This window comes from Streptomyces sp. NPDC001222 (assembly GCF_042896945.1).
Taxonomy (GTDB): Bacteria; Actinomycetota; Actinomycetes; order Streptomycetales; family Streptomycetaceae; genus Streptomyces; species Streptomyces gibsoniae.
In genome coordinates this window covers 1-56,241 of sequence record NZ_JBIAXT010000020.1, presented here as the reverse complement: position 1 = coordinate 56,241, position 56,241 = coordinate 1, and the positions used below count along the sequence as shown (strand labels likewise).

Annotated in this window: 48 protein-coding genes, 8 pseudogenes and 1 riboswitch; of the genes and pseudogenes, 23 read left to right on the top strand and 33 right to left on the bottom strand. The window is 70.0% G+C overall.

Features of this window, described 5'->3' with window-relative positions:
• Positions 1-69 precede the first annotated feature (69 nt).
• Positions 70-1,431, bottom strand: a complete 1,362-nt coding sequence (locus ACFY2Z_RS25105; RefSeq protein ID WP_390746346.1) for a glycoside hydrolase family 3 N-terminal domain-containing protein — start codon at positions 1,429-1,431, stop codon at positions 70-72.
• Between the two features lie 383 nt (positions 1,432-1,814).
• Between ACFY2Z_RS25105 and ACFY2Z_RS25100 the strand changes: the two genes are divergently transcribed.
• A complete protein-coding gene (locus ACFY2Z_RS25100) occupies positions 1,815-2,390 on the top strand; it encodes an AAA-associated domain-containing protein (RefSeq protein WP_390746345.1) in 576 nt (191 codons plus the stop codon).
• Between the two features lie 21 nt (positions 2,391-2,411).
• Here ACFY2Z_RS25100 and ACFY2Z_RS25095 read toward each other — a convergent pair whose 3' ends face one another.
• Positions 2,412-2,825, bottom strand: coding sequence for an ArsR/SmtB family transcription factor (locus tag ACFY2Z_RS25095; protein ID WP_390746344.1), 414 nt, complete (start codon positions 2,823-2,825; stop codon positions 2,412-2,414).
• A gap of 279 nt (positions 2,826-3,104) precedes the next feature.
• Between ACFY2Z_RS25095 and corA the strand changes: the two genes are divergently transcribed.
• The 4 genes from corA to ACFY2Z_RS25075 all read left to right on the top strand — a co-directional run bounded on the left by corA (position 3,105) and on the right by ACFY2Z_RS25075 (position 8,096).
• The gene (corA, locus tag ACFY2Z_RS25090; protein ID WP_390746343.1) at positions 3,105-4,202 is read left to right on the top strand and encodes a magnesium/cobalt transporter CorA; all 1,098 of its coding nucleotides are present in this window, start codon (positions 3,105-3,107) and stop codon (positions 4,200-4,202) included.
• Positions 4,203-4,335: 133 nt separating this feature from the next.
• Entirely contained in the window at positions 4,336-6,567 is a 2,232-nt protein-coding gene (gene tap, locus ACFY2Z_RS25085; RefSeq protein WP_390746342.1) for a telomere-associated protein Tap, read from the top strand.
• A gap of 13 nt (positions 6,568-6,580) precedes the next feature.
• Positions 6,581-7,135 carry a telomere-protecting terminal protein Tpg gene (tpg, locus tag ACFY2Z_RS25080; protein WP_390746341.1) on the top strand — a complete coding sequence of 185 codons (555 nt, stop codon included), beginning with the start codon at positions 6,581-6,583 and terminating at the stop codon, positions 7,133-7,135.
• A gap of 301 nt (positions 7,136-7,436) precedes the next feature.
• Entirely contained in the window at positions 7,437-8,096 is a 660-nt protein-coding gene (locus ACFY2Z_RS25075; protein WP_390746340.1) for a hypothetical protein, read from the top strand.
• A 169-nt stretch (positions 8,097-8,265) separates the two neighbouring features.
• Here ACFY2Z_RS25075 and ACFY2Z_RS25070 read toward each other — a convergent pair whose 3' ends face one another.
• The 5 genes and pseudogenes from ACFY2Z_RS25070 to ACFY2Z_RS25050 form a co-directional block, all read right to left on the bottom strand.
• Positions 8,266-8,931 carry a hypothetical protein gene (locus ACFY2Z_RS25070; protein ID WP_390746339.1) on the bottom strand — a complete coding sequence of 222 codons (666 nt, stop codon included), beginning with the start codon at positions 8,929-8,931 and terminating at the stop codon, positions 8,266-8,268.
• 116 nt (positions 8,932-9,047) lie between these two features.
• On the bottom strand, positions 9,048-9,989 hold the full coding sequence (locus ACFY2Z_RS25065; RefSeq protein WP_390746338.1) for a DUF6924 domain-containing protein: 942 nt from the start codon (positions 9,987-9,989) through the stop codon (positions 9,048-9,050).
• A 165-nt stretch (positions 9,990-10,154) separates the two neighbouring features.
• Positions 10,155-10,579 (bottom strand): annotated as a pseudogene (locus tag ACFY2Z_RS25060) (barstar family protein); the annotation flags it as partial.
• A gap of 256 nt (positions 10,580-10,835) precedes the next feature.
• Positions 10,836-11,003, bottom strand: a pseudogene (locus ACFY2Z_RS25055) (DUF6817 domain-containing protein); the annotation flags it as partial.
• A 107-nt stretch (positions 11,004-11,110) separates the two neighbouring features.
• Positions 11,111-12,004: a ketopantoate reductase family protein gene (locus tag ACFY2Z_RS25050; RefSeq protein WP_390746337.1), complete on the bottom strand. Its 894-nt coding sequence runs from the start codon at positions 12,002-12,004 to the stop codon at positions 11,111-11,113.
• 186 nt (positions 12,005-12,190) lie between these two features.
• Here ACFY2Z_RS25050 and ACFY2Z_RS25045 point away from each other — a divergent pair, with 186 nt between their 5' ends.
• Complete coding sequence (locus tag ACFY2Z_RS25045; protein ID WP_390746336.1) at positions 12,191-13,093, top strand: LysR family transcriptional regulator; 903 nt, start codon at positions 12,191-12,193, stop codon at positions 13,091-13,093.
• Positions 13,094-13,214: 121 nt separating this feature from the next.
• Here the strand turns inward: ACFY2Z_RS25045 and ACFY2Z_RS25040 are convergent.
• The 7 genes and pseudogenes from ACFY2Z_RS25040 to ACFY2Z_RS25010 form a co-directional block, all read right to left on the bottom strand.
• Positions 13,215-13,865: pseudogene (locus ACFY2Z_RS25040) on the bottom strand (maleylpyruvate isomerase family mycothiol-dependent enzyme); the annotation flags it as partial.
• 138 nt (positions 13,866-14,003) lie between these two features.
• Positions 14,004-14,882: an NlpC/P60 family protein gene (locus ACFY2Z_RS25035; RefSeq protein ID WP_390746335.1), complete on the bottom strand. Its 879-nt coding sequence runs from the start codon at positions 14,880-14,882 to the stop codon at positions 14,004-14,006.
• Positions 14,883-15,093: 211 nt separating this feature from the next.
• Positions 15,094-18,981, bottom strand: coding sequence for a helix-turn-helix domain-containing protein (locus ACFY2Z_RS25030; protein ID WP_390746334.1), 3,888 nt, complete (start codon positions 18,979-18,981; stop codon positions 15,094-15,096).
• Positions 18,982-19,134: 153 nt separating this feature from the next.
• Positions 19,135-19,500: a hypothetical protein gene (locus ACFY2Z_RS25025; protein ID WP_390746333.1), complete on the bottom strand. Its 366-nt coding sequence runs from the start codon at positions 19,498-19,500 to the stop codon at positions 19,135-19,137.
• Between the two features lie 160 nt (positions 19,501-19,660).
• Positions 19,661-20,494: a sterol desaturase family protein gene (locus ACFY2Z_RS25020; protein WP_390746332.1), complete on the bottom strand. Its 834-nt coding sequence runs from the start codon at positions 20,492-20,494 to the stop codon at positions 19,661-19,663.
• 1 nt (position 20,495) lies between these two features.
• Positions 20,496-21,209, bottom strand: a complete 714-nt coding sequence (locus tag ACFY2Z_RS25015; RefSeq protein ID WP_390746331.1) for a FadR/GntR family transcriptional regulator — start codon at positions 21,207-21,209, stop codon at positions 20,496-20,498.
• A gap of 217 nt (positions 21,210-21,426) precedes the next feature.
• Entirely contained in the window at positions 21,427-21,963 is a 537-nt protein-coding gene (locus ACFY2Z_RS25010) for an ArsR/SmtB family transcription factor (RefSeq protein WP_390746330.1), read from the bottom strand.
• Positions 21,964-22,063: 100 nt separating this feature from the next.
• On the opposite strand from ACFY2Z_RS25010, the gene ACFY2Z_RS25005 reads away from it, so the two are divergent.
• From ACFY2Z_RS25005 to ACFY2Z_RS24995, 3 genes are all read left to right on the top strand, one after another.
• Entirely contained in the window at positions 22,064-23,317 is a 1,254-nt protein-coding gene (locus ACFY2Z_RS25005) for an MFS transporter (RefSeq protein ID WP_390746329.1), read from the top strand.
• 141 nt (positions 23,318-23,458) lie between these two features.
• Positions 23,459-24,505, top strand: coding sequence for a Gfo/Idh/MocA family protein (locus tag ACFY2Z_RS25000; protein WP_390746328.1), 1,047 nt, complete (start codon positions 23,459-23,461; stop codon positions 24,503-24,505).
• A gap of 172 nt (positions 24,506-24,677) precedes the next feature.
• Positions 24,678-25,727: an aldo/keto reductase gene (locus ACFY2Z_RS24995; RefSeq protein WP_390746327.1), complete on the top strand. Its 1,050-nt coding sequence runs from the start codon at positions 24,678-24,680 to the stop codon at positions 25,725-25,727.
• A gap of 88 nt (positions 25,728-25,815) precedes the next feature.
• Here ACFY2Z_RS24995 and ACFY2Z_RS24990 read toward each other — a convergent pair whose 3' ends face one another.
• The gene (locus ACFY2Z_RS24990) at positions 25,816-26,877 is read right to left on the bottom strand and encodes an AraC family transcriptional regulator ligand-binding domain-containing protein (RefSeq protein ID WP_390746326.1); all 1,062 of its coding nucleotides are present in this window, start codon (positions 26,875-26,877) and stop codon (positions 25,816-25,818) included.
• Positions 26,878-27,055: 178 nt separating this feature from the next.
• On the opposite strand from ACFY2Z_RS24990, the gene ACFY2Z_RS24985 reads away from it, so the two are divergent.
• The 8 genes and pseudogenes from ACFY2Z_RS24985 (at position 27,056) to ACFY2Z_RS24950 (ending at position 36,560) form a co-directional block, all read left to right on the top strand.
• Positions 27,056-28,678, top strand: a complete 1,623-nt coding sequence (locus ACFY2Z_RS24985; protein WP_390746325.1) for an FAD-binding oxidoreductase — start codon at positions 27,056-27,058, stop codon at positions 28,676-28,678.
• A 149-nt stretch (positions 28,679-28,827) separates the two neighbouring features.
• Entirely contained in the window at positions 28,828-29,475 is a 648-nt protein-coding gene (locus ACFY2Z_RS24980) for an HD domain-containing protein (RefSeq protein ID WP_390746324.1), read from the top strand.
• An 8-nt stretch (positions 29,476-29,483) separates the two neighbouring features.
• Positions 29,484-30,473, top strand: a complete 990-nt coding sequence (locus tag ACFY2Z_RS24975; protein ID WP_390746323.1) for a GlxA family transcriptional regulator — start codon at positions 29,484-29,486, stop codon at positions 30,471-30,473.
• 145 nt (positions 30,474-30,618) lie between these two features.
• Entirely contained in the window at positions 30,619-31,329 is a 711-nt protein-coding gene (locus tag ACFY2Z_RS24970) for a DUF6215 domain-containing protein (RefSeq protein ID WP_390746322.1), read from the top strand.
• Positions 31,330-31,374: 45 nt separating this feature from the next.
• Positions 31,375-31,442, top strand: a riboswitch (Fluoride riboswitch).
• A gap of 320 nt (positions 31,443-31,762) precedes the next feature.
• Entirely contained in the window at positions 31,763-33,145 is a 1,383-nt protein-coding gene (locus ACFY2Z_RS24965) for a PP2C family protein-serine/threonine phosphatase (RefSeq protein ID WP_390746433.1), read from the top strand.
• A gap of 264 nt (positions 33,146-33,409) precedes the next feature.
• Positions 33,410-33,559, top strand: a pseudogene (locus ACFY2Z_RS24960) (RNA-guided endonuclease TnpB family protein); the annotation flags it as partial.
• A 222-nt stretch (positions 33,560-33,781) separates the two neighbouring features.
• Positions 33,782-34,264: pseudogene (locus tag ACFY2Z_RS24955) on the top strand (AAA family ATPase); the annotation flags it as partial.
• A gap of 1,066 nt (positions 34,265-35,330) precedes the next feature.
• Positions 35,331-36,560 (top strand): LuxR C-terminal-related transcriptional regulator, encoded by a 1,230-nt coding sequence (locus ACFY2Z_RS24950; protein ID WP_390746321.1) that lies wholly within the window; start codon positions 35,331-35,333, stop codon positions 36,558-36,560.
• A 112-nt stretch (positions 36,561-36,672) separates the two neighbouring features.
• On the opposite strand, the gene ACFY2Z_RS24945 is transcribed toward ACFY2Z_RS24950, so the two are convergent.
• Both ACFY2Z_RS24945 and ACFY2Z_RS24940 read right to left on the bottom strand, forming a co-directional pair.
• A complete protein-coding gene (locus ACFY2Z_RS24945) occupies positions 36,673-37,089 on the bottom strand; it encodes a 4-oxalocrotonate tautomerase family protein (RefSeq protein WP_390746320.1) in 417 nt (138 codons plus the stop codon).
• Between the two features lie 160 nt (positions 37,090-37,249).
• Positions 37,250-37,975 carry a flavin reductase family protein gene (locus ACFY2Z_RS24940; protein WP_390746319.1) on the bottom strand — a complete coding sequence of 242 codons (726 nt, stop codon included), beginning with the start codon at positions 37,973-37,975 and terminating at the stop codon, positions 37,250-37,252.
• A 281-nt stretch (positions 37,976-38,256) separates the two neighbouring features.
• On the opposite strand from ACFY2Z_RS24940, the gene ACFY2Z_RS24935 reads away from it, so the two are divergent.
• Positions 38,257-39,189, top strand: coding sequence for a ketopantoate reductase family protein (locus ACFY2Z_RS24935; RefSeq protein ID WP_390746318.1), 933 nt, complete (start codon positions 38,257-38,259; stop codon positions 39,187-39,189).
• Between the two features lie 83 nt (positions 39,190-39,272).
• On the opposite strand, the gene ACFY2Z_RS24930 is transcribed toward ACFY2Z_RS24935, so the two are convergent.
• The 8 genes from ACFY2Z_RS24930 to ACFY2Z_RS24895 all read right to left on the bottom strand — a co-directional run bounded on the left by ACFY2Z_RS24930 (position 39,273) and on the right by ACFY2Z_RS24895 (position 46,383).
• On the bottom strand, positions 39,273-39,854 hold the full coding sequence (locus ACFY2Z_RS24930) for a CGNR zinc finger domain-containing protein (RefSeq protein WP_390746317.1): 582 nt from the start codon (positions 39,852-39,854) through the stop codon (positions 39,273-39,275).
• A 316-nt stretch (positions 39,855-40,170) separates the two neighbouring features.
• Entirely contained in the window at positions 40,171-41,079 is a 909-nt protein-coding gene (locus ACFY2Z_RS24925) for an alpha/beta hydrolase (protein ID WP_390746316.1), read from the bottom strand.
• 94 nt (positions 41,080-41,173) lie between these two features.
• Positions 41,174-41,350 (bottom strand): hypothetical protein, encoded by a 177-nt coding sequence (locus ACFY2Z_RS24920; protein WP_390746432.1) that lies wholly within the window; start codon positions 41,348-41,350, stop codon positions 41,174-41,176.
• Between the two features lie 3 nt (positions 41,351-41,353).
• Positions 41,354-42,202: an MBL fold metallo-hydrolase gene (locus ACFY2Z_RS24915; protein ID WP_390746315.1), complete on the bottom strand. Its 849-nt coding sequence runs from the start codon at positions 42,200-42,202 to the stop codon at positions 41,354-41,356.
• 112 nt (positions 42,203-42,314) lie between these two features.
• Entirely contained in the window at positions 42,315-43,316 is a 1,002-nt protein-coding gene (locus ACFY2Z_RS24910) for a zinc-dependent alcohol dehydrogenase family protein (RefSeq protein WP_390746314.1), read from the bottom strand.
• 299 nt (positions 43,317-43,615) lie between these two features.
• Positions 43,616-43,828 (bottom strand): hypothetical protein, encoded by a 213-nt coding sequence (locus tag ACFY2Z_RS24905; protein ID WP_390746313.1) that lies wholly within the window; start codon positions 43,826-43,828, stop codon positions 43,616-43,618.
• Positions 43,829-43,880: 52 nt separating this feature from the next.
• Positions 43,881-45,590 carry an NAD-dependent malic enzyme gene (locus ACFY2Z_RS24900; RefSeq protein ID WP_390746312.1) on the bottom strand — a complete coding sequence of 570 codons (1,710 nt, stop codon included), beginning with the start codon at positions 45,588-45,590 and terminating at the stop codon, positions 43,881-43,883.
• Between the two features lie 508 nt (positions 45,591-46,098).
• A complete protein-coding gene (locus ACFY2Z_RS24895; RefSeq protein ID WP_390746311.1) occupies positions 46,099-46,383 on the bottom strand; it encodes a hypothetical protein in 285 nt (94 codons plus the stop codon).
• Here ACFY2Z_RS24895 and ACFY2Z_RS24890 point away from each other — a divergent pair.
• Positions 46,322-46,531 (top strand): annotated as a pseudogene (locus ACFY2Z_RS24890) (TetR/AcrR family transcriptional regulator C-terminal domain-containing protein); the annotation flags it as partial. The gene ACFY2Z_RS24895 and the pseudogene ACFY2Z_RS24890 overlap by 62 nt on opposite strands.
• Positions 46,532-46,666: 135 nt before the next feature.
• On the opposite strand, the gene ACFY2Z_RS24885 reads toward ACFY2Z_RS24890, so the two are convergent.
• Positions 46,667-47,062 (bottom strand): cupin domain-containing protein, encoded by a 396-nt coding sequence (locus tag ACFY2Z_RS24885; protein WP_390746310.1) that lies wholly within the window; start codon positions 47,060-47,062, stop codon positions 46,667-46,669.
• 323 nt (positions 47,063-47,385) lie between these two features.
• Between ACFY2Z_RS24885 and ACFY2Z_RS24880 the strand changes: the two genes are divergently transcribed.
• The 3 genes from ACFY2Z_RS24880 to ACFY2Z_RS24870 all read left to right on the top strand — a co-directional run bounded on the left by ACFY2Z_RS24880 (position 47,386) and on the right by ACFY2Z_RS24870 (position 50,060).
• Positions 47,386-48,300 (top strand): helix-turn-helix transcriptional regulator, encoded by a 915-nt coding sequence (locus ACFY2Z_RS24880; RefSeq protein ID WP_390746309.1) that lies wholly within the window; start codon positions 47,386-47,388, stop codon positions 48,298-48,300.
• Between the two features lie 114 nt (positions 48,301-48,414).
• Positions 48,415-49,194 carry a peptidoglycan-binding protein gene (locus ACFY2Z_RS24875; RefSeq protein ID WP_390746308.1) on the top strand — a complete coding sequence of 260 codons (780 nt, stop codon included), beginning with the start codon at positions 48,415-48,417 and terminating at the stop codon, positions 49,192-49,194.
• On the top strand, positions 49,191-50,060 hold the full coding sequence (locus ACFY2Z_RS24870; protein ID WP_390746307.1) for a helix-turn-helix domain-containing protein: 870 nt from the start codon (positions 49,191-49,193) through the stop codon (positions 50,058-50,060). Before ACFY2Z_RS24875 ends, ACFY2Z_RS24870 begins: the two co-directional genes overlap by 4 nt.
• Before the next feature lie 107 nt (positions 50,061-50,167).
• Here ACFY2Z_RS24870 and ACFY2Z_RS24865 read toward each other — a convergent pair whose 3' ends face one another.
• The 7 genes and pseudogenes from ACFY2Z_RS24865 to ACFY2Z_RS24835 all read right to left on the bottom strand — a co-directional run bounded on the left by ACFY2Z_RS24865 (position 50,168) and on the right by ACFY2Z_RS24835 (position 55,388).
• The gene (locus tag ACFY2Z_RS24865) at positions 50,168-51,583 is read right to left on the bottom strand and encodes a lamin tail domain-containing protein (protein WP_390746306.1); all 1,416 of its coding nucleotides are present in this window, start codon (positions 51,581-51,583) and stop codon (positions 50,168-50,170) included.
• Positions 51,584-51,775: 192 nt separating this feature from the next.
• Positions 51,776-52,058: pseudogene (locus ACFY2Z_RS24860) on the bottom strand (response regulator transcription factor); the annotation flags it as partial.
• 339 nt (positions 52,059-52,397) lie between these two features.
• Positions 52,398-52,778, bottom strand: a complete 381-nt coding sequence (locus tag ACFY2Z_RS24855; RefSeq protein WP_390746305.1) for a peptidase inhibitor family I36 protein — start codon at positions 52,776-52,778, stop codon at positions 52,398-52,400.
• A gap of 163 nt (positions 52,779-52,941) precedes the next feature.
• A pseudogene (locus ACFY2Z_RS24850) lies at positions 52,942-53,089 on the bottom strand (glycosyl transferase); the annotation flags it as partial.
• Between the two features lie 46 nt (positions 53,090-53,135).
• The gene (locus ACFY2Z_RS24845) at positions 53,136-53,303 is read right to left on the bottom strand and encodes a zinc ribbon domain-containing protein (protein WP_390746431.1); all 168 of its coding nucleotides are present in this window, start codon (positions 53,301-53,303) and stop codon (positions 53,136-53,138) included.
• A 254-nt stretch (positions 53,304-53,557) separates the two neighbouring features.
• Positions 53,558-54,538: an alpha/beta fold hydrolase gene (locus tag ACFY2Z_RS24840; RefSeq protein WP_390746304.1), complete on the bottom strand. Its 981-nt coding sequence runs from the start codon at positions 54,536-54,538 to the stop codon at positions 53,558-53,560.
• Between the two features lie 496 nt (positions 54,539-55,034).
• Positions 55,035-55,388: a hypothetical protein gene (locus tag ACFY2Z_RS24835; protein WP_390746303.1), complete on the bottom strand. Its 354-nt coding sequence runs from the start codon at positions 55,386-55,388 to the stop codon at positions 55,035-55,037.
• A 342-nt stretch (positions 55,389-55,730) separates the two neighbouring features.
• Here ACFY2Z_RS24835 and ACFY2Z_RS24830 point away from each other — a divergent pair, with 342 nt between their 5' ends.
• Positions 55,731-55,982, top strand: a complete 252-nt coding sequence (locus tag ACFY2Z_RS24830; RefSeq protein WP_390746302.1) for a hypothetical protein — start codon at positions 55,731-55,733, stop codon at positions 55,980-55,982.
• Positions 55,983-56,241 lie beyond the last annotated feature (259 nt).

Here is a 56,241-nt window from a genome sequence, read left to right as displayed (position 1 = left end):
CGTACGCGGCCCGTCCGGTCAGTGCCCGCGCCAGCCACCTTTCGTCTTGGGCTGCGGACTGTCCGGCGTTCAGCTGCAGACGAGCAGGCCCGCGTTCTGCTTGGCGGTGAGGATCCGACGCACGCTGTCGTTGACCTTGGCGCGGAAGGCGGCGTCTTGCTGCATCCGGGTCTGGACCGCCTGCGCCATCGCCGGTACGACGTCCGGCCGCACCGTAAGGATCATGTTCCCGCCCGCCGCAAGGAAGTTCACCGCTCGCTGGGCGGGGGTGAAGGACCGTACCGCCACCGCTTGGCCGAGGTCGTCCGAGATGACCACGCCCTTGAAGCCGAGCTGGGTGCGCAGCACTTGACCGATGACCGTCGGCGAGAAGGCCGCCAGATGGTGCGAGTCGATCTTGGTGTACGTGGCGAGTGAGATCATCACGAACGGCGAACCCGCCCGGATGCCGTTACGGAACGGGATGAGACTCGCGCTGCCGGCGCTCGTCACCGAGTCCTTCACGTTGGCGGTGGTGTCGGTGTTGCCGAGCACCTGGCCCAGCCCGGGAAAATGCTTGAGCGTGGTCATGACGCCCGCCTGGGCGAAGCCGCCGGCGAAGGCGCCGCTGTGGGAACTCACGACGTCGGGTGTGTGGCCGTACTCGCGGTAGTAGCGGCCGATCGGGCCGTTGCGGGTGCCGAGGGAGGCCGGGACGACATCGGCGACCGGAGCCAGGTTGAGGTTGACGCCGGCGGCCTTCAACTGCTTGGCCCAGTCGGTCGCCCGGCTGCGGAGGGTCGTGGTCGACCAGCTGCCCTGGGTCAGCCCGTTGGGTATGGTCGAGAACCCGGGGCCGCTCAGCACCTGCACCTGGCCGCCCTCCTGGTCGGTGGAGACGAACATGCCCACGCGATGCCCACCGACCTGGTCCGCCTGGCTCCGTACGCTGTCGACCACTGTCTTGGTCGCCCGTGTGCCGGCGGTGCTGCGCCCGGTCAGCATGATCGACCCCACGTGGTTGGCCCGCAGAGTTCGCACTTGAGCCTGGTCGGGCCGGGCCGCGGAGACGCCGCCCATGAAGAGCTGTCCCACCCGCTGCGCGGTGGTCATGGCGGAGAAGTATTTGTCGACACAGGTGGCGGCGGCGAGCGGCGGGACGACGCTCGCCGCCGCCGGAGCGGTGACGGTGGCATCCGAAGCAGCGATTGCGGCCGAAAGAGTGGTGGTGGCCGAGGCCCCCCCGGTGGGAGAGTAGCCGGGCAGAGAGCCGGTGGCGCCAGGAGCCTGCGCGCCAGGGCTGTTCGAGGCGGCTCTGACGGAGTCGGTGGCATTCCCGTGCGCGGCCGCTTCGCCGCATGCGGAAGCGGCCAGTACCAGGGAGACCAGTGGGGCCGCCGTGCGCAGAGCCGTGGAGCGGCGTCTGCCGAGCCGCCGGGCGCGTATCGTCATCGATTCTTCTCCTGTCCTGGATGCACCATGGACCGTCCGCGACGGCGGGACCCGCCTTGCTTCTGTTGCGCTGAACAGGGGGTGCCGCGTCACCTCGACCGCGCGCGCAGTATGTGGGTGCGGCGCTTCCCTCGGGGGCGGACGGTGCCGTGAAACGGATGGGCTGGGGTGTGCGGACGCCGTAGGTGAGGGGGCCGGGGGCCTGCCTCGAGACCCCGAGGCATCTGGCCCGTTCCGGTGGATGGCGCCGCATGTCAGGATTGCGATCTGCCGAAGTCCTGGCCGGCCGGCAGCCGCTCCCTTCGGGCCTCATGGCCGGCTCGGCTCCATCCTGCGGACTACTGGTTGGCTTTGCAACCCTGGCGAGAGCGTCACTCAGACGTGTGCCGGGGTTGCGGAGGCCGAGTCGCAGCCCGGCCAACACCCCGCTGCCCCCGGCGAGCGTGGACGGACTGTCGGGGCTCGCGGAGATGGTGCTCCATCGCGGCGGCCGTTGCGACCTGGCCGACCTCGCCGACGTACTCGGCCTGGAGAACGACGATCTGATGCCTCAGGTCGATGCCCTGGACCTGCTGGGCTTCACCAGCCTCAGTGGGGACGACCTGCTCCTGACGGACACGGATACCGCCTTCGCGGACGCCGATGTCCAGGAGTCGAAGAAGATATTCGCCGAGGCGGTCCGACACTCCCCACCGGTCACGCTGATCGCCAACAGCCTGCGGCAGAACTCCGGCGGCAGTCTCCGCGCCGGCTTCTTCCGTGATCTGCTGGCCCACCACTTCACCACGGAGCAAGTCACCCGTCAGCTGGAGACGGCCACCGACTGGGGGCGCTACGCCGAGCTGTACTCCTACGACGCCGAGCCGCAGGAGTCCCACCTCGACGAGAGCGAGGCGAACGACGAGAACGATGACGTCGATGACAAGCGCATGGCCCTGACCGGCGAAGAGCAGGCCTGAGCCGGCGCAGACGCGCCGGTCTCAGTGTTCGGCGGCGGTCCGCCGCGCCCTGGTCACCCGTGCCGGGGCGTCCTGCTCCTGCACGGCGGCCGCTTCACCTGCCGGCGCCGCTTCCGCACCACCTGCGGTCACCACCTCGGCCGATGCCAGCACCGCACTCTCCAGCAGTGCCCGCACCTGCGGACCGGCGGCCCGGTAGAAGATGCGCGTGCCCTCCCGCCGAGAGGTCACCAGCCCCGCGGTACGCAGCTTCGCCAGGTGCTGGGAGGTGGCCGCGACATGCGCCTCGATCAGCTCGGCCAGGTGGCTGACCGGCAGCTCCCGCTCGCTCAGCGCCCACAGCAGCCGGTAGCGCGAGGGGTCGGCCACCGCCTTGAGTACCGCCACCGACCGCTCGGCCCGCTCCTCGTCCCACGACGTTACTTGCGCCTCCATGCAAGTATGTTAACCGTTGGTGCGGCTGAGGCCTCGCGTCATCAAGATGTCTGCGCCGCCCCGGCCCTTCGGCCACCCGCTCGTCAGCGCCGTCAGCGCCGTCAGCGCCGTCGGCGCCGGCGTGGTCGTCGTGGTCGGCGTGCGCCTCCTGGTCAACGTGCGCCTCCTGGTCGGCATGCGCCTCCCGGTCGCCGCTCATCCCGCCGTGAGCACCGGCTTTGACCCGGTCCTTACCCGCTGCTGCCACACTGCGCGGACCCGGCGAAGGAGAGTACCCCTATGTCCATGGTCGGCAACCTGCGCAAAGTGGCCGGCCTGACGCGTCGCGACCGCCGTCGCGTCGACCTCAGCCACCCCGCCCGCTCCCCGCTCGGCTCGGCCGTCGTCAACTGTGTCATCTACCGCGACGGCGTCCGCCAGGAGACCGCCCCCACCGTCGAGGAGTCCCTCGCCCGGGTCCGCAAACACGGTGACGGCTTCGTCTGGCTCGGCCTGCACGAGCCCACCGAGGCGGAGTTCGCGCGCGTCGCCGAGCTGTTCGGCCTGCACCCGCTCGCCGTCGAGGACGTGGTGCAGGCCCACCAGCGGCCCAAGCTGGAGCAGTACGACGACGTGCTGTTCACCGTCCTCAAGACGGTCACCTACGTCGAACACGAGCGGCTGACCGCGACCAGCGAGGTCGTCGACACCGGCGAGATCATGGTCTTCATCGGCCCCGACTTCGTCGTCACCGTCCGCCACGGACGCCATGGCTCCCTCGGCCCGCTCCGCGAGGATCTGGAGGCCGAACCCGGGCAACTGGCCAAGGGCCCCTCCGCGGTGCTGCACGCGATCGCCGACCACGTCGTCGACGACTATGTGAGCGTCGCCGACGACGTCCAGGAGGACATCGACGAGGTCGAGACCGAGGTCTTCTCACCGAACGGCATCAGGAACGCGGACGCCGGTCGCATCTACCAGCTCAAGCGCGAACTCCTGGAACTGAAGCGGGCCGTGGTCCCGCTCGGCCGTCCGCTGGAGGTGCTCTCCACGACTCCGCCGCGCACCGTCGACCCGGAGATACGCGCGTACTTCCGTGACGTCGCCGACCATCTCTCCCGTGTCACCGAGCAGATCACCGGCTTCGACGCCCTGCTCGACTCGATTCTCCAGGCCCACCTGGCGCAGGTCGCAGTCGCCCAGAACGACGACGCCCGCAAGATCACGGCCTGGGCCGCGGTCATCGCCGTACCCACCATGGTCACCGGTATGTACGGCATGAACTTCCAGTACATGCCCGAGTTGCACTGGCGCTTCGGCTACCCCCTCGCGCTGGGCGTGATCGTGGTGGTCTGTGCCGTCATCTACCGCGGGTTCAAACGCAACGGCTGGCTCTGACCGAACATCCGGCAGCCATGGTGGGGCCGCCCCCGTTCCCGCCCCGTGAGGCCGAGTGTGCGTACGCGAAACGCACGGAGAACGTACGCGATCCGTACGCCTCGCGAAGTAGGATGGCGCCCGGGAGGTGCTGATGTCCGAGCTGTTCGACGCGGTCGACGCGCTGGTGGCGTCCCGGTCCCCGTTGCCGCCGCCGGAGGAGCGCAAGCGGCTGCGTCAGGCCCATGGGCTGACTCTGGACGAGGTGGCCGGGGCGCTGAAGGTACGGCGGGCGACAGTGTCCGGCTGGGAGTCCGGCAAGACCGAACCGCGGCCGCCGGAGCGGGACGCGTACGCGCGTCTGCTCAAACAACTCGCCGCGATGTACCCCGCTCCGGCCGACCCTGCGCCGACCGCCACCGGCTCGACGCCCGAGATCACCGACCGTGCGCCCGCTCCGGCGGCGGAAGCGCGCACTGTGCCCCGAGACCGGGCATCTGAGGTTGCGGCCACGGCTTCTTCCGGGACCACCGCACCCCGCCCCGCCGTTGGTGCCGTCGCGCCGCGTCCGGCGGTCGCCACTGCGCCGTCGTCGATGTCGCGCCGCCCGATCGGGAAGCAGGCGACGCCGGCCGACGTCCCGGTGACCGCCACCGACCGGTTCGGCAACGGCCCCCTGCTCGTGATCGACGCCGACGACGACCGCCGGGTCACGGGCTACGGCGTCGGCGGCCTGGTCCTGGACGTACCCGCCAAGTCGCTGCCCGCGCTGGTCGAGTGGACGCTGAAGGAGGCACAACTGGGGGCCGAGAAGCTGCATGCCTCCGGCAAGGACGCCGACCCGCTGCTGGTGCTCACCGCGGCCGCGTGCGAGCGATACGGGCTCCCGCCCGCGCTGTCGGAATCCGAGCGGCTCGCCGGGCGGCTCTCGGACGGACACAAGGTCCTCAAGCAACTGGACCGCGCGAGCTGGCAGTTGACAAAGCGCGGGTTCGGACCCTGGGCGCGGATCTACCGCCCTGCCCAGGGCCGGGAGCGACAGTGTGTGCAGCTGTGCATCCCGTCGTGGAACGCGCTCGACACCCGCACCTGGGGCCACGCCGCGCAGCTCGACCCGGCGGAACTCGCCCGGCTGCTGGCCACCTACGCGACCCGCGTCATGACACCGCGGGGCTCCACCGCCGTCACCGGCCTGGAGCTGATGACCGCCCTCAACCCGCCGACCCGAGCCGGCGAGCCGGACGCGAGCGGCAGGCGGCACAAGGAGCACCGGCCCGGTTCACTGGGCGAGCACCCGATCGACTGCGCGCCGTGCGAGGCACCCGACGGACACCCGCTGCTCGCCGACCTGCCCCGCTTCCACCAGCGGGGACCCGCGGAGATGCTGTTCGAGGAAGCGTACGACTGGGCCCGGGAGCTGACCGACGCGGAGTGCATGCAGCGGTTCCTGGTCGGCATCGACGTCAACCTCGCCTTCGGCGCGGCTGCCAACGGCGCGGTCGTCGGACTGGCGACCCCGCCCGTGCACGTCACCCATCCCACCTTCGACCCGACGCTGCCCGGGACGTGGCTGGTCGACCTGTCCCACGTCGACCTCTCCCATGTCCTGCTCGGCAAGCAGAGGCGGCGACTTGAAGGCGCTTTGCTGCCCAGCCCGTTCACCCCGACCGGCGAGCGACCGACGGGCCCGGCCTGGTATGCGACCCCTACGGTGGCGTACGCGGTGGAACTCGGTTACGAGGTAGCCCCGATCGAGGCCTGGGTGCGGCGGGAGAAGGGCAGGTTCCTGGACGGCTGGTACAAGCGACTGCGCAACGCCTACGTCGACACCATGGGCGACCTGGGCGTGGGAGAGTCGCTGCCCCCGCAGCAGTTCCTCCAGGCCATGGACGGCTACAAGCAGCGTGACCCTGAGGCGGCGATCGTGCTGGACGCCGTCAAGTCCACGGTGAAGGGCGGCATCGGCAAACTGCGCGAGCGGGCGCGTGGCGGCGGCTGGAAGCCCGGCCAGGCATGGCCTGCCCTCGCGCGGCCGACATGGCGGCCGGACATCCGTGCGGTCGTCATCTCCCGGGCCCGTATCAACATGCACCGCAAGATGGTGGCCCTCGCGGCGGCCACCGGTCGGTACCCGGTGGCGGTCCTGTCGGACTGTGCCGTGTACGCAGCCACCGGGCCGTCGCCGCTGGACGTCCTGCCGTACGACGCCGACGGCAAGACCGTGCCCGGCTCCTTCCGGCTGGGGGTGTCGCCGGGGATGGTCAAGCACGAGGGGACCCAGACCACCCTGTGGGCGGAGGAAGTGCGCGAGCAGTACGGCGAGGTCCTCAACCTCGCCCGCTACATCAAGACGGGCGAGGTCACCGCCCAGGACGACGGAGAGTGAGAGGCGAGGGCCGATGGACACGGTCGGGGACGGTCTCGACTCCGTACTGCAGAAGGCGTTCACACGACCGATCCCGAAGAGCGCGGGTGCGCAGATGCGGTATCTGGTCCGGCAGCTCAAGGGCACCAGGGCGGTGGCCGAGCTGCTCGGCGTCACCCAGCGCACCGTCGAGCGGTATGTGAAGGACCAGATCAAAAGGCCCCGGCCGGAACTGGCGCAGCGCATAGAGCGTGAGGTCAGGAAGCGGTGGCAGCCGCAGATCCGCGCCAGGGCCAAGGAGGCCGCGGCCACCACCGGTGGCATCGTCATCGACACCCGCGCCCGGTTCGGCTACGCCGCCGCCCCGGGCACCACCGACGACGCCCGGCTGCGCCACCTCACCGTGGCGCTGCCCCCGCAGTACGCCGCCCGGCTCTTCGAGACCAAGGACGCGGGCGGCACCGAGCAGCAGCTACGGGACATCGCGGCCGAGGGCCTCCAGGAGATCTACTTCAAGGACCACGGCCGCCGGGCCCAGGGCCTGCTGGTGGAGTTCACCGACGTGGAGCAGGTGGAGTTCGACCTGTAGGCACGCTGTGACGGAGCGAGTCCCGGCCATGCCGGGAACGCGGCGGATCGCACTGATCGTGCGCTCGGTCAAGGCGCGGCACATCGTCGGGGTGGGCCGTTCCGCCCCGGCGGCCCCGTCCCCGCTTCCTGCGGCCGGTGACACAGCCGTTAAGGTCACCCCGAGCAGGGGTTTCTCCTCTTGCATGAGCGAAACGGGAGCCAGTGTGGCCGAGATGCCGATAACGACCACCTTCGTCACCACTCCGGCCATGGTGCTTCGCTCGTATCGGGCGTGTGCTCGGCGGGGATACATCCAGCGCTTGGTGATCACCATCGGGCTTCTGGTCGTGGGCGGTGGCATGTGCGTGGCCGGGCTCGCCGGGGTTCGCGGTGCTGTCCCGATCGGCGCGGTGTTGATGCTGTGCGGAGCGGGATCCTTCCTGTTGCGCGAGCGTTCGGTCCGGCGCCAGCTGGCGCCCTACCTGGTGGGTGAGCGGGAGGTCACGGTCACCATGACGGATACGGAGTACCGCACTCAGGGCGCGGACCGGTCCACGTCCCGGACGTGGACGACGTTCCGGAGTGTCTCGCGTGTCGGTGACTTCTGGGTGCTGCGCGTGTCATCGCAGATGGCCATGGGCTTGCCGGTCGCTGCGTTGAACGATCAGCAGACGGCGGCTTTCCTCGAACTGCTGCGGAAAAAGGGGCTCGACCGGACGATGTCCCCCCTGGCGGCAGGCGCGGCGATTGGTGCCCTGCGCATGCGCCCTGGCTGGGTCCCGTTCGTGACCGTCCTGCCGTGGACGGTGGTGTTGCTCGTTTTCCTCCGGCTGGTCATGGGCTACATCTGGCCGGTGAGTCTCGGAGTACCGGTCCTCTACACGGTGTATGCCTGGGTGACGTCGGTGCGATCCGTTCGCAGAAGGGCGGCCGCCGACCTTGGGGCCCGCACAGCCGTGCCGGAGGACAGTGCCGCATAGCAGTTCCCCGCGGAACTTGTGCCTGTGAAGGGTGAACATGTCGCTGCCGGTGCGGGATTGCCGGCGTTCTACGACATCCCCGCCGAGCACGGGTTCCTTCCGTCTGCTCACCTCCTTGCCCTGCACATACGGGTGTCAAGGAACTTGCGCCCAAGGTCATCGAGTCACGTCAGGCGGACCAGTCGGTGGCGTAGCCGATCTCGGCGGCCGCATCCGCGACGATGCTCAGGGACACGGCGCTGTTCAGAGCACGGACCGTCTCCCGGTCGAGTGGACGAAGATCGTACAGTCGGCGCACTGCGGCGATGTTCACAGGTATTTCGTAGTAGTCCTCGGCGAACTCCTTGAACCTCTCCGGCGTGGAGGTGGTGAGCAAGTCGAACAACCAGTCGGCACCATCTGGATCCTGATACCCCTCGGGGAAGTCGATCTCTCCCGCTGCCCACCGATCGCTCCCCGCCTCCCGCCACAGGCAGGCGGTCACACTGGGTTTGCCCTCGTGTGTGAAAGCCGGCTCCAGGACGTGGTGTCCGAAGACCGGGGGAACCGAGTCCACGACACCCGGCCACGGGGCGTCGTTGACACAGGGACTCATCGGCGACTCGTGGTCGAACCCCCGGACATACACACCGGCCTCGGAGAAGATCACGTCGAACTCGTCGCCGGAGCCGTTGCGCATCGACGCGATCTCCTCCGTCTCCGACCACTTCGCGCTGAACGAGTAGTAGCGCTCGCCATCCGGATTGAGCACCGCCTCAACCATGGCTATCGACCGACAAAGATCCCGAAGTACTGGGATGTCGGGAAGCGATCGGGCGACATCATGAACAGTCATGAGGGCATCCAACCCGACGCCACTGACATTCCGCGCGCACGCCGCGAGCACCCAGGCAGGTGATGGGTGGCAGCAGGCCTGCCTGAGTGACAGCTGCCGGGCTCAGGCTCAGCCGATCATTCCTCCCACCACGGCTCGACGCCCTCCACGGCGACGAATTCGTGGAAGTCCATATTGCTGATGTCCAGATTGCACGCCATCGACCCGACGTTGCGACACGGAAGGACGGCGGGCTGTCCCGGGGTGTCGTACAGGTCGACGGCGGTCAGCGGTCGGCCTGGCTCCGCAAACGTCCTGGCGTCGGCGAGCGCGACCAGTGTGGTGTGCTCCTTGGGCGGGACCAGCGCCGGGACCTGGCCTGGCGCGAGGCCCTCGAAGGCTCGGTCGTCGACCACCAGCGCCGTGAGCGGGAATTCGTCCGGGTCGATCTCGTCGAAGTCCACGTCCGACCCGACCCAGCCGCTCTCGTCGGCACCGCCCAACTCGTCGAGCAGGGCGCGCCAGCCGTCCTCGTCGTCGAAGGAGGTTCGGACCAGCAGGACCGCGTCGGTGGAGGGCAGTGCCGGGAAGGAGCGGCGGTTCGGCGCCGTCAGCGCGGGGAAAGCCGGGCGGCCACCGTCCCCCTGGTACTTGCCATACCTGTCCATGTCGCGCACCAGGTCGTCGAACGTGAGCGTGCCGCCCAGCAGAGCCGCCAGGACCTCGTCGAGCCGTGGCGACGGGACCCGGACGCCGCGTCCGGGTATCGGCCCCAGGTCCACCAGCAATGGCCCGTCCCCGCCGTACACCACAGGGATGTCCGCCAGGACGACGACCGGCGGCACAAGGCCGGCGCCCGGGACGAGCGCCGGAACGTTACCGCCGTGCAGGTAGTTCCACCCGCTGCCCTCGACCAGGTGGAGCCGCACTCCGCTGTCCCCGAGAACGAGTACGTCGTCCTCTCGGCGGCCCCCGATCTCGTCGAGCAGACTGCCCCACAGGGCCTTGTCATCCTCGTAGCACGTGCAGATCAACAGCACTTCACCCGGCGCAGGCTGGGGAAGCTGGGGAAAGGACATGGCTCTCCTTCGGAGGACTGGCGCGAGCACCAGGACACTAGCTCACCGGTTCAGCTGATGTGCGGGCGAGTTGATCAGGTCGGCTCCGAAGGTGGCCAATGGGCTGACGGCGTCGACCCGCTCCGTGCGGACTCGGGCGCCGCGATGCTCGACCTCGGTCGCGCGTCACGCCAGGGTGACGTGCATCCCGCCATCGGCCAGGGCTTTGAGGGTCTTGGTGAACAGGTCGAAGTGACGGCCGTCCGGTGTGAGGTTTCGGGACAGGTGCTCGCGTGCGGTCGCGGAGTTCCGCCAGAGCAGGGTTGCGAGGCGGTGTAGCCGAAGGTGCCGCGCAGACAGTCGTCGAGGGCGGCCAGGCAGCCGCCGAAGTAGCCACCCGGACCGTTCACCGCCTCGCCGAGTGCCAGATAGAGGCCCGGGACGTCGGTGATGTGGCGGCCGTCGAGCTCGTAGGCGTGACCGGCCGGCCGGTCGTGGCGCTCGCGTCGGCAGGGCCGCTCCCGGACGAGGTCGAGCCAGGCATCGCGTTCCCGTGTGTCGAGGTCCGACCAGGCGCCGAGGGTGCCCGGCGGCCCGGCCAGCCACTGCTCCAGGCGAACAGCCGTACAGGTCCGGGCCGTGGCGCCGGGCCAGCTCGGCGTTGTGCGTCAGCACGTCGAGCTCGTTCGCCGCCGTGATCTCCAGGAACGCGCGTATGTCGGGCTCAGGCGGTGTGTGTTCTGCCCCCGTGAAGCGGTCGCGGAAGACGACCGGCCGCGCTTCGGACAGGCGCGGGTACACGACACCTCGGTCGCAGCCCGCGTAGAGGTAGACCAGCTCCTCGGCGCGGTCGCCGATCAGCTCGGCGAGCACGGGGCGCTCGGTGGTGTTCAGCAGTGTCTGATCGAACCCGGCGGTTCCGTACGAGGCGTGACACAGCCCCGCGACCCGCACGTCCGGTTCGGCGCCCCACTGGTTCAACAGCCGCGCCACGCGGATCAGATGTCGTAGAAGCGTGCCTCCGGGATGCGGCATCCGGTCGGCGCCCCGGGCGGCCAGGAAGCTTGTGATCTCCGGCCGGTCCGGCGCGCCGCCCGGGCCGCCCGCCGGGGAGTGTCCGTCGGTGGGGGAGGGGGGCTGCGTCACCCCTCCTGGCGTACCGCGCGGGCCACCTGTGCCACCAGTCGTGCCGTGACCGGCGTGTCGACGTCATGGGCGGCCGCGGCGCGCAGGACGGCTCCGCCGATGGCGTCGAGTTCGAGCGGGCGTCCGGCCTCGGCGTCGCGCTGCATCGAGGACTTCATCGTCTGCGGAGCGCGGTCGAAGAACGAGACCACGGCATCGGTGGACGCGGCCGCGCCCGCCGCCTGCGCCACGGCGGTGATCTCGTCGAGGACGGCGAGCAGTTCCGCTCGATGCTCCGTGCGGACGGTACCGACATCGGTCCGGTGGCAGGTGGTCAGCAGGGCGAAGGGAGCGAGGAAGGCGAGCTTGTCCCAGAGCATCGCGCTCTCGTCGTCGCGCAGGGACACGCCGAGACCGCAGTGGCGCAGTCGTTCCGCCAACTCTGTGACGTCTCCGGCCAGTTCGATGTCGGCGAAGGGGCTGGTGTGGACGATGCGTCCGGGTGCGGTGCGGGTGGCCTCGACTCTGATCGTCCCGGCGACGACCCGGGCCGCCGGGTAGCGCCCACGGATCACGGCGAGGTGGTCCAGGCCGTTGAGCAACGGAATCACGACCGCATCGCCGAGGACGTGGGGCGGCACGCGGTCGAGCGCCGCCGCGAGGGCGGTCTGTTTGACCGTCACGAACAGTACGTCCACCGGTTCGCGCAGTTGGGTATCGGCCTCCACCGCCGCGGTGAACTCACCGTACGGCGTGCTCTCGATGCGTAGACCGTCCCGGCGCAGTACGGTCGCGGTCTCCTCGCCGGCCAGGCAGACGACGCCATGCCCGTCGCGGGCGAGCAGCCCGCCGACCAGGCCGCCGATGCCGCCCGGGCCGAGGACGGCCACCGTCGGATGGGAAGTGGTCATGTGGGCTCCTGTCCTTGGGAAAGCGATGTGTTGTGGGTCGGCACCCGCCCTGCCTCCGCGCGTCCGGACCGCGGTGGAAGCACGGGCGGGTTGCCGCCCTGGGCCCTGCATCGATGATCAAGCCCCCTGGAACCCAAGTCAATCCAGGGGTTTGCTGGGGAGACCCCAAGCAATACCTTGGGGCTCGTGACACTCGACGATCTTCGCGTCTTCGCCGTGGTCTGCCGAACCGGCTCCCTGAGCGCAGCCGCCCGCGATCTGGCCTGCACACAGTCCGCGGTCAGCCAGCATGTGAAGCGGCTCGAGCGGGAGATCGGTCTCAGTCTGCTGGAGCGCCGACCACGGGGCGTCGTACCGACCCCGGCCGGGAGACGGCTGCACTCGGCGGTGACGGACGGCCTCGGGTGCATCGACCACGCTCTGCGGCAGCTGGAGGAACTCGCGCACGCGGACGGCGGATCGGTACGGGTCACCACCGGGGCGACCACCGTCCGGCACTTCATGGCTGCCGCCGTCGTCGACTTCCGGCGGCGCTTTCCCCAGGCCAGCCTGGAGTTCCAGACCGAACCCTCCAGCCGTGGCTGCTTCGACGCCCTCGCCGCCGGCAGCGTCGACCTTGCCTGGGTCACCCTCGGGCCCTCGATCCGCTCCGCCGAGCAACACCCCGTCGTCGAGCTCCCCTGGGCGCTCGCCGTCACAGCGCGGGACCCGTTGGCGGGCAGAGCGTTCATCGAGCCCGCCGATCTGCAGGACGCCCGGCTCATCGGGCTCCCGGAGAACTCGACCTCCCGCTCCCAACTCAGCTCCTGGCTCGCCGAGTCCGGGATCCGTCCGGTCTTCGACACCAGTGTCACCGACTGGGACACGGCCATCCTGCTCGCCGAGCTGGGACTCGGCCACGCCGTCGTCCCGACCCTGCCCGACTGGAGCGGCCCCGGACATCCGGACCTGCGGCTGATTCCCGTCCCCGCGCTCCCGCCTCTCGCCGCGGGCTGGGCGGTGCGCCGCTGGGACGCCCTCTCCCCGCTCGCCCGCGCCTTCGCGGAAGGTGTCGCACACCACTGCCGAAAGCGGCCGGCCACGCCGTGAAGGGGCGTGCCTCAGGACCAGCCAGGGGCCGGAGGGGGCGGTCACGCCGGTGGGGTCGGCAGCGGCAGCTCCGAGCGGAGGGCCGTGTCCCCACCACGCCGGCGCCACGTCGGCGAGCCAGGCGAGGAGGACATGGTCCGAACCGGTGACCGTCTGGCCGGTCGGGGCGAGCGACCAGGCACGGTCGAGGTCGGGTGCCTCGAGCCGGGCGAGGGGGGAAGTCGCGTGCGGTCAACGCGGCGACGGTGTCGTCGAGGGCCCAGATGACGAAGTCGACGGGCCAGTCGGCGGTGGTGTGGCCGAGGGACAGATCGGCATGGTCGATCTCGCGTTCGCGTCGCGCGCGGTGGAGGGTGAACGAGGCCGGGTGACGCCGGCCGGCCAGGGCGGTGACCAGGGCGGACCAGCGCCCGATGGGCATGGCTGTGGCCTCGTCGAGCAGCCGGTCCACGCTCTTGTGCAGGTCGGCGACGAGCGTGGCGGCGTCGCGTCCCGCCCCTTCGCGTCGTGCGCGCGCCAAGGCGGGGCCGTCGGCGCGGGGGCCGGGCTCGATCCCGGTGCGGGCCAGATGGAGCAGCCACCGGTAGGCGTCAGCGCTGCGCGTGAGATGGGTGATGACGTGTCCACGGCTCCAACCGGCGAGCGCGGACGGCTCGCGGGCCTGAAGGCCGGTCAGCTCGCCGAGACCGGCAGCCAGACGTGCGGCGGAACCTCGCAAGGCATCGAGCAAGGCGGTCAGGTCCGCTCGGGTGAGGTCGATGCTCGCGGTCACGGGCCGGTACTCTACGGCGGCCCGGCACGTGCTCACGCCGTAGCGCCGGCCCGATGCGCACACGGCGTCGTGGACGAGGCAGCGCGGCGCCCTCGCGGGCGCCGCGCTGAGCAGCTTGCGCTGCCGTCGTCCCCCGGTTCAGGACGCGCAGGTGGGCACGCCGTCGAGCCAGGCCGGGCCCTGGATGTAGATGTTGGTGACCCAGGCCCGGTAGTCGGGCAGATAGGACCAGGCGTCGTTGGTGTATCCGTCGGCGGTGACGAGTTCCGCGTGCTTCTGGCACTCGACCCGGATCGTGGTCGGACCCGGGAAGGCGTACACCCGTGCCGCCTTCGTGGACGGCTGGTCCTTCGTCCAGACACCGGTGCCCCACGTGTGGAACACATGTCCGGTCACCGTCCCGGTGTTGACGCGCAGCGCACCGAAGTAGTCACCGCCCAGGCGGACATCACTGACCATCAGCTTCGTGCCCGACTGCCGAGCCTCGACCATCTTGCCGGCGCCCAGGTAGATCGCGATGTGGTGGAGGTCCTGAGAGGTGCCCCAGGCGAGCAGGTCGCCGGGCAGCAGCGGGGCGAGACCCTGAGCGGCCGTGAAGCGGGCGGCGGCGCGGGGCGTGTAGTACTGGGCGCCGGCGTCGCCGTCGAGGATGTCGGACCCGGCGGCCTGTGCGTAGGCGTAGCGCACCAGCCCCGAGCAGTCGAAACCGCGCCGCTCGGGATCGTGTTCGCTGGCCGGGTCGGTCGGGTCGACCTGGCCGTAGGTGGCGCCGGGCTGCGCGCCGTGGCCGCCGCCCCAGCTGTACCAGACTCCTGCCGCCACCTGCGCACAGGCCGCCGAGATCGCCTGCTCGGCCGCCGTGGAGGCGCCCGGTGCCAGGACGGCGCACCCTTCGGCGGCTCGTGGTGCGGTGGTGAGGGGTGTTCGCTCGGCCGCCAGGGCCGAGGGTGCGGACACCCAGGTGACAAGGGTGAGTACGCCGATGATTACGCCGATGAGACCGGTCCTGTCGCGCATGCCGGTACCCCCGTTCGTGTCGTGGACGTGCTGTGGTCGCGAGCGGATCCCCGCTGCGGCGCAGGCAGTTCGTGGCGCCGGTGTGCGGGCCCCGCATCGGCGTCCAGGCTGCCGATCGGCCACCCCGCGGGTCGACGCCGACGCGGCACCCTCTTCGGGAAGGCGACGGGAAACCCTTGGGAAACCCCCGCCCGTCACGGCGGACGGGGCCTCAGGTGCGGCCGCAGGCCTGCCGGACCGACACGCCGGAGTCGGGCGTGAGCCCCGCACTCGCGTTGCGGCCCGCGGACTTGAGCAGTCGGCAGACCTGGGCCAGCCGCTCGGAGAGGTCCAGGTCCCACAGCCGTACCGTGCCGTCGTTGCTGCTGCTGGCCACCGTCCGTCCGTCCGGGGAGAAGACGACGCCCCACACCGCGTTGGTGTGACCGGTCAGGGCGGCCCAGGCGCGTCGCCCTCGCACGTCCCACAGCCGCACCGTCCGGTCGCTGCCGCTGCTCGCGAGCAGATGGCCGTCCGGTGAGAAGGCGATGCCACGCACCGCCCCGGCATGGCCGGTCAGGGACGCCTCCGGTCGCCTCCGGCCCAGGTCCCACAGGCGTACGGTGCCGTCGTTGCCGCCGCTGGCCAGCGTGTGCCCGTCCGGGCTGTACGCCACCGCGCGCACCGCACCGGTGTGGCCGGTGAGCGTGGCGGTGGGGCGGTGGGTGGCCACGTCCCACAGCCGCACGGTCAGATCGTCTCCGGCGCTGGCGAGGGTGCGTCCGTCGGGACTGAAGGCGACGTCGTTGACGTAGTCGGTGTGCCCGGTGAGCACGGCGAGGGGGCGGTGGGTCGGCACGTCCCACAGGCGTACGGTGCGATCGGATCCTGCCGATGCCAGCGTGCGGCCGTCGGGGGCGAACGCCACCGCGAACACGCTTCCGCGGTGGCCTGCGAGCGTGCCGAGCGGGCGGCGGTCCGCAACGTCCCACAGGCGTACGGTGCCGTCGGATCCCGCCGACGCCAGCGTGCGGCCGTCGGGAGCGAACGCCACCGAGACCACGCTCTCGCGATGGCCGGTCAGGACGGCCGGCAGCCGTCGCCGGGTCACCTCCCACACCCGTACCGTGTGATCGGTGTCAGCGGTGGCCAGCAGCGTGCCGTCCGGGCTGTAAGCGGCGTGCGTGACCTCGGTGAACGGCGGTGCGGCGAGCGCCCGGCCCCTGAGGTCCCACAGCACGACGGACTGGTCGAAGCCCGCGGTGGCCAGCAGGGTCCCGCTTCCGTTCACGGCCACACCGAGGACGTAGTCCGTGTGTCCGGCCAGCGTCGCGGTGGGCCGTCCGCTGCGTACGTCCCACAGCCGGGTCGTACCGTCGCCCCCCGCGCTGACGACACTCGCGCCGTCGGGCGTCCAGGCGACCCCGTTGACATCGTCACCGTGTCCGGTGAGTGTCGCGGTCAGCCGGCGCGTGGTCACGTCCCACAGCCGTACGGTCCGGTCCACGCCTCCCGTGGCCAGACTGTGCCCGTCCGGTGAGAACGCCACGCCCAGCACCTCGTCGGTGTGGCCGCGCAGTTCGGCCAGGGGGCGGGCCGTGTCGGTGCTCCACAGCCGTACGGTGCGATCGGATCCGGCCGAGGCGATCGTCCGGCCGTCAAGCGCGTACGACAGCGCGGTGACGGTCCCGGAGTGACCGCGCAGCACCGCGCCGGCCCGGTGGCCGGGCCCGGTGTCCCACAGCTGCACCGCTCCGTCGAGGCTCGCGACGGCGAGCGTACGGCCGCGGGGATCGAAGGCCACCGCTCGGGCGCCCGCGGTCCGTTCGGGTAGCACGGTCTCGGTCCGTCGGCCGTCCGTGAGCCACAACCGCACGGGCCCGTCCGTCGAACTGGCGGCAAGAACATGGCCGTCGGGGCTGAAGGCGACCGAGCGTACCCGGCCGGGCAGGGTGAGCGTCGCGATGGTGCGGTGGTCGGATAATCGTCGCAGCTTCACGGTTCCGTCGGAACTCGCCGTGGCCAGCAGCCGGTCGTCCGGCGAGAAGGCGAGGGCGTTGACCGGCCCTCGATGGCCGCCGAGCCGACTGGCGAACGGCTGGGCCTGGGTGCTCAGCAGTGCGCCGCGTGCCTCGGCCGTGGGGCGGGCCCGGTAGGCCGCCACCGCCAGCAGCATCGAGGCCTCGGGCCGGCCGCCGGCCAGTGAGGTGGACTCCAGGGCGAGGGCCTGTGAGCGGGAGACGTGCTCCTGGTCCAGCGCCGCCGTGCGCTGCTGATAGGCCAGGCCGCCCGCGACCAGGGCGAGTCCGAGCAGGACGACGAGCGTGGCCAGCATGGCCTCGCGCACCCGTTCCTGACGCCGGGCCCGCCGCTGCCGTGCCCCCTCCTCTGCGCAACTCGCTTGCAGGAATGCCTTCTCCGCCCGGCTCAGACGGCTCGATCCCTCCAGCTCATCGGCCCAGGAGCGTGCCGTTTCCAGCCGGGTGCCCCGGTACAGCGCGGAGGCGTCACAGCCTTCGCGCTCCCAGTCCGCGGCGGCATGGGCGAGCTGCTGGTGGATCAGGAGCCCGGCCCGGTCCGCACGGATCCAGTCGCGCAGCCGTGGCCAGGCGTGCAGCAGCGCCTCGTGGGTGATCTCGACCATGTCGTGGTCCACGGTGATCAGCCGGGCCCGTACGAAGGCGTCGAGCGCCGTCGCGACATCGTCCGTGTCGCCGAGCTGCTCCATCAGGACGGTCCGGCTCGCCCGGCGCCGTGTCGCGCCGGTGTCCTTGGAGACATGCACCAGCCGGGACAGGATGCGTCGGATGGTTCTCTGCTCGGCCCGATGCAATCGGGCGAACACGTCCTCGGCGGTGCGGGCGACCGCGCCCCGGATACCGCCTGCGCGTTCGTACCCGGCAACGGTCAAGGTCGACTGCTCGCGGTACTGCCAGGTGGCCAGCAGCGCATGGGACACCAGAGGCAGCAACCCGGACGGCGTCTCCTGGACTTCCCTACCACCAGGGCCGTCCGCGTCGGGCTCCTCGCGCAGCCCGGCGTCACCCAACAGCAGTGGGACCAGCCCGGGTTCGAGCGTCACACCTGCGAGTTCCGCGGGGCGGGTGACCGACTCGCGCAGCTCCGCGACCGACATCGGAGGCAGCGCGAACAGCCCTTCGGTGAACACCGAGGCCAGTTCGGGCAGTTCCAGACATCGTCCGGAGAAGTCGGCCCGCAGCCCGAGCACGACCACGGCAGGGTCGTACGGGGGCCCGGAGGGCGCGGCGGTGGCCAGGGCGCACAACACCCGGACGTAGGCACGACGTTCGCCCTCGTCCGGACAGAGGGTGAACAGCTCCTCGAACTGGTCCACGAGCAGCACCGGGCATACCGGAGGCGGCCTGCGGTCGTCGAGCGCGGACTCCGGCCGCCCCGCGTCCGTCAGCCGGTGGACCGCGTCCAGCAGCGCCCGGGGCTTGTCCCGGAGTTCGGCGACGCTCAGGCGCAGATCGCAGCCCAGCGCCTTCGCCGTCCTCTCCAGCAGCTCCTCCAGGGGGCGCGCCGTAGGAGTGAGGGAGACCACCGGCCAGCGGTCCGCGCCCGGCATGGGAAAGCGGCCCGGGCGCCCGAGAGCGGGCACGAGCCCCGCGCTGAGCAGCGAGGACTTGCCCGCACCCGACGGGGCGACCAGCATCAGCGGCCCGTCGCCGATGCGCTGGAAGAGCTGCTCGACGAGCGCGGCCGTCGCGCGTTCCCTGCCGAAGAACCACTCGGCGTCCTGCGCGGTGAACGCCGACAGGCCGCGATAGGGGCAGGCCGGCGCGCCGATATCGTTGTCACGGGCGTGTTCCCGGGTGGTCGCCGCCTCCGCCAGCGCGAGCAACTCGCCCTCGGCGGCGAGGATGCGATCGCAGCGCCGGGCGACATCCACGGTGGGCGGCTTGGCCCCCGTCTCGATCTTGCTCAGATAGCCCTTGCTGTAGTGGGTCTGCCGGGCCAGATCGGCCAAGGACAGCCCGCGTTGCCGTCTCAACCGTCTCAGCCGGGCGGCGAAGGTCGGGGTGGTCGTCCCCGGTCCTTCCGGTTCGTTGCCGTCATGATCGTGTGCCTGCTGTGGCTCCCTCAAGGCGTCCCCCATGGCATCCCTGCGCCCGTACCGTGAGACGGCGGATGCCCAGGTTACGTTCCGTGCGGGAGCCGAGGCGAAGCGCTTCACTCGTAAGTGGCGCAAACGCGCGCTTCCGGAACCACCCGGGCAGGGGCGGTTCCGGAAGCGGGTGTGCGGTGCCCGTCAGGGCCGGTTGAGCGTGATGGAGTTGATCGGCGACAGATCGGCCCACACGCCCGTCTGCTGAGCGAACGCGCCTCCGCAGCCCTTGCCGTCGTATCCCGTGCACAGGCTGGCGGTCGCTCCGCCGTACTGGTTGTTGAGGACCCAGTGCCATCCGTACTGGTTGCTCAGGTTGTGGGGGCCGTAGCTGTAGAAGATCTGGCTGGGCGAGACGGCCGGATTCTGGTTCTGCGGGTAGACGCAGACCGCGCCCGACGGACAGCCGGCCCAGTCGGCCGCCGGCTTGGCCTGGGCCGCACCGCCCAGTGCCACCACGGCCGCAGCGGCGGTCGCGAGCGCGGCGGCGCCGCGGAAGATGCTGCGCATGGTCGTTCCCCTCTTGCTGTGCCCTGCGGAGCGCAGGACGTGCTCGGTGCTGACGGCTCCAGCCTGGGCACGCGGCAGGGCGGGGTCGACGGGTTTCCCGTTGCCCGATGCAGCGGGCGGCAGGGAAACCGTCGGACGCAGGGACTTTCGTCGGGGCACGTCACCCTTCGACCTCGGGTGACCAGCCGGGCGGGCCGAACAGATACCCGGCGCGATCGCGCCAGCGCCGCGCCGCACGCACGTCGCGCCAGGCCGCCGCGTACTCGTGGAAAGCGACCCGCAGCGGGTTGTACGTGTCGATGTTCTTCGTCAGCCCGTACACCGCCCGCTCGCGCTCGGGCTCGAAGGTGCCGAAGAGCCGGTCCCAGAGGATGAGGATCCCGCCGTAATTACGGTCCAGATACACGCGGTTGGAGCCGTGGTGGACCCGGTGGTGGGACGGGGTGTTGAAGATCCATTCCACCGGCCGCCACAGCTTGTCCACCCGTTCGGTGTGCAGGAAGAACTGGTAGATCAGGCTGACGGACTGCTCGAGCAGGATCATCCAGGGCGGGATGCCGAGCAGTGCGAGGGGCAGCCAGAACGGCAGGGTGGTCATCGGGGTCCAGCTCTGCCTGAGGGCGGTGGACAGGTTGAAGCGGAGGCTGGAGTGGTGGACCACATGGCTCGCCCACAGCACGCGCACCCTGTGGTGGGCGCGGTGGAAGACGTAGTACGCGAGGTCCTCGGCGAAGAACAGCAGGACCCAAGTCCATCCGGAGGCGGGTGAGAGGTGCCATGGCGAGACGGTGAAGACGGCCGCGTACGCGATGACCGTCACCGCCTTCCACGGCAGTCCGATGACCTGGCTGCCGGCGCCCATGGACATGCTCGTCGCGGTGTCGCGCAGTTCGTAACCGCGCTCGTCGTCGTCCGGCAGGAAGCGGTAGGAGAGAACCTCGACGACGACCAGGAGCACGAACGCCGGTATCGCGTAGACCACGGCCGGGATCACGTCAGCGCACCGCCTTCCGCGGCACCGCGGGCACGCTGCGGGACAGCAGCTCGCGCGCCAGCAGCTCGGCGGCCTCGGCAGCACGCGCCGCGATGTGCCCCGCGAGCCGCACATGGGCGTCCACGTCGAGGAGTTCGGCCGTCCGCAGGTCCCCGGGCACCTCGGCGACCGGGAGCGCCCCGTCCACCAGGCTGTTGAACGCCAGGAGATAGGCCACGTTCCCCGAACCCTCCACGATCAGCCGCCACCAGGCGACGTCCGCCGCGCCGAGTTCCGCCAGATCGGGCCCGCTCCGCGCGTAGCGGCCGGTGGCCTCGACGATCTGTGCGGCGGCGAGCTCCGAACACCGGATGGCGCACAGCCTGGCCGCGTCGGCACCGATGCAGGCCCGCATCTCCAGGGCGTCCCGGGCGAGGTCCTCCACGGAGGGCCCGGCGTCGGCCGCGGCGATCCCGACGGCCAGGTCCAGGCCGGCGGTGCGCCGCCAGTCCTGGACGAGGGTGCGGCCGCCATGGCTGACCTCGACGAGCCGGGCCTGCTGAAGCCGTTTGACGGCCTCACGGACGGCATGCCGGTTCACCCCGTACTCGGCCGCCAGATCCCGTTCGGCGGTGAGCGCGGATCCGGGCGCCAGCTCACCGCCCAGGATCCTGTCGCGCAGCAAGGCGAAGAGCTGGTCGGAGACCGCCTCCCGCCGGATGTGTCGCTGGGTCATGGCGATCAGGGTGGACACGCCGAGGCCAGTGGTCAACTGGTTGGACCAGATTTTCTCCCCTCGGGTTTTCGCCGACTGCCCTGGCCTGCCGCTGAACAGATGCACCGCCAGCGCGGGGCGCCCAGGCCCGCTCCGGAGAGACAGAGGGCGTCGGCCGACCCGAAGCAGATCCCGGAGGCGTCGAACGAGTGGTGCGTCACACGCGGCGATGGATCGCTCAGCCCCGACCGCTGGTCGATCCGTCCTCATGCGTTCGCTCCCGCAGAGGGAAGGCCGTGATGGTGACGCCGAGGGGGATCGTGCCCGGCGTGTGCGGGGGGCGTGCGGCCTCGTGGAGGTCGGTGGCGAGCTCGGCGAGCCGTCGCCGGACGTTCTCCCAGCTCTCGGGGTCCACCCACAGCTCGGCGTCGACGGTGACGCCCTCGCTCGCCTCACGTCGGCGACCGGCACGTTCCCGGAGGGTGTGCGCCATGGTCTCGGCCAGCATCGGGGACCCGTCGTGCTGGTCGGACAGCGGCGTGCCGTGGACGGTGCGATAGCGGCGTTCCCTGCCGCCGCGGCGCATGCGTTCCTCCGCCAGCTCGACCAGGCCCACCGTGTCCAGGCGCCGTAGATGCTGACTGGCCAGCGCATGCGAGATGTCCAGCTCGCGGGCGAGTTCGGCGGCCGACATCGGCCCCGGCCACATGAGGCTGAGCATCCGGAGTCGCACGGGATGGGCGAGCGCGCGCAGTACGGGGTCGGTATCGGTCACGCAGGCCAGTAAAGCGCACGCCGCCACCATGACGGGCCTACCACCAAGCAAATGGTTGGGGGTAGGTTGACGCGGACAGCTGCACCGGGAGGGGGAGGTCATGAGCTGGACGACGCTCAAGGTCTTACGCGACCGCAACGCGGGACTGTATCTGGGCGGAGTGATCGTCTCCGGTTTCGGTGACTCGGCCATGTCGCTGGCCGCCGGGATCTGGGTCAAGACGCTCACCGGTTCCAACAGCCTCGCCGCGCTCGTCGGCTTCTGCATCTGGCTGCCGACCTTCGCGGGACCCGCGATCGGCACGGTGGCGGACCGGGTTCGCCGCCGTCCGCTCCTGGTCGCCACCAACCTGGTCCTGGCCGCCGTCATGCTCGCGCCGCTCGCCGTGCGCTCGCAGGGCGAGGTCTGGCTCCTGTTCGCCGTGCTGACCCTGGTCGGCATGGGCATGGTCCTCACCGATGCGGCCGAGACCGCCCTGGTCGCCGCCGCCGTGCCGGACGAGCTGCGCGGTGACTTCAACGGCCTGGTACGTACCGCCGTCGAGAGCACGAAGCTCCTCGCTCCGCTGGCCGGCGCGGGTCTGTTCACCGCGTTCGGCGGGCCGACGGTGGCCTTGCTGGACGCAGTCAGCTTCGTGCTGGCCGCGGCTGCGTTCAGGCTGCTGCGCGTACAGGAACCTGCGCCTGGAGCCCACGCCGGGCGAGCGTGGACCGCCGCGACCGCCGAAGGCGCCCGCTATCTGTGGCAGCACCCGATGCTGCGCTCGCTGGTCGTCACCGGTGGGGTGGCCATGGTTCTGTCCAGCGTGAGCAGCACGGCCACGTACGCGATGCTCGACACCGGGCTCCACCGATCCCCGGCCTTTGCCGGTGTGCTCACTCCGATTCAAGGGCTCGGATCGGTCGTCGCCGGCCTGGCAGCCGGTGCGCTGATGCGCCGGATGTCCGAGCGCGCCTTCTCGGCGGCCGGACTCACGCTGTTCGCGATCGGTGTGCTCGCGCGGGCAACTCCCTGGCTACCGGTCGTACTTGGCGGCAGCCTGGCGATCGGTCTGGGCCTGCCCTGTCCGCTCATCGCGGCGCTGACAGCCGTCCAGAGGGAAACCCCGTCCCAGTTGCTCGGTCGCGTCGCCGCCACCACCAACACCTTGATGTACGCACCCACCGGCCTCGCTCTGCTTGTCGGCACGGGGATGGTCGCCGGCCTCGACTACCGCGTGCAGACCCTCCTCACCGGCACCCTGGGCCTGGCAGTGGCAGCCGTGCTCGTCATGGCGGGCCGCACCGCGCGACGTGCGGCACCGGCGGGCGGCACACGGCCGACGCCGGAAACGGGCGAAGCCGACGCCGCGTAGATCAGGAGCGATCCCGGAAGGTCCGACGATCGCCCAGGGCGCGACCATATTCGTAGACGGCCGACAGCGCGCCCTCCGCTACCTGATGGCTGATCGTTCGACCGTTCCGCACCCTGCGGCGGGCCTGGCACACTGGTCCCCGTGTGCAGGGACCTTCGGATCGGGCTGCTCGGGGCAGCCGCCATAGCGCCCAGCGCGCTGATCAAGCCCGCGCGGCAGACACCGCGCGTCGCCGTCACCGCCGTCGCGGCCCGCGACCGCACGCGCGCAGAGGCGTTCGCCCGCAGGCACGGAGTCCCCGTCGTGCACGCGGGCTATGGCGCGCTGCTCGCCGACCCGGACGTGGAGGCCGTGTATGTGCCTCTGCCCAACGGGCTGCACGCCGAATGGACGCTGAAAGCTCTCGAGGCCGGCAAGCACGTGCTGTGCGAGAAGCCGTTCACCGCCAACCGCGCCGAGGCCGAGCGCGTCGCGGACGCCGCCGACGCCGCCTTCGCGCGGAGCGGCTTGGTGGTGATGGAGGCCTTCCACTACCGCTACCACCCGCTCGCCGAGCGAATGCGCGCCATCGTGGCGAGCGGCGAACTGGGCGAGCTGCGTCGCGTCGAGGCCGAGGTGTGTTTCCCCCTGCCCCGGTTCGGTGACATCCGGTACGACTACGCGCTCGCGGGCGGCGCGGCGATGGACGCCGGCTGTTACGCGGTGCATGTCGCCCGGCTTCTCGGCGCCGGCGATCCGGCGGTCACCTCGGCACGGATGACGACGCTGCGCAAGGATCCGCGCGTCGACCGCGCGATGAGCGCCGAACTCAGCTTCCCGAGTGGGGCGACCGGGCGTGTTCGCGCGTCGATGTGGTCGCGCCGGGTGCTGTCGATCCGAGCCCGCGCGATCGGGTCGGACGGCGAACTGCACGTGACCAACTTCGTGATGCCCCAGCTCTACCACCGGTTGACGATCCGTCTGGCGAACGGCGCCGGAGGGCACACGGTGCGGCGGGAGCGCGTGCCTCGCAACCCGTCCAGCTACGCCGGTCAACTGGCGGCGTTCACCGCCGCGGTGCTCGACGGCGACCCGGTCATCACCTCCGCCAGGGATGCCGTTGTGACCATGGAGGTCCTCGACGGCATCTACCGAGCCGGTGGGCTACCGCTCCGCGGCGACACGAAGGACCAGGCCTCGGCGCCGTGACGGCCTCTCCCGCCGGACTTCGGGCGGCGTGGTGACCGCGCCGAGGCGCCTGCCTTGCGCCGCGGTGTTTCGCTCCGGCGGACCCCGGGGCAGGGCCATGCTTGCCCTGGAGCGGACTCCAACTCGTAGAGTTCCGGTATTCCCAACGGAGCAGCATTCAAGGGAGAGTTGAGTGCGCCATCGCATTCTGGGCGGGACCGGCCTCGAGGTCAGCTCGTACTGCCTCGGCACGATGATGTTCGGTTCCGTGGGCAATGCCGAGCACGACGAGTGCGTGCGCATCATCCATGCCGCGCTCGACGAGGGGATCAACTTCATCGACACCGCCGACATGTACTCGGCCGGTGAGTCGGAGACCATCGTGGGCAAGGCGCTGAAGGACCGCCGCGACGATGTGATCCTTGCGACCAAGGTCCACTTCCCCATGGGCGAGGGCCCCAACCGGGGCGGAAACTCCCGGCGTTGGATCGTCCGAGAGGTGGAGGAGAGCCTGCGACGGCTGGGAACGGACTGGATCGACCTGTACCAGGTGCACCGGCCGGACCACACGACCGACATCGAGGAGACGCTCTCCGCACTGACCGATCTGGTGCACCAGGGCAAGATCAGAGCGTTCGGCTGCTCCACGTTCCCCGCGGAGCAGATCGTCGAGGCGTACCACGTGGCCGACCGCCGCGGGCTCCAGCGGTTCCGCACCGAGCAGCCGCCCTACTCGCTGCTGGCCCGAGGCATCGAGAAGCATGTGCTGCCGGTCGCGCAACGGCTCGGCATGGGGGTGCTCACCTGGAGCCCGCTGGGCTCGGGGTTCCTGACCGGCCGCTACCGGAAGGGCCAGGCTCTCGATCTGAGCAGCGGACGTCCCACCCTGAACCCCGCCCGCTTCGATCCGTCGGCGCCGCGCACCGTCGCGAAGCTGGAGGTGGTCGAGCAACTCGTCGCCGTGGCCGAGGAAGTCGGTTGCTCGCTGCCTGAGCTGGCCATCGCCTTCCCACTCGCGCATCCGGCCGTCACATCGGTGATCATCGGCCCGCGCACGATGGAGCAGCTGCGGAACACGCTCAAGGGCACGTCCGTGATGCTGGACGACGCCGTCCTCGACCGGATCGACGAGATCGTGCCGCCAGGAACCGACGTGTACCCCCCGGACGGTGTCTGGGCTCCGCCGTCGCTCACCACGCCGTCGCTCCGGCGACGTCCGGCCGACTCCAGGGCAGCTTCCTGAAGCGGGCGCCCGGTGCTGCCCCCGAACCTCTGAGGGCTTCGAATGGGCGCCCGGCTCGCTGACGCCCGGCACGCACGCTCGCCGCGTGTCAGGGCGGAGGCTTCTGCGAGTGTGCCGTGCTTCTGTTGTGGGCGTGGTGCCGGCGATAGGCGCCGGGCGTCATGTGGTGCCAGCGGGTGAAGGCGCGTACCAGAGCGGCCGCTCCGCTCAGTCCCACCTGACGCGCCACACCGTCGAGGGTCAGATCGGACGTCCTGAGCAGCTCCAGGGCCCGCATGTGCCGTGCTTCGTCCAGGAGTTCGCGCCACGAGGCGCCCTCCTCGCGCAGGGCGCGGCGCAGGGTGCGGGGGCTGAGGAACAGGACGTCCCGCAGGTCCTCAGGGCCGACCCGGAGAAGGTCGGCCTGGTCCAGCCACCCGCGCACCCGCGCCCGTAGCGTGGCGGACGCCGGCAGACCGCCGAGCAGGACATCCGCGTGCCGACGGTGCAGCGCGACCAGGTCCGGGTCGCTGAGCGCACGGGGACGGTCCAGCTCCGCGGTGCGTACGGTGATCGCGTTCTCAGCGGCGTCGAAGACGACCGGGCAGCGCAGAATCTCCGTGTACCCGCCCGGGTCGCCGATCGCCCGATGGGCGAACGCGACCGACACCGGCGCCCAGTCGCGCGCTATCCAACCCGCGGCGGTGACCATGCCGGTGACGACGGCCTCGACCTGCTGCGGATGCATCGCGCCAGGGGCCACCGTGGGCCGGTACACCATCCGCGACTGCCGGGGCCCGCGGTGCAGACTGAGCACGCCCGCCTCGCTCACCAGCGGGTGATAACTGACCGCCGCTGTCGCCGCCTCCGCGAGGCTGGAGGAGGCGAGGACCAGATGACCGAGCACATGCAGATCGGCCGGCCGTAGCGAGGAACCCACGGTGAGGCCCACGTACGGATCCTCGTCCGGGCCGAGCAGCCGCTCCCACAGCAGCCGGACCTCCGCGAAGGGAAGCCGCTGCGTGGGGGAGACCCACGCACCGCGCGTGGTGCCGGCCGCCCCAGTGCCGTCGTCTCGCGGCCCGCGGGCGTGCGCCACCGCGTGTGCGTAGCTCGCGGCGACGGTGGGCCAGGCGGCGGCCCGCATGGCGGACGGTGCGGCGGCGCGCATGGCGGACAGTCAACGCCGGACCGGCCGCGCGCGTCAACACGGTGGCCGACCAGGGCAATGACGCCGCGGCCGTCCGGCCCTACCGTCGTGACCGGCGCACCCCGGGCGCGCACCGCCTCATCCGGCGCGCGTCCAGGAGGCATTCACCACCGACTACGGACCGGGAGCGGCGGACGACATGACCGAAGCACGACGCAGGAAGTTCTGGGGCTGGGGATACGAGGACGAACAGCCCGGGACGGCCGAGGCACAGAAGACGGCCGACCTGATCCGCTCGATACTCGGCTTCGGCGCGCAGCACGTCCGCACACCCCCGGCCGTGGCCGAACTCGAGCTGCCCGCACCGCGCCTCGCGATCCCCGACAGCCTCGCCCGCCTCCTGACGGCCGACCCCTACCAACGCGCCTCCCACGCCTACGGCAAGTCGTACCGGGACGTGGTGCGCGCCTTCCACGGGGACTTCCCGCACCCCCCGGACCTGGTCGCCTTCCCGTGCGACGAGAACGACATCACCGCGGTCCTCGACTGGTGCCAGGAGGCCGGCGCCGCCGTCATCCCCTACGGCGGGGGCACCAGCGTCGTCGGCGGCGTCGAGCCGCGGGTGGACGACCGCTACGCCGGCACCGTCAGCCTCGATCTCGGCCGTCTCGACCGCGTGCTGGACGTGGACACGGACTCCGGATCGGCCCGCATCCAGGCCGGGGCCACCCTGCCGCACACCGATGCGCAACTGCGCCCGCACGGACTGACCCTGCGTCACTACCCGCAGTCGTACGAACTGGCCACCGTCGGCGGCTCCGTCGTCACCCGCGCCGGCGGGCACTACGCCACCGGACGCACCCACCTCGACGACTTCGTGCAGTCCCTGCGGGCGATCACCCCCGCCGGACTGTGGGAGAGCCGCCGGGTGCCCGCCTCCGGGGCGGGGCCGAGCCCCGACCGGCTGCTGATCGGATCCGAGGGCATCCTCGGCGTGGTCACGCAGGCATGGCTCCGGGTCCAGGAACGCCCCCGCTTCCGTGCGTCCGCGAGCCTGAGCCATCCCACGTTCGCCGACGGCGCCCGCGCTGCCCGGGCCATCGTGCGCTCCGGACTGCAGCCCGCCAACTGCAGGCTGCTCGACGCCGACGAGGCCCGGTTGAACGGCGCCGGCGACGGCCGATCCGCCCTGCTGATCGTCGGATTCGAATCGGCCCGTGCCGACCAGGAGGCGCTGCTCGCCCAGGCGTCGGACTGTGCCCGTGCCCACGGCGGGACACCGCTCGCGCCCCCTCGGGTCAGCGGACCGCACCCGACGGACGGCGCGGGGTCCCACGTGGCGACCGGCGCCGAAGGGTCCTGGAAGGACAGTTTCCGGCAAGCGCCGTACCTACGGGACGTGATGGTCGCCGCGGACATCCTCGTCGAGACCTTCGAGACCGCCGTCACCTGGGATCGCTTCGAGGAGTTCGACCAGCGGGTGCGCCGAGCCGCCGAGCAGGCAGCCGCCCGTGTGTGCGGGACGGCCGCCGTGCACCGCAGGCTCACCCACGTCTATCCCGACGGCGCGGCCGTCTACTACACGGTGCTGGCGCCGGCGCGCCGCGGGTCCGAGGTCGCCCAGTGGGACGACATCAAGGCCGCCGTCTCCGACGTGATCATGGACGCCGGTGGCACGATCACCCACCACCACGCGGTGGGGCGCGACCACCGTCCCTGGTACGACCGGCAGCGCCCGCCGCTGTTCGCCCGCGCGCTCCGGGCGGCGAAGCGGGAACTGGACCCGCACGCGGTGCTGAACCCGGGGGTGCTCATCGACTGAGCCGCACCCGAGACGGGCGTCCGTCCGCCATGTCGGTATCTGTGGGATGCACGTCCGGATCGCCATGGCGCGGCGGCGGCCCTCGGCGTCACGCTGGAGGTGTCGTCGCCGGGTGGACGGCGACCGCAGACGGACGAGAGGCGGACACCATGGAGATCGACAGCAACAGGGTGGCGAACGTGGACGTGCCGCGCACCAAGCTGGCCCGCGAGGCGACGGAGCTCATCCGTGACACCACGAGCGAGCTCATCTACCACCACTCCCGCCGGGTGTACTTCTTCGGCAGCCTGCAGGGACGCAATCGCGATCTGAGCTTCGATCCGGAGCTGCTCTACCTCGGCGCCATGTTCCACGACGTGGGCCTGAACGAGAGCTTCCACGGCAGCGGCCACCGCTTCGAGGTGGACAGCGCCGACGAAGCGAAGCGGTTCCTGCACGCGCACGGGGTCCCGGAGGACAGCGTCCGCCGGGTCTGGACGGCGATCGCCCTGCACACCACGCCCGGGATCCCGGAGTTCATGGAGCCGGAGGTGGCCCTGGTCACCGCCGGGGTGGAGTACGACGTCCTGGGCATCGGATACGACGCGATCCCGGAGGCGGAGCGGGCCGAGATCGTGGCCCTTCACCCCCGCCCCGACTTCAAGCGCCAGATCCTGCAGGCGTTCACCGACGGCATCCGCCCGAAGCCGGAGACGACGTTCGGCAATGTGAAGGCCGACGTTCTGGAGCACTTCGTCCCGGGCTTCCAGCGGGGCGACTTCGTTCGTACGATTCTCGAATCCCCGTGGAAGGAATAGGACCGCCGGTGTCTTGCCGCAGTCACACGGTCGCCGTCGTCGCCTTCGACGCCGTCCAGCTCCTCGACGTCACCGGCCCGGTCGAGGTCTTCACGATGGCCAACCGCTACGGCGCGGACTACGACGTCCGGGTCGTCTCGACCACCGGCGCCGACGTCGTCACCTCCTCGGGACTGACGGTCGGCGTCAACGGCCCGCTGTCCTCCCTTCCCCGTCGGATCGGCACCCTGCTGGTACCCGGGAGAAGGGACTGGCGGGCCGCCGTCAGCGACCCGGACCTGGTGGAGGCGGTCACGCACCTGGCCGACCGGGCCGAGCGGGTGACCTCCGTCTGTGCGGGGGCGTTCGTTCTCGCCGCGACCGGACTGCTGGACGGTCGGCGCGCCGCGACGCACTGGGAGCTCGCCCGGGAACTGGCGGTGGCCTTCCCCGGGGTGCGGGTGGAGAGCGAGCCCGTCTTCGTACGCGACGGCCATGTCGTCACGTCGGCCGGGGTCACCGCGGGCATCGACCTCGCGCTCTTTCTGGTCGAGGAGGACTGGGGAGCCGACGTGGCGCGCAACGTGGCCCGCCAACTGGTCGTGTTCATGGCCAGGCCTGGCGGACAGGCGCAGTTCAGCGCCCGACTGGCTCCGGGGCAGCCTCGGCACTCGGCGGTCCGACGCGTCATGGACCACGTCGGCGCGGACCTCTCGGCCGAGCACACGCTCGATTCCCTGGCCGTCGTCGGGGGAGTGAGCGCCCGGCATCTGGGACGGCTCTTCCGTACCGAGATCGGTATGTCTCCTGGGCAGTACGTCGAGTCCATGAGGATGGAAGCCGCCCAGGTTCTCCTGGAGAAGGGCGGCGACACGGTGGAGGAAGTGGCGCAGCAGGCGGGATTCGGTTCCTCGGAGTCCCTGCGCCGGGCTTTTCAGCACACCCTGGGCGTCTCTCCGACCACGTATCGTGCCCGCTTCCAGACCACCGCGGGCAGTCACCGCGTCGTCGCGGCCTGAGCCGCGCCCAAGCCCGGGCCACAACCTCCCGCAGCCGGGCGAGGCCGGCGTCGGCGCCGTGGCGACAGTAAATCGCTGTGTTCGCCTGATGATCACGGGTTAGGGTCCCCGGGCAGGCATCGGGGGATCACAGCGGGCGGGGGACATGGCGGTCGAGATCGGCGGGCCCGTGAAGGGCGCGAACGCATGGGGTCAGGCCGTCGCGGCCGTGGTGCTGGTGGCGGCAGTGGGCGTCGGTCTGTGGACGTTCAGGGAGACAGCGTCCTCGGACCGCGACCCGCGGCCCGCCACATGCTCTGGCGGGGAGCCCGAGAAGACGACAGGAAAGCCCGGGAAGGCGCCTCACTACGTCTCCGGGGCGCAACTGTGCAAGGCGCTGAACCGCTCCGACCTCGCCGAACTGCTGGGTACGCCGGGGGAGACCGCGAAGACCGCCGGTGGCAGCGGCGGCTCCGTCAAGCTCGGCAGCGGCAAGGAGGTGGCGACGCCCTCGGCCCAGGTCGAGTTCGGGACCTACACCGTGACGTTTTCCGCCACCTATGACCGTCTTCCGGTGGCCGGATCCGCCGGGCTTCTGGGGGACGGCGCGCGACAGCGGACGGTTCTGGGCCGCCCGGCAGTCCTCTACTCGGACCGCACCATCAGCATCCGTTTCCGCCTCGACGGAAGCGACGCCCAGAGCGGTCCGGGCGTTCCGGCCCGCGTCCTCACCGTGGCGCAGGACGCGAAGGACAATGGCGGTTCCTTCGAGGTGTCCCTGTGGCGCAGGGACGGCTGGGTGCCGGACGACGCGGTGCTGCTCCGCGTCGCCGAGAAGGTGCTGCCGACGGTCCCGGGCTGGGCTGCCGAGGAGTGACGGCCTCGCCGTCGCTTTGACGCTCGCCCGGTCCACCGTCACCATGGACAAGGAGGCGATGGGGCTCGCCTTCAACCGCGGTGCACGCTGCCGCTGATGGCCTCTCCGACGGACCGCGCCGCTGGGCGCGCGACCAAGTGGAGGCAGCGATGATGATCGTGGATCGCGACCGTACACGCCTGCCGGTGTCTCCGGCGGCCTTCGTCACGCGTATCTCGCGCTCTGCCGACCGCCAGCAGGTCCGGCGGGCACCCTCCTGCCGTTGCGACTCCACCGTCGGCCCGTACACGGTGGCGGACCCGGCCGCTGTGGTGCGGCGGCGCGAAGGAGGGGCTTCCGGGCGAGCCGACCGCAGGCAGGTGCGCCCCCGCCCCGAGCCCCGGCGCAGTGAGGGGACGCGCCGCCTTCGCCATCTGCGATCGAGGCCGTGGCGATGAATGCGATGAAGGACGCGGCATCCGCGAGCCGGCCCGCCCCCCGAAGCACCGGGTCCATAAGGCTGCGTCTCCTGGCGGACATCGGTGTCATCCTGGCCAGCAGCCTCGATCTCGACGCCGAGGAGGCTCTGCGCCGGCTCTCCCGTCGCATGGTGGCGCAGTTCGCCGACGCTTGTGTGGTGGATCTGCTGGACGGTGACCGCGTGCGGCGCATCGCCGTCACGCACCGCGACCCGGACCGCGCCGTTCGCGCATGGGGAGAAGGGGCGATCCCCGGCCTGGCCGACTCGGCCCACTCGGCCGACCCGCTGGCCCGGGTCCTGCGCGGTGCGGGCCCGGTGGCCTTTGAGGCACCGGGGCGCACACGGGATCCGGGATCCCCCGTGGGCGGGGGCCCGGCGGTCCCGGGATCTTCGGCCCGCACACGGGACGCGGGATTCCCGGCGGCTGTCCAGGAGCATCTGTACCGCGTCCTGGAAGCCGGATGCGTTCTCATCGTCCCGCTGCGGGCCCGCAGCGAGACCCTCGGAGCACTCACCCTGACCCGCCCCCGCAGGGTTCCCTTCGGCGAGGAGGATCAGCAACTGGCCATCGATGTCGGCCGTCGTGCGGGGCTGGCGCTGGAGAACGCCCGGCTGTACGCCTTCCAGCGCAACACCGCCGAGCAGCTCCAACGCTCCCTGCTGCCGGACCTGTCCGAGATTCGCGGCGTCGGGCTGTCGGACCGGTATTCCCCGGCCCGAGCCGGCGCCGAGGTGGGCGGCGACTGGTACGACGCCTTCACGCTGCCCGATCGATCGACCATGCTCGTGATCGGTGATGTCATCGGCCACGACCTCACGGCGGCCGTCCGCATGGGGCAACTCCGCAACATGCTGCGGGCTCTGGCCTACGACAGCGGCGACACACCGGCCGGGGTGATGTGCCGACTGGACCGCGTCATGCAGGGGATGACCTCCGTCGAACTCGTGACGGCCGTCATCGCCAGACTCCACCCCCCGAACGCTGCCGGCTGGCCGCTGTCGTGGACGAACGCCGGGCACCCGTCACCCCTGCTCACCCTCGCCGACGGGACCACCCAGCTGCTGGAGGACGGGCACGCCCCGATCCTCGGTCTGGACCCACCGCCCCGGAGGACCGATGCCCACATCGTCGTACCACCCGGTGCCACGGTGCTCCTGTACACCGACGGGCTGATCGAGCGTCCCGGCGAGGACATCGGCTGTGGCCTGACCCGCCTGCAGCAGCGTGCGAGCACCCTGGCCGACCAGCCCCTCGACGCCTTCTGCGACAGTCTGCTCCTGGGGCTCGGGCCCGGTTACCACGACGATGTCGCCGTGCTCGCCTTCCGCAATTCCGAGAAGGTGACGTCTGTCTGACGGCTCAGCGGACGGCGACTTCCCCCGAGGAGGCCGGTCGCCCGTGTGCGCAGGTCAGAATCAGTGCGTATGAGGTAAGGCTTCTCTTGCTGTTGTGTCGTGAACTGATTCGTGGGGGTCAGTCATGCCTTCTCGACGTCGAGGTCTCGTCGTCGTTCTTTCCGTCGCCGCGTCGCTCTTCCTTGCGGGATGCGGCGGTTCACCGGCGGCGGGCGGCGGCTCCTCCGCCGCGACGGCCGCCGAAGGTGCGCACGGCCACCAGCGAACCCCGACTGCGGCTGGTCCGGCAACGCCGACTGGAACGCAGCCCGGAACATCTTGCACCTGTACCGGATCGGCCTCGTGACGATCGCGGCTGCCGGGAGGGCCGTCGTCAGGCGTCTCCACGGCGTCAACCCCGCCATCGCAAGGTAGGCGGGAATCTCCTTCCCGAGGCTTGCCGAGGGGAGGAGAGCACTTCAAGAGGGACGTACCACCCGTGGCGGACTGATCCACCGCACCCTCCGCAGCGACACCACCCGGCGGTCGATCCGCAACTGCGAGCGACAGGCAGAGGTTTGGGCCACCGTGCCGGTGGGGCTTCGCCGGCATCACCCGTCTCCGCCCCGGGAGCCGCCGAACGCTTAAGGTTGTCGGATGGGTGGTTTGTTCGGCCGTGTCATGGGTGGTTTGTTCGGCCGTGACGAGGAATGCGGCCGGTTGCGCGAGGTTCTTGATCATGCCAGTAAAGGCATGAGCGGGGTTCTGGTGTTGCGAGGTGTGCCGGGGGCGGGGAAGAGCGCCCTGCTGGACCACGTCGAAGCCCTGGCGGCGACCCTGGAATTCGAGGTCATGCGCTTCGACGCGGTGGAGTCCGAGGCCGAACTCGGATTCGCCGCCCTCCATCAAGTGCTCAGGCCGTATGTGGCACAGCTTGAACAGCTCCCTCCACCCCAGCGTGACGCGCTCGCCCGCGTCTTCGGCCTGCAGGAGCGGACCTGCGCACCGGACCGCTTCCTCGTCGCCCTGGCGGCTCTGGGGCTCCTTGCGGCACGTCCCGGCACGCGCCCGCTGCTGTGCCTGGTGGACGACGCCCACTGGCTGGACCAGGAGTCCGCCGAGGCGCTCTCCTTCATCGCGCGACGGCTGTACGCCGACTCCGTCGCGATGGTCTTCGCGGTGCGCGACGGGCTCGACCGCCCGGACCGCTTCGCCGGTTTGCCCACGCTCGCCGTGCCGAGCCTGCCGCTTGAGCCGGCGACGCTGCTGCTGGAGGCGGTGACGTCCGGTTCCGTCGACTCCGATGTCTGTACGACGATCGTCGCGTCGACCGGCGGCAACCCCCTGGCCCTGATCGAGGCGGCCAGGGAACTGAGCGCGGACCAGCTCAAGGGCCATGCCCCGCTGCCCGACCCGGTGCCCGTGGGGCAGGCGTTGCAGCGCACCTATCTCCGTGAGGTGCTGACGCTGCCACCCCGGACGCGGACCCTGTTGCTCGTGGCTGCCGCCGATTCGACCGGCGATCCCAATGTGCTCTGGCGCGCCGGCACCCGGTTGGGCTTCGATGCGGCCGCCGCAGCGGCGGCCGAGGAGCGGAACCTCCTCACCATCAGGAATCGTGTCGGATTCCGTCATCCCCTCATTCGCTCCGCCGTCTACTACGGAGTTCCTCTCGCGCAGCGAGCCACGGTGCACTCGGTTCTGGCGGGGGTCGCCGCAGACCTCGGAGCGCCTGATCTGCATGCCTGGCACCTCTCCGCCGCGGCCACCGATCCGGACGAGACGGTCGCGCTCGAACTGGAGCGCGCCGCGGAACGCAGCCGTGCCGGCGGAGGATGGGCAGCGGGCTCCACGCTGCTGGCCCGCGCGGCAGCCCTGTCCGCCCCCGGAGCGACGCGGGCGCGCCGTCTTCTGGGGGCGGCCGAGGCAGGCGCCGTCTCCGGCTTGCCCGGCCGTGCCCAGGAGCTGCTGGACGAGGCCGTCGTCTATCGGGACGACCGTCACTACAACGGGCTGGTGCAGCGTGTCCAGGCACGTGTCCACCGCCTCACGGGGGAGCCGGCCGCCGCCACCCGGGCTCTCCTGGCAGCAGCCCGGGACCTGGGGGCGACCGACACCCGCCTGGCTCGCGACGTCCTGGTGGAAGCGCTGGTGCAGGCGCAGATCAGTGCCTCACTGGCCCCGGCGCGGGGCCACGCGTCGCGCCGTGGCGGAAGCGGCCCGCGCCCTGCCGCTCCCGTCGGCTGCGACACCCACCACCGGGGACGCGGTGCTCGACGGGGACACCGCACTGCATCTCGAAGGACTGAAGGCCGCAGCCTCCAAGCTGCGGCACGCCATCGCCGTCGTCCGGACGGAGGAGCCCGTCGCACCGGAGTTCTTCCAGTGGCTGGCGGCGGCATGCTCGCATGCCACGATGCTCGGGGACGACAACACCTTGCACGAACTGGCCTGGCGCATGGAGGCGGAGGCCCGGCACCAAGGAGCCGCCATTCCCATGGCGCTGGCGCTGAGCCACACGGCGGTCGCCGAGATGATCGCGGGGCGCCTCGCCGAATGCGAACGGCAGTTCGATCGGCGTGCCGCCCTGGAGGAGGCACGCGGCTCGGAATTCCACCTGGGAGCTCTTCTCGTCGCCGCCTGGCGCGGACAGAGCGACCTCGCGGACCAGCTCTCCGAGCATGTGACCCAGCATGCGGCACGCACCGGACAGGGATACCAGCTGATCTTCCGGGACTACGCGCGCTGCGTCCTCGCCCTCGGCGAGGGGCGCTACCACAAGGCGTACACCGCCCTGGCCGGCCGGATCGAGGACACTCTCCAGGTCAAGTTCGCCCTCGCCGACCTGGTCGAGGCGGCAGTACGCAGCGGCAGGAACGGCGAAGCCCGCGCGCTGCTCGCCCGGCTGACCGACCTCGCCGACGCCGCGCCTGTCCCCGGAACGCGGGGTGACCTGGCCCGTGCCCGTGCGCTTCTGGCCGCGGACGATCCGAAGGCGGAGGCTCATTACCAGGAGGCCATCGCCCGTCACGAGACCGCGCGCGGTCCCGCCCGCCGGGCACGCAGCCATCAGGTCTACGGAGAATGGCTGCGCCGTGAGCGCCGGGCCAAAGAGGCGCGCCACCATCTGCGCGTCGCCCATGGGCTGTTCGACGGCATGGGGGCCAACGCCTTTGCGGCGCGCACGGCACAGGAGTTGTCCGCGGCCGGTGACCCGGTCGAGACCCACAACGAGGCAGACCACCGGAGCGACCTCACGCCGCAGGAGGCCCGGGTCGCTCATCTGGCGGCCGGCGGGGCCACCAACGCCGAAATCGCCTCCCAGCTCTTCCTGAGCGTCCACACGGTCGACTACCACCTGCGGAAGGTGTTCCGGAAACTGGGCATCCGCTCGCGCCGTGACCTGGCCGAACGCCGTGCCCCCGACCTCATGTGACGGTACGCCGTCCCGCATCCCCCGGAGCAGGCCATGCCTTCGTGGAGGGGTGTGCGACGCCTCGCAACGGCAGTTCGACGACCGGCCGGCCGACTCGGCCGACAGCCTGCGCTCAACTCTTGCCGAGCAGCTCACGCACGTGCTGGACGATCTCGTCGTTCGTGTAGGCGTGTCCACCGATGCCCCAGCCGCCGGGCACCGCCTCGGTCAGGGCGACCCAGGTGCGCTCGACGAGGGAAGGGTCTCCCGCCGCCGCGGCCACCAGTTCGGAGATCTCCTTGACCACGCCGAGCTGCTGCTCCCTGTTGAGCGCGCCGGCGTTGGTGGTCACGGTGACGCGTACGTGGTCGGCACCGCCACCCGCGGTGGAGAAACCATCGGGATCCAGTTCATGGACGAAGGCGGCAGTGTTGTCGGTGAAGAAGGGAATGACGGGAACCCTTTCCCAGCGCATGATCGCCTGCGCGAGTTCCTGGGCCAGCTTCTTCCGGTCCTTGATGGTCCCCTTGGACGCGTAAACGTCGATCATGGGCATGGGGTGATCCTCTCTGTGGCTGACGGTCCGCGTCTGCACAGACCGTCTCTGACGATCATGCTTGGCCGAGGTGCCCGGACGAGATCCCGTGGCGTACGTAGTCCTGGCGCGAGAACGCGTAGGCAGCTTCAGCATGTGGCGGTGACGGCAGCCCTTACTTTCCGGGGGAGGACACCGCGCCGGAGGGGGACCACTCACCGGTGTCGATCGGGGACCAGTCGGCCGGGTGGGCGTCCAGGCGCCGCATCCGGCGGCCGTCCCGGGCCGTGAGCAGGTCCTTGTCCAGAGGCGTGGTGAAGACGTTGTCGACCAGCGTGTACTCGGCCGCCAGTCGGCCGACGGCCGGCAGGGCGGCGGTGTCGATCCGTCCGCGCTCCAGATACAGGTCGTCCCGGACGTGGAAGCGCACCACCCTGCCCCACACCACATGGTCGACCCCGTCGTCCCCGACCGGCATGATGCGGTCCACGACACACTCGAACGAGATCGGCGCCCCCTTGACCCGGGGCACGCGCACCACCTCCGACGGCGCCTTCTCCAGCCCGAGCGCCTCGAACTCGTCCACCTCCGGGCCGAATGCGAACGCGGACCCGTGCATGGCGTCCGCCTGCGGCAGCGTCGCCAGGTTGGTGACGAACTCGCCGGTGTCACGAATGTTGACGAACGTGTCCTTGAGCGTGACCCCGTCCTCCTGCGGCTGCAGGGTGATCGAGACCATGGGCGGCTTGCGTCCGACCGCGGTGAAGAAGGAGATGGGCGCGAGGTTGGCCACGCCGTCCCGGGACACCGAGCTGACCCACGCCATCGGGCGCGGAATGATGCTCCCGATCAGCAGTTTGTAGGCGTGAGTGCCGTCGAGTTCGGCAGCGTCAATGATCATCGGAGATCCTCCTTCGCGTGGGGTGCGGCATGGCCGTTGCCTGAGAGGCGACGCGACCCTCGTGGCGGGGCCGGGCCGGAGGCCGGTGTCCGTACTCCGCAATCGAGCTTGTGGAAATAAGTGTAGAGTTTTCAGATATGTCGGACAAGGGAGAGTGACCAGCTTGACATAGCCTTGAACGCGGAGATGCAGGCAGCCATAGAAATGGCTGTAGCGTGATTGCTTCTGGCAGTACGCAGGACTACGGCACGTCAGCGCGTGGGTGAGGGGAGCAGTGGCTCATGAAGATCCTGGTGGTGGGTGCCGGAGCGACCGGGGGCTACTTCGGGGCCCGGCTCGCCCAGGCCGGCCGGGAGGTGACCTTCCTGGTACGGGCCGAGCGTGCGGAGCACCTGGCCCGACACGGACTGCGGATCGTGGGCCTGGGGGAGCGGACGGTACTCGCCCCGCACACGACGCAGGCCGGGAAGATCGAGACTCCCTACGACGTGATCCTGCTGTCGGTCAAGGCCAACGGCCTGGAGCAGGCCATCGACGACATGGCACCCGCCGTCGGTCCGGACTCCCTGATCGTCCCTGTCCTCAATGGCATCCGTCATATCGATGCCCTGGCCGCACGGTTCGGCGATGAGGCGGTGCTGGGCGGCGTGGCCAAGGTGGCGACCACCCTCAACGCCGACGGTGAGATCGTCCGGCTGGCCGACATCCAGAGCCTGCGCTACGGCGCTCGTGGCGATTCGGCCCCCGCGCGACTCGGGGAACTGCACCGCTCGTTGAGCGATGCCGGATTCTCGACGGGTCTGTCCGAGGACATCCACGCGGAGATGTGGGCCAAGTGGGTCTTCATCGCCGCGGTCGGGGCAGTGACCTGCCTGATGCGGGGAGCGGTCGGCGAGATCGTCGCCGTTCCCGGCGGAAGCGCATTCGCCGAAGGCGTGGTCAACGAGTGCGCCTCCGTCGCGGCGGCAGCCGGCCACCCCGTGCCGGCCCCGGCCCTGCGGCAGACACTGGCGACCGTCACGGAGGCAGGCTCGTCGGCCACCTCGTCCCTCTACCGCGATGTGGCGACCGGCCGCAGTGCCGAGGTCGAGCAGATCCTGGGAGACCTGGTGTCACGTGCTCAGGGGTTCGGGCTCGCTGTCCCGTTGCTGGAACTGAGCACGATGCAGCTTCGGGTGCACCAGAACCGAATCGAGAACGCCCGCCCCGTATGAGGCGGGCGCCTCATGGAGGCGCGGGGCTGCCCCTGTGGGTGGACAGCCCCTGCACCACTTATCAACTTGAGGGTCGGCGGACGCTAGACCCTCTGGGCCCGCTGGCGTGCCCGGTAGGCTCGCAGATTCGCCGCGTTGCCGCAGATCTTCACGTTGTGCCAGACCCCGCTGTTGTTGCGCGACCTGTCGAAGAACGTCGTGCCGCACCGGTCGTTCCGGCACATCTTCAGCCGCTGCCAGGCACCTGCCTGCTGGGCCAGGAAAACCTCGATCAGGACCAGGGCCGCCACGCGCCGCCAGCCGGTGCCGCGCGGCTCCAGGCGGACCTGCCCGTCCCCGCTGAGCTGTATCGCTGTGGCCGCAGTGTGCAAGGGGGGAAGCGCGTCGCCGTTGCCCCGGGCCACGGCCTGGCGCAGATCATCACGGAACCCTCGAAGCTCTTCCTGGTCGTGCGCTTCGAGCTCGATCCCGGCCACGGGGGTACCGGTGACCTCGCCCCACTGTTCCAGAGCCTGATCAAGCCAGGCCTGGGCGTCGCCGAGGTCGGCGAGGAGATCCTTCGCGCGGGGCTTACCGGCGGAGATCGTGTTCATGAAGTCCTGCACCAGAGCGAGCCCTGCCGGGGCTGGCTCAGTGTCGTACCGACCCGTGGCCGACCAGCTCATGTGGATCACTTCCTGCACTCTGTGGGCTTCATAGCGACATAAGCATACGCCTTTTCGTCAAATCTTGTACGAGGTGTGAAGCGCGACGTTTGTAGACGAGGCCTTTCCGGCTGTGCAGGGCCGAAGGGCTGGTCGGAGGTGTGAATGCCACCGGTCAGGTCTCGTGCAGCAACATATGCGTCTGGACGACATCTATGCTGCACCCTCCAGACCGTCGCAGTAACGGCAGGCCGTCCTCCGGGCCGACCCCGGGGTGACAGCAGCGCCGCGACCTCTCCGTCTGGTCAGGCTCCGCCAGAGAGACCTTCTCCCGGCCTCATCCCGATTCGGAGAGATGCTCGCAGAACCACTCGGTGGCGGCTTCGCTGGTCGGCTCGAAAGCTGCCACATAGGAGTCGAAGTGATCCCCGGCGAAGATGGCCAAGCGCTTGGGCTCCAGGGCGCGCTCGTACGCGGCGAGCGCGAGGTCGCTGGGGGTGACCGTGTCCGTCCTCCCCACGACCATCAGCAACGGCGTCGGTGATACTCGAGTGACCCAGGCCCCTGGCTCGTACATCTGCGCTTTGCGCGTGGACCGCAGCGTGACGTACGTCGGTTCTTCGACCGACGGCGGGAGCGAGAAATGAGCGTCGGACTCCGCCATGCCCCGGGAGTGGTAGGCGGCCTGGACGTTCGGATCGAGGCTGTTGAGGAGCTGATATGCGGGTTGCCTGCCCGCCAGCTGAGCGCGTTCGTCGTCGTTGAACAGGTCCTCCAGCGCCTGCTTGCGGTCGGCGGGCACGCGCCGTAGGCCCTGCTCGAAGCCGCTGATCGTCGGAACCTGCGCGACTGCCGCCCGGATGCGCCGATCGGTGGCCGCCAGGACGATCGTGTGGCCCCCGGCGTAGCTTGAACCCCAGATTCCGAGTCGGCCGGCATCGACGTCGTCAAGGCTCTCCAAGAACGAGATCGCCCGCCGCCAGTCGGCGATCTGCTGCCAGGGATCGATGTCACCGCGGGGCTCGCCTCCGCTGAGACCGAACCCACGATGGTCGTGGACAAGAACGACGAAACCTGCCTGGCTGAAGCGTTCCGCATACCCCTGCAGGCCACGGTATTTAACGCCGCCGAAGCCGTGTGCCATCGTGATCGCCGGGAGCGGGCCATTGCCGGTCATCGGGCGGAATATCCAAGCGTGCAGCGATATGCCGCCTTCCGCGGGAATGAATGCTTCCTGGTAGCTCATGAACCGTTCACCTCTTTATGTGGTCACCGACTTGTTCACCAAGCCGCCGGCCCGCCACCCTCCTTCCGGGCAGCCGCGCCTTATGGCCGCCTCCTCAGCTCGCCGATCGCCAAGCCGCGTTCGACGAATCCTCTGTCGTGGGTACGAGCTGAATGCCCACCACCCGCCAGCCCGCAGCCCCGCGAGCGACCTCGAAATGAACGGCGAGACGTTCGATCTCACTGTGGTCCGCGCTCGCCGTCCACGTAGTTGCCTTTCGTCTCGACGGCAGAGGCTATGCGGGCTGCTCGGAGAGCAGGGCGAGCGCGCTGTACCAGACCGGGCCCGGATTGAGTCGATCCGGGTAAAGCTGCAACATCTGATCGTAGAACTCTGCCGGAGTGGGTCTGGAGACCAGCAAGCGCTGCGCGTCCAGCAGATATCTGCGGGTCTGCTCAAGAATTCCTGGGGCGTCCGGAAGCTCTCTGTTCTTGTGGCCCGCAACAACCGCGCTCGGGCGTAGCGCGGATACGGTGTCAAGCGCAGCGAGCCACTTCTCGATCCCTCCTCCAGGGCTCTCCAGCAAATACTGATGCACCCCGTTGTAGGCGACGTCGCCGGCCACCACGAGGTCGATCGACGGAGCGTGCAGGACGGTGGTGTCGTCGGTGTCCGTGTGACCTACTTCTACTGCCCTGAATTTATGCCCCTCCATCTCGAACCCCTCGGCTGGAATGACTTGGTAAACCACCGGACTGTCCGGGATGAGCCCTGGGAAATCAACGTCCCATGTGTGCTTTCGCTCGTCCGCTTGCTTCCTCATCAGCCCGATGGTCCGCTCGGTCGCATACGGAACTGCGCCGGGGAACCGTTGCAGCAGGAGATCGGTGCCGAACCAGTGATCACCGTGACCGTGCGTGGCATAGACATAGGCCAGGCGCTTACCGTGGCTTTCGATCCAGTCGCCGACGTTGTGCACCTGGTCGCGGGTGAACGGCGGGTCGACAAAGACCGCTTCCGTCTCACCGAGGATCAAAGTGGATGCCAGAGGCGAGGAGATGATGGGGCTCCCGTCCGGCAGGCGCATGCTCCTCTGGCGGCGGATCCCATCGGAAACCAGCACGTCATAACGCAGCTTCGTCACGTCATACCTCCCGGCGGAGGCAGCAGCACGCTGTCCGCTGGCGTAGTGGTGCCCGCAGGCGCGGGGTGGCCTCGGGCTCCCCGGCAGGGACCGCGGGCATCAACGACGAGGGCTACTTCGCGCCCGGAGTGAGGAACACCTTCCCTTTTCGGCCCTTCTGCTCTGCCTGGGTCACGGCGTCCGCGATATCGTCGAGAGAGTACTTACGCCCGGGAGATGTTTCGATGATTCCCTCACGCATAAGGTCCACGATGTCCTGACCCAGTTGCTGCCGTTGCGCATCCGTGAGCCTCGGGAACCAGTATCCGAGCCAATAGACTTCCAGGGTTCGACGCCCGGCCAGGATGTAACGTGGATCGTCGCCGACGCGGATCGGCTCGCCGGTCAGGGAGCCGTAGACGAGCATTTTTCCATCCTCATGAAGTGCCTTGAAGATCTGGGTCCCCGTTTCTCCCACCACACAGTCGATGGCGTACTTGACGCCTAGTGGGTCGATCAACTTGCGCACCTGCTCGTCGATGGGACCGTCGCTGGAGACGATGACGGCATCGGCGCCGAGACGTTCAAGTTCTTCTGCTGATTCGCGCCTGCGGACGATGTTCGCGGTACGGATTTCGTCGCGTTTGGCCAGCCTGATGATCATACGCCCCAGTTCCGACCCCGCCGCCGACTGGAGCAGCCACTCTCCTTGAGGGACCGCCAGGACGTGGCGGACCATGAGAATGGCAGATGCCGGATTGATGAAGAAGGCCGCGACCTGCTCATCGGGGAGGTCATCGGGGACGGCGAACAGTTCACTGGCGGGAACGACAGAATATTCCGCCCAGTTTCCACCGGGCCCATTGGTGACCGATACTCGCTGCCCCGCGGACACTTCCTTCACCCCGGGCCCCACCGCATCGACAATTCCCACGCCTTCGAATCCCGCTTGCGCCGGAAAATGCGCTTGCACGCCCGCGTAGTATCCCCGGACGTAGAGGAGATCGGACGGGTTCACGGGCGATTCCAGGATGCGCACCCTCACCTGCCCCTCTCCGGGCTCCGGAAGGGGCACGTCTTCGACGGCAAGGACTGCCGCCGGCTCGCCATGTTGAGCAAACCGGATAGCCTTCATTCTTGGACTCCCGTGAACGTCGTCACCCCGTAAAGGTGATGAGATGTCATATTCTTGCTCATCTTTGACGCAGGAGATATATCGCAGAGCGGTGGCGATTACGCTGGATTCGCGCTACCAGGATGAATGTGCTTCGGTAATCGCCTTACCCACTGACAGTAACCTGCGCAACTGGGGTGCGCAACGCCGGGAGTGCCGCTCATTGCCACTTCCGATCGATGCGATGGATTACCGCCATGTCATGAGGCTGCACGGGAGTTGGTAATTGTGCCTGGCCCTCCGAGGCCCTTGAAGAGAGCTTATGGGGTGGCGGTCAGCCCTTGGCGGACCTGGCCGATCCCCAGAGCGCGCCTTGGTTGATGCGGGACGGGTGTTGGTTTCAACATGTCGTCATAGACCTCGAGGGCGGTGGTGGCGCGTTCGACGACCGCCTCGAAGTCCTTGATGTACTGCCGGGACTCCGCGATGGCCCCCGGCTCGTCCGGGCGATCGGGGGATCGACGGCGCCACATGGACACTCCAGCTCAGAGGTGCTCCGGCCATGACCTGTTCCTCGGACTTCGGTCAGACGGCGTGTACGGGGTGATAGTCGGGCTGCCACATGGCCGCCCGGACCCGGCTGCCGATGTCCTCGCCGACGGTGGCACGCGCTACCCCGTCGTGCGCTGCGGCTTGGGCGACGGCCGTGGCGACGGCGGCGGAGGTCTCCCTCAACTCTTGGGTGGGCGGGAGGAGCGCGGCGCCGGGAGCGGTGGAGCCGACCTGCTCGGCGACCGCGTCGGCCGCGGCTCTGAGCATGCCGTCTGTCATACGGGTGGCCTGAGCCACGATGGCGCCGAGGCTGAGACCCGGGAAGATGAACGCGTTGTTGGCCTGCCCGATCCGGTAGCTGACGCCGCCGTGGGTCACAGGGGCGAAGGGACTACCGGTGGCCACCAGGGCCCCGCCGTCGGTCCAGCCGAGCAGCTGCGCAGGGGTCGCCTCGGCGAGCGACGTGGGGTTGGACATGGGAAGGATGATCGGGCGGGAGACGGAGGCAGCCATGTCACGGATGACGGGCTCGGTGAAGGCCCCGCCCTGGCCTGAGGTGCCGATGAGGATGGTCGGACTGACCCGGTGCACGACCTCAGCCAGGGGGATTCCGCCGAGGTCTGCGTCGCGTGACCAGTCGGCCACCTCGTCAGCCGGGCGGGCGTATGGGGCCTGGAAGTCGCGCACTGCCATCCCCTCGGTGAGCAGGCCGTGCCGGCCGACGCACCAGAAACGTCGGGTGGCCTCGTCGGGGGTCAGCCCGGCGGATACCAGTGCGTCGCGCAGTTGGTCGGCGACCCCGATGCCTGCCGTGCCCGCACCGAAGATCACCACGCGGTGGTCGCGTAGCGGCGTGCCGCTGGCCCGCACCCCGGACAGCACTGCCGCCAGGTTCACCGCTCCCGTCCCCTGGACGTCGTCGTTGAAGGTCAGATACCGGTCGCCGTAACGCGCAAGGATGCGCCGCGCGTTGTCCGGCCCGAAGTCCTCCCAGTGCAGCACGGCGTCGGGGAAGAGCCGATTGGCTGTGTCGACATAGGTCTCGACGAAGGCGTCGTAGGTCTCCCGGTCGACCCGGGGGTGACGGTTGCCGAGGTAGAGCGGGTCCTCCATCAGCTCCTTGCGGTTGGTACCCACGTCGAGCACGACGGGAATGGTGCGCGCGGGATGGATACCGCCCGCGGCGGTGTACACCGCGAGCTTGCCCACCGAGATGTTGATGCCGCCCACGCCCCAGTCACCGATGCCGAGGATCGCCTCCCCGTCGGTGGCGACGATGAGGTCGACGTCGTCCGGTCCCAGTCCGGTGGCGCGCAGGGAGCGTTCGACGTCCTTCGGTGCGTCGACCGACAGATAGACACCTCGGGGGCGTCGGTACTCGTAGCTGTAGCGCTGGATCGCAGTGCCGACAGTAGGCGTGTAGACAATGGGCAGCATCTCGTCCAGGTGCTCGCCCACCAGCCGATAGAACAGGACCGCGTTGCGGTCCTGGAGAGCGGCCAGATACACGTTCTTGGCCAGGTCATCCGGCTGGGCGAGGAACTGCGCGTATGCGCGTGAGGATTGCTGCTCCAGTGTGAGTACGTGCGGAGGGATCAGCCCGACGAGATCGAGAGCCTGCCGTTCATCCTCGGTGAAGGCGGTGCCCTTGTTCAGCCGGGGATCGGTCAGCACGGCACGGCCCCTGGACGTCGTCTCCCACCGCTCAAGGTCGGGATTCCACCTGGTCGGCTCCGTGTTCATGGCTGTCTCCTCGCTGACGCAACCGCGCTGGTGCACCATTCGACGGCTCCGCCTTCACCTGGCGGTGGACTCCATGGGCGTGGACACCCTGTGCTCTCGGCGCATACGGCACTTCGCCCGGACCCGGGTCACGGGGGATTCGCCCGGCATGCCGGCGCGATCCGCGAGGAAACCGGCAACCTGCCCTGGGCGGCGACGGCGCCTCCGGCCACCTCCGGGCCTCGGTTCAAGGTCGATCTCGCGCCATTCACCTCGTGTCAAAAAACCATATATCACCAGCACGAATTTTTCAGAGAAGGAGCCGACGGCCACTACATCGACGACGCTGTGGGATGAGTACGGGGTCCGGAGCTCTCTCGGATCGCAACCGATCTCCGCATGACGGACACGTCGAGCCCTGCACGCGCACCATCAGCAACAGCCTCCACAGCGAAGGCGGGCTCGTACTCATCTGACGGCCGCAGCTCCCTGACACCCCGTCATCCGGAGTTGCCGCGTGGCAGCGGCTTCAGCAGACGGAGTACGGCCGCGTCCGCCTCCGGCGGCGTACGGCAACTACGGTGGTGGCCAGATGGGGCGACTGCCCGCGCAGCGCGACGAAGGCGATTCCGAGGCTGAGGATGTCACGGAGCCGTTCCGGCATGAGGCCGACGCACAGTCCGGAGGCCACGTGGCTGGCCAGGCCGCTGACATTGTCGGCACTGCGCGGCTCCGGGGCATGAATCCCGCACTTCGTCACCGAGGAGCAGGGCGTCGAGCCGCTGCCCGACGAGCGGCGCGAGGGTTTCGACATCGAGGAACGCGCCCGGATGTTGGCCGCCTTCGCGCTGTCCGCCGCCGCGGGCGCCGAGATCCTCGCGGACTACGAGCGGCACTTCGAGGAGGGGCTGGAACTCGTGATCGCCGGCATCGCGACGCGCTATGGGGTCGACCGAACGTGAGGGGGCCGCCTCCGGTTCTCCGGAAGGCGGCCGCTGCATCTTCTGCCCGGTATGGGGGCCACCGCGTCGATGCCGCGGTGGCCCCCATACCGGAGCCGTACACGCGGGTGGCGACGGCTTGATCGGTGGATCGGATCAGGGGCGGGCGCGCGGGCCGTCGTACTCGGCGTCGGTGACGTGCTCCAGCCACTCGACGTCGTCGCCCTCCCACAGCGCGACGTGGGCCATGAACCGGTCCGGGGCGGCGCCGTGCCAGTGCTCCTCACCCGCGGGGGTCCAGACCACCTCGCCGGGGCGGGCCTCGATGATCCGTCCGCCGCGGGACTGGATCAGGGCGATGCCCTCGACGATGTAGAGGACCTGGCCAAGGCCGTGGGAGTGCCAGGCGGTACGGGCGCCGGGCGCGAACCGGACCATGTTCGCCCTGGCGCGCAGGGGGTCGTCGCCTCGGTGGATCACGTCCGCCCAGGCATCTCCGGTGAACCACGCCTCGGGCAGCTTCATGGTCGCGGGCTGCTTCACGAACTCCATCTGATTTCCTTCGGTGGTGCGCTGCCGCGCAGGACACGGACTGTGCCGGCCTGCGGACAGAAGGGTGGGACCGCTGCTGTCAGGCGGCCGGGCCGGCTTCCTCGCCGATGGTCTTGAGCTGGTGACCGTGCTCATCGCGGTGGGCCACCATCGTTCCTGTCTTTCCATGCGCCTGTTCTGGACCTTCGGTGCGGCGGCGGACCGCACACACAACCCCGGCACCAGCCAGGAAACCGCCGATGAGACCGGTCAGGGAGGTTCTGCTGTTCCCTGTACCGGCAGAACACCCCACAGCGCCGAAGACCGGCCTAACCTCGGAAGACATGGACAACCGCAGCGAGGTCCGCGAGTTTCTGATCTCGCGGCGAGCCAAGATCACTCCCCGGCAGGCAGGGCTTCCCGCCTGGGGCGGCAGCCGCCGTGTCGCCGGACTGCGCCGCGAAGAGGTCGCCATGCTGGCCGGCGTCAGCGCCGAGTACTACGCCCGCCTGGAACGCGGCAACCTCAGCGGCGTCTCCGAAAGCGTCCTGGAAGCCCTCGTCCGCGCCCTCCAGCTCGACGAGGCCGAACGCGCCCATCTCTTCGACCTGGCCCGCGCCGCCAACGCCGGACCGCGCCCCCGGCGCCGTCCCGCTCAGCGGCAGATACGGCCCGGCATCCAGCATCTGCTGGACTCCATGAGCGACGCGGCCGCCTACGTGCGCAACGGACGCCTGGACGTCCTCGCCTCCAACCGGCTGGCCCGAGCACTGTACGCACCCGTCTTCGAGGACCCGGTCCGGCCGGTCAACCTCGCCCGCTTCCGTTTCCTCAACCCCCGCGCCCATGACTTCTACCCCGACTGGCAGGAATCCGCCCACACCACTGTGGCCCTCCTGCGCACCGAGGCAGGACGCGACCCCTACGACCGCGCCCTGACCGACCTCGTCGGCGAACTCGCCACCCGGTGCGAGGAGTTCCGCGCCTTGTGGGCCGCGCACAACGTCCGCCTGCACCACACCGGCACAAAGAATTTCCACCACCCCGTCATCGGCCACCTCAGCCTCCCCTTCGAGGCCATGCCCCTGCCCGCCGATCCCGGTCTGACCCTCACCGCCTTCAGCGCCGAACCCGGTACCGCGGCCCACGACGGGCTCACTCTCCTGACGAGCTGGGCAGCCACATCCGAGCAGACCGAACCGGCCGAACAGCAGGACCGTGCCCGCACTGTCGACAACCGATCCACCGGACCACGCTGACCGAAAGACGTACCGTGCGGCGCTTGCCGAGAACCCAGGATCTCCAAGCTGCGTACCAGAACACAGAGGAGGCGGATACTGAACCTCGGTGGCTCAGCGTATTTGGGGTGGGACGTGTCGCGTTGGAAAGAATTACCGGATTCGCTCGACGACCCGGGAAGGCAACTGATCGTCCAGCTACGCCGGCTGAAGGACCGCAGCGGGATGAGTCTGGCGTCGCTCCAGTCCAAGACCGGCTACAGCCGCTCCTCCTGGGAGCGCTATCTCAACGGTAAGGCGCTGCCGCCGCGGCAGGCCGTGGAGGAACTGGCCCGGGTGGCGGGCGTTGAACCGACACGGATCCTGGTGCTCCACGAAGTCGCCGAGGAAGCACGGCAGAAGGACGGCGAAGCGGCGGAAGCGGCGGAGGCACCGGCACCGGCACCGGCACCGGCACCGGCACCGAAGGGCGTACGCCGGTGGGTACTGATCGGCGCCCTCACAACTGCGGTGCTGGGCGGGCTGCTCGTCGGACTACTGCTCACGACACCCTGGGCGGGGGACAGCGCCGGCGGGAAGAGTCTGACCGGGTCGCGGCCCAGTACTGCTGTCTCGCCCGGCCCCGACGCACCCTTCGCCTACAGGCCCGGTAAGACCTATCCCTGTGCGGTCAAGCGGGAGAACGGCCGTCTGTACGCGGGCTACAGCAGCACCCGCACCGCTGTCCTGTCCCAGCCCGGATGGGATGTCGTGGAAGCCCAGTGTCTGCTGCGTCACCTGGGCTTCGACCCGGGTGGCGCAGACGGCGTCTACGGCGAGAACACCACACGGGCCGTCAAGCGACTGCAGGAGAAGGCCGGCCTGCCCCCCGACGGCATCGTGGGCCCGCACACCTGGCAGGTGCTGCGGCGATGAAGGAGAGCGCACCGCATGCCGCCGCACCCGCATGCATGCGGCTGGCCAGGGAGTTGCGCGAGCTCAAGGCGCGTACGGGCCTGAGCCTGGCCGTGCTGGCCGAGCGCACCGCGTACAGCAAGTCCTCCTGGGAGCGCTATCTCAACGGCAGGCAACTCGCCCCGCGCCAAGCCGTCGAAGCGCTGTGCGCGACCGCGAGCGAGCCGCCCGGACGCTTGACGGCGCTGTGGGAACTGGCCGATGCGGAGTGGAGCGGCCGCGCCCGGGGCGGGGCACGCCCTGGAAGCGCGGAGGAAGCGGCACAACCCGGCCACGACGAGCCGGGCGACCGCGCTCCGACCCCGGACCAGGCCGAACAGGGGCCGCGAAAGGCGAACACGGTACGCCGCCGGTGGGCCGTCGTCGTCGCGGTGTGCGCGGTCGGGGTCGCGGCGGCGGTGTGGGCCGCAGTCCAGCCGGACGCGGGGGCCGGGAATCCCGTGGGGCAGGGTGCCCGCACTCCGCCGCCTGACCCCGGCTGCCGCGCGCACGGATGCGTGGGCAGGGACCCCGGACTGATGGGCTGCGGCATGCCCGGAGAGGTCCGGGCACTCGGTAGGCCGCACCGCACCTCCACCGGGGCGTGGATGGAGATCCGGTACAACTCGGGGTGCGAGGCCGCATGGGCCCGGATCTGGCACTCGCATGTCGGGGACGCCCTCGACGTGTCACTCCCGGGTGGCAAGCCGCAGCGGGCCGAGGTCGCCGACAAGTACGACGCCGAGGACTATCTCTACACGCCCATGATCGACGGCAGTGACCTCACCGGACTGCGGATGTGCTTCGAACCGGCGGGCGGGGGGAGCCGGGAGTGCTTCCGGCGCTGACCGCTCTTCGTGAGACGGGAGGCGGCGTGCCGACTCGCGCCCTGTGGGCCGCCTGAAGCGGCTGCGGCCCCGGCGGACAGGGCCGAGGCCGCAGCCGTGCTGCCTGCTCAGCAGGTGATGGTGCCCTTGCGCAGTGCGTGACCGCTGTCGTTGCTGTCGTCGGCCCAGTACACGGGCTTGGAGCCGCTGACGCACTCGTCGGCTCCGGCCACGGAGAAGCCTTCGTTGTTGATGTCGGGCATACCGCTCGGGCGGTTGTAGACCGCCGTGGTGGCGAAGGTGCCGGACGCGTTGACCTGCATGGTTCTGAGCCGGCCGTCGCAGGTGTCGTCGCAGACGACCCACAGGCGTGAAGCCTGGGGCTCCCACTGCAGTTCCATCACACCGTCCATGCCGCTGGCGATGGACGCCACGCGGGTGTACGTGCCCGAGTCCTGCAGGACGTACCCGTAGACCATGCCGGTGCCTTCGACGCCGACGAAGATCACACCGCTCGTGTGGCTGCCGTACCGGGTCGGGTCGTAGGCCGAGCCCGTCGACTCGTCCTTGAAGCCGGACGCGGTCAGGTAGCTGTCGGGGACCCAGGTGATGCCCTCGAAACCGAGGTTGGAGCCCACGGACGGCAGGTCGGAGGTCAGGTTCCAAACCCTGGTGGCCGTCAGCGTGGTGCCCGTACCGCTGACGTCGTACTTGAGAACGGACAGGCGGCTGGTCCCGGACGCGTCGCCGTTGCGCTCACTCGCGACGAACGCGCCGCCCGCGGAACCGGCACCGGTGAGAGTGACGCCCTCGCTGTCCGGCGTGCCGGAACCGCCGGGGAAGCGGAGCGTCTTGCCGGACGTCCAGCCGTTGGCGGTGTCCGGCTTCCAGCCGCCGGAGCCGTCGCGGACCAGCCGCCAGAGCTTGCCGGAGTTCTGCGCGCCCCACATCGCGCTTCCCTCCTGGTAGAGACCGCTGAGGTCCTGGCCGAAGACGTTGGATGCGTCCGCCGTGGCGACGGAACTGCTGCCGGGCCACGTCTGCGGTGAGATGCCGCCGCCGCAGCTGTTCGCGGCCCCCAGGGTCACCGCGGCCGAGCCGAACGCGCCGGTGCCGTCGGGGCAGCGTGACCAGGATGGGTTGGAGTGGCTGCTCCAGCTGAAGCTGTCGACCATGGTGGTGCCGTCGGGGAGGTACAGACGCGCCTTGTCGCTGGAGCCCAGGCCGAACGCATTGTGCACGTCGAAGGCGCGGAACGCGCCGGGGGCCAGCGTCGTACCGGAGGAGATCGCGTACTTCGAGCTGTTGTTGTCGTCCTTGAGGATCCAGCCCGAGATGTCGACGGGGGCCGTTCCCTTGTTGTACAGCTCGATCGAGTCGTTGACGCTTCCGGTGGTCACCACCTCGTTGATACGGATGTCGTCCGCCGGGGCCGCGTGGGCGGGAGACGCCAGCAAGGTGCCGGCAGCCAGCGCGGGGCCCGCGACAGCGGCGCCGAGGAGAGCGAGGTGACGACGCCACCGGGGAGCACGTACTTCGGGCACGATGTCCGTCCTCAGGAACGATTGATGACAGGGCGTCAAGACACTCCCGGCTGATGCCGAACGGCTACCTGTCGATGGGCGCTCGTCCTGTGAACGCAAGTCGAATTGCATGTGCGCAGTCGAAGCCGGGCGACGCCCGGGAGCACGTCCTTGAAGGCGGAGGCGGCGTCGCACCCTGCGCGGGGTGATTCCTCAGCCGGGGGAAACGAAGCCGGACTCGTATGCCGCGATGACCGCCTGTGCGGTCGCGCGCGCCGAGTTTCGCCGGCAAGGAACTCACATGGGACTTGACGGTCTCGGTGCCCACCACCAGGCACGTGACGATCTCCGTGTTCGTCAGGCCGCGCGCCATGAGACGCAGCACCTGCTCCTCCCGCTCGGTCAGCGCGGCACGCTCCATGGCTGTCCGGGCCGCCGCGTTGCCGTGCTCCTGGCCGTAGGAGGCTGCCAACTCCCGTACCACCGCGGGGAACAGTGGAACGGCGGGTCCCTCGCCCGGATCACCGCGCCGACCCTGGTGCTGCACGGCCAGCAGGACCCACTGCTACGCGTCACAGCCGCACGCGACATCGCGGCCGCCGTCCCCGGCGCCCGCCTGCGCACCTGCCAGGTGTCGGCCACTTCCTCGGCGCCGACGTCTGGGCGACCTACGCCCACGAACTGCGGGCGCTCGCCGACCGCGCTGACGGGCAGTCGCCCACCGTCGCACCGACACACGGGTAGCCGCCCACGCGATCACGCAGTGGTCCGCGATGACTCGCCGACAGCGCGCAGAGACGCCTGTGGAGGAGGCGTCCCCGCGCGCTCGCAGTTGCTACTGCGGCTGGAAGGAGCGGATCTGGTAGCTGCCCTGCAGATTGCCGCCCGCACCGGCCGCGGTGGATCCGACGCGCGCGTGGTAGTTGGTCTGCGTGTAGTACTGCACGCGGTGCCCGGTTCCGTTCCAGACCGAGCGGACGTTCTGTCCTCTCTGGATGAAGGAACAGTTGTCCGCGGTGTTCGCCAGGCGGGACTGCGACCACTGGCAGCGAGTTCCCCCGCCGTTCCAGTTGTTGTAGATGCAGAAGTACCCCGGCGAGCAGTTGTAGGCGGCCCGGCTGCTGGGCAGCGTGGGGGTGGCGGTCGCGGCGGGTACCGCCCCGAAGACCGTGGCCAAGGCGGCCGCGACGACGGCGAGAGAGTGGATCCGACGCATGGCAGGTTCTCCTCTTCTTGTCGGCGGCGCGGAGCAGCCACACCACCGTGCACGGACTGAGCGACTTGAGCAGCGGCTGAGCCGCTGAATATGCCAACGAGCTGTGCCCCATCAAGAAACGGAGAAAAGCCGGAAACGACTCCTTGGCTGCGACCTGTAAGCCTCAGGCCAGCATGTTCTCTATGAGGTCGGCGGCACGCGACGTGCCGCCCTCGGCTCGCGCGTCGGCGCGCAAACAGCGCGGAGCGGCGCGCGACCTCCGCGTCGGCGACCAGGTCGCTCAAGGCCGCCCGTAGGGTCTCGGCGGTGGCTAGTGTCCAGTTGGCTGCTGGGTGGACTCCTCCGTCCAGACACCCGTTACGGGGTGGCAGGGACGCGTGACTCACGCCCCGCATTCCACACCACGGCGCCACGTTGGGCGATGTTGTGGGAAGCGTTCCGGTCCGCGTGGGCAACGACCCCGCAGTTCCGGCAGATGAAGAGGGCCTGGTCGACCCGGTTCTTCCTGTCGACGTGCCCCTGCACCTCGGGGCCCGCCTGTTCGCGCTGCGTCTGGTCCTGCACGTCCCATCTCCTGCTGCGGACTTCGCATTGCTCGGACGGGGCGACGGCGCCTTCGCCGGTCGGCCTGGCGTTCCAGCGGAAGACCGTCGACGGCGATCATCGTGGCACCGGAGCTACATCCGTGGCACCGTCCCCCTGTGACCGGCCCGCTGCCCGCGGCCCAGCGACAGTGGAGCCCCTCGGGTGGCGCGCACTGGGCGGCGCGTGAGGGGGCCTCAGGCGGGCAGGGCGGCGAGCCAGTCGGTCAGGAGCCGGTTGACCTCGGCGGGGCGTTCCTGCTGGATCCAGTGGCCGCAACCGTCGAGGAGGTGGGAGGAGACCAGACCCGGAAGCGTGGCCGGGTACGCCTTGATGGCGTCGGCCAGCCAGGTCGTGGAGGCATCCAGGCTGCCGCCGATGAACAGGGAGGGCTGGGTGATGGGAGCACCGTCGAGGGCGACGAGGTCCTCCCAGTCGCGGTCGATGTTCCGGTAGCGATTGAGCGCCCCGGTCACTCCGGTGCGTTCGAACTCCCCCGCGTAGACGTCGAGGTCACTCTCGCTGAGCCAGGCGGGCAGTCGGCCGATGGGGAACCGGTCCCGCAGCGTCCCGGACTTGCTGACGAAGTGCGGAGCGGGGGCGCCGGGTGCGGGCATGGTGTCGGCGGACAGGGCCGCGTAGAAGCCCGCGAGCCATCCGCGTACATCGGGTTCGATCTCGGCCTCGGCGCGGCCCGGCTTCTGGAAGTACGAGATGTAGAATTCCTCGTCCCCGCCCATCTGGGCGAAGACGTCCCTGGGGCGGGGCCCGCCACGCGGGGCGTAGGGAACGCTCAGCAGTCCCACCGCGCGGAAGACGTCCGGCCGGAGCAGGGCGGAGTTCGCGGCGATGGCCGCGCCCCAGTCGTGGCCGATGACGACCGCCGACTCCTCGCCCAGGGCGTGCACCACCGAGACGTTGTCCTCCACAAGGTCGAGCATCCGGTACGCATCTGTCGCGGCCGGCTTGGAGGAGCGGCCGTAGCCGCGGACGTCGATGGCGACCGCGCGGTATCCCGCCGCCGCGAGTGCCGGCAGTTGGTGGCGCCAGGAGTACCAGGACTCCGGGAAGCCGTGGACGAGCAGCACCAGCGGCCCGGTTCCCTGCTCCACGAGATGAATCCGGCCTCCCGGTGAGGACACCAGCCGGTGTGTGATCTCCGCGATGTGCTGCGACATCTGTCCCTCCTCCAGAACCGTTGGCCCGCTGTGAGCCAAGACGTCCTTTTCCGCAGTTCCGTGGACCGACCGACCGACCGACCGACCGACCCACCGACCGACCCGGCCACCCCAATGTCGATCATGCGGACTACCCTGCCGAGGAGACGAGCTCGTTTGCCGATTCAGCAAGTCCAGGGTGAAGGTGAACAAGTGCCTTGGGACCGGTCGTGTCGGACCGGGCCGCGGCTGCGCGTCACACCGTGCCCCCGAGCTGCGAAGCGGGGCATGCTCCCAGTAGGTCTCCGCAATCCTCGGCCCTGGCATCACGTGATCAGGTGAGGAGAAGTACCGGCCTGGGCGACGGCCGCCGCACCGGCGGAGGGCGGAGGTTCCGAACGAGGGAGCGGCTGTGCTGCTCAGTCGGTGAAGGCGCGCCACGCCACGGGGGGTGAGCCCGGCAGCCCGGACGTGGATGGTCTCACGGTCGAGCCGGACGATGACGTGCTGCCGAAGATCAGTTTCCGGGGCGGAACCGGAGCGCCGACCAGGTGTCGTCGATGGCAATCTGCCGCACGGGCTGCACACCCCGCTCGGAGAACGCGGCGGCGAGGGTGTCGCGGTTCAGATCCGTGCCGAGCTTCCCGCCCTTCGGATAGGCCACCCAGGCGAGGGCATCGCGCTGCGCGGCGGCAAGCGCCGCCTGCGCATCCGCCCCGAGAAGGTCATCGGAGGTGGTCACGAAGGCGAGCACCGCATCGGCCGAGGTTGCGTCGCCTGCGGACGCAACCTCCAGGTGGACGTCGTCGGGCTTGCCCAGTATCACGACATTCTGACCTGGCTTGATCTGCAGCTTGCTGATGACGGACACGCGCCAGATCCTGCCACCCGAGACGGGGCTCCGCACGCCGAATAGGCTGACCCTTCCTCCGCCGCACGCCGGCCCGGACGAACATCCACATTCCAGACGCGATCCGGGCCTCGGGGCACACCAGTTCGGAGCGCTGTCGGCCCGCGATCATGCCGCTCGCCTCGCCCGGTGGGAACCGGGCTCCGGTTCACCCGGCTGGCGCAGGCCGACGAAGCGACCCCTGTGGGCCGGGTCAGGCCGTCGTGGACACGGCCTACAGCCCTGTCGGCCGGTGATCCGCTTAACTGCCGTCCTGAGCCCGCAGCGTCGTTGCACGTCACTTTTGCGATGCAGGAGACGTGGGTGGCGAGGAAGCTGTCCTCGGGTGCCGTCGAGAACTCTTTGACGATGGTGGCGTACTGGAACGGCGCGGTGCGTCGCGCGTCGGTGCGTACGACCCGGATCCGGGAGACCGTGTCGACGGGGGAGGGCTGGAAGGCGCTCACCGTTTTCACGCCGGACCGGCGGGCCGGTTGTGGAGATGCCCTCTCGCGACGGGAGGAATCCGGTGCTCGCCCACGCCCTTGGCGGTGCACGCTCGTGGTGGCGGTGTGAGAGGAGTTCGCGCCGGTGCCCTGAGTTCGGTACGGATTCCAGCGGGTCCGGAGAGGGAGGCCGGCTCGCGTCTCGGACTCCCGGGGACCCGCGCATGAAGGTCGGCCGGGGCCGCTCACCGACCCCAGGATCGTGGCGCCGAAAGCTCTTGACGGTGAACTTCAGATGGTGTCCCGCCGAGTGGTGTAGCAGCGATCTCCGCATAGCCCCTGGTCATGGGGCGGCCATCGCGCAACTCTCCGAGTAGCGAAGCTCGTTG

What these genes read in the sequence shown, in the direction of transcription:
- ACFY2Z_RS25105 (WP_390746346.1), bottom strand. Translation starts at nt 1,431, where the DNA reads ATGACGATACGCGCCCGGCGGCTCGGCAGACGCCGCTCCACGGCTCTG.
- ACFY2Z_RS25095 (WP_390746344.1), bottom strand. Translation starts at nt 2,825, where the DNA reads ATGGAGGCGCAAGTAACGTCGTGGGACGAGGAGCGGGCCGAGCGGTCG.
- corA (WP_390746343.1), top strand. Translation starts at nt 3,105, where the DNA reads ATGTCCATGGTCGGCAACCTGCGCAAAGTGGCCGGCCTGACGCGTCGC.
- tap (WP_390746342.1), top strand. Translation starts at nt 4,336, where the DNA reads ATGTCCGAGCTGTTCGACGCGGTCGACGCGCTGGTGGCGTCCCGGTCC.
- tpg (WP_390746341.1), top strand. Translation starts at nt 6,581, where the DNA reads ATGGACACGGTCGGGGACGGTCTCGACTCCGTACTGCAGAAGGCGTTC.
- ACFY2Z_RS25070 (WP_390746339.1), bottom strand. Translation starts at nt 8,931, where the DNA reads ATGACTGTTCATGATGTCGCCCGATCGCTTCCCGACATCCCAGTACTT.
- ACFY2Z_RS25065 (WP_390746338.1), bottom strand. Translation starts at nt 9,989, where the DNA reads ATGTCCTTTCCCCAGCTTCCCCAGCCTGCGCCGGGTGAAGTGCTGTTG.
- ACFY2Z_RS25050 (WP_390746337.1), bottom strand. Translation starts at nt 12,004, where the DNA reads ATGACCACTTCCCATCCGACGGTGGCCGTCCTCGGCCCGGGCGGCATC.
- ACFY2Z_RS25035 (WP_390746335.1), bottom strand. Translation starts at nt 14,882, where the DNA reads ATGCGCGACAGGACCGGTCTCATCGGCGTAATCATCGGCGTACTCACC.
- ACFY2Z_RS25030 (WP_390746334.1), bottom strand. Translation starts at nt 18,981, where the DNA reads ATGGGGGACGCCTTGAGGGAGCCACAGCAGGCACACGATCATGACGGC.
- ACFY2Z_RS25025 (WP_390746333.1), bottom strand. Translation starts at nt 19,500, where the DNA reads ATGCGCAGCATCTTCCGCGGCGCCGCCGCGCTCGCGACCGCCGCTGCG.
- ACFY2Z_RS25015 (WP_390746331.1), bottom strand. Translation starts at nt 21,209, where the DNA reads ATGACCCAGCGACACATCCGGCGGGAGGCGGTCTCCGACCAGCTCTTC.
- ACFY2Z_RS25005 (WP_390746329.1), top strand. Translation starts at nt 22,064, where the DNA reads ATGAGCTGGACGACGCTCAAGGTCTTACGCGACCGCAACGCGGGACTG.
- ACFY2Z_RS24990 (WP_390746326.1), bottom strand. Translation starts at nt 26,877, where the DNA reads ATGCGCGCCGCCGCACCGTCCGCCATGCGGGCCGCCGCCTGGCCCACC.
- ACFY2Z_RS24985 (WP_390746325.1), top strand. Translation starts at nt 27,056, where the DNA reads ATGACCGAAGCACGACGCAGGAAGTTCTGGGGCTGGGGATACGAGGAC.
- ACFY2Z_RS24980 (WP_390746324.1), top strand. Translation starts at nt 28,828, where the DNA reads ATGGAGATCGACAGCAACAGGGTGGCGAACGTGGACGTGCCGCGCACC.
- ACFY2Z_RS24970 (WP_390746322.1), top strand. Translation starts at nt 30,619, where the DNA reads ATGGCGGTCGAGATCGGCGGGCCCGTGAAGGGCGCGAACGCATGGGGT.
- ACFY2Z_RS24965 (WP_390746433.1), top strand. Translation starts at nt 31,763, where the DNA reads ATGAATGCGATGAAGGACGCGGCATCCGCGAGCCGGCCCGCCCCCCGA.
- ACFY2Z_RS24945 (WP_390746320.1), bottom strand. Translation starts at nt 37,089, where the DNA reads ATGATCGACGTTTACGCGTCCAAGGGGACCATCAAGGACCGGAAGAAG.
- ACFY2Z_RS24940 (WP_390746319.1), bottom strand. Translation starts at nt 37,975, where the DNA reads ATGATCATTGACGCTGCCGAACTCGACGGCACTCACGCCTACAAACTG.
- ACFY2Z_RS24935 (WP_390746318.1), top strand. Translation starts at nt 38,257, where the DNA reads ATGAAGATCCTGGTGGTGGGTGCCGGAGCGACCGGGGGCTACTTCGGG.
- ACFY2Z_RS24930 (WP_390746317.1), bottom strand. Translation starts at nt 39,854, where the DNA reads ATGAGCTGGTCGGCCACGGGTCGGTACGACACTGAGCCAGCCCCGGCA.
- ACFY2Z_RS24925 (WP_390746316.1), bottom strand. Translation starts at nt 41,079, where the DNA reads ATGAGCTACCAGGAAGCATTCATTCCCGCGGAAGGCGGCATATCGCTG.
- ACFY2Z_RS24910 (WP_390746314.1), bottom strand. Translation starts at nt 43,316, where the DNA reads ATGAAGGCTATCCGGTTTGCTCAACATGGCGAGCCGGCGGCAGTCCTT.
- ACFY2Z_RS24905 (WP_390746313.1), bottom strand. Translation starts at nt 43,828, where the DNA reads ATGTGGCGCCGTCGATCCCCCGATCGCCCGGACGAGCCGGGGGCCATC.
- ACFY2Z_RS24900 (WP_390746312.1), bottom strand. Translation starts at nt 45,590, where the DNA reads ATGAACACGGAGCCGACCAGGTGGAATCCCGACCTTGAGCGGTGGGAG.
- ACFY2Z_RS24895 (WP_390746311.1), bottom strand. Translation starts at nt 46,383, where the DNA reads ATGTCGAAACCCTCGCGCCGCTCGTCGGGCAGCGGCTCGACGCCCTGC.
- ACFY2Z_RS24885 (WP_390746310.1), bottom strand. Translation starts at nt 47,062, where the DNA reads ATGGAGTTCGTGAAGCAGCCCGCGACCATGAAGCTGCCCGAGGCGTGG.
- ACFY2Z_RS24880 (WP_390746309.1), top strand. Translation starts at nt 47,386, where the DNA reads ATGGACAACCGCAGCGAGGTCCGCGAGTTTCTGATCTCGCGGCGAGCC.
- ACFY2Z_RS24870 (WP_390746307.1), top strand. Translation starts at nt 49,191, where the DNA reads ATGAAGGAGAGCGCACCGCATGCCGCCGCACCCGCATGCATGCGGCTG.
- ACFY2Z_RS24855 (WP_390746305.1), bottom strand. Translation starts at nt 52,778, where the DNA reads ATGCGTCGGATCCACTCTCTCGCCGTCGTCGCGGCCGCCTTGGCCACG.
- ACFY2Z_RS24840 (WP_390746304.1), bottom strand. Translation starts at nt 54,538, where the DNA reads ATGTCGCAGCACATCGCGGAGATCACACACCGGCTGGTGTCCTCACCG.